The organism is Virgibacillus byunsanensis, assembly GCF_042675965.1.
In the GTDB taxonomy this organism is placed as follows: Bacteria; Bacillota; Bacilli; order Bacillales; family Amphibacillaceae; genus Virgibacillus_R; species Virgibacillus_R byunsanensis.
Genome location: NZ_JBHTKJ010000003.1, coordinates 1 through 57,671, shown reverse-complemented (window position 1 = coordinate 57,671; position 57,671 = coordinate 1). Strand labels below are relative to the sequence as shown.

Annotated in this window: 53 protein-coding genes and 1 riboswitch (1 of these 54 running past the window's edge); of the genes, 46 read left to right on the top strand and 7 right to left on the bottom strand. The window is 38.2% G+C overall.

Annotation, left to right across the window (positions count from 1 at the left end; translation table 11 throughout):
- On the top strand, positions 1–92 hold the 3' end of the coding sequence (locus ACFQ3N_RS01395; protein WP_390358851.1) for a TOTE conflict system archaeo-eukaryotic primase domain-containing protein. It extends 2,257 nt beyond the left edge of the window; the window shows 92 of its 2,349 coding nt (coding positions 2,258–2,349); its start codon lies beyond the left edge, outside the window; it ends in the stop codon at positions 90–92.
- Positions 93–260: 168 nt separating this feature from the next.
- Here ACFQ3N_RS01395 and ACFQ3N_RS01390 read toward each other — a convergent pair whose 3' ends face one another.
- The gene (locus ACFQ3N_RS01390) at positions 261–518 is read right to left on the bottom strand and encodes a hypothetical protein (protein WP_390358849.1); all 258 of its coding nucleotides are present in this window, start codon (positions 516–518) and stop codon (positions 261–263) included.
- Positions 506–1,021 (bottom strand): hypothetical protein, encoded by a 516-nt coding sequence (locus ACFQ3N_RS01385; RefSeq protein WP_390358847.1) that lies wholly within the window; start codon positions 1,019–1,021, stop codon positions 506–508. Before ACFQ3N_RS01385 ends, ACFQ3N_RS01390 begins: the two co-directional genes overlap by 13 nt.
- A gap of 172 nt (positions 1,022–1,193) precedes the next feature.
- On the opposite strand from ACFQ3N_RS01385, the gene ACFQ3N_RS01380 reads away from it, so the two are divergent.
- Positions 1,194–2,120, top strand: coding sequence for a DMT family transporter (locus ACFQ3N_RS01380; RefSeq protein ID WP_390358845.1), 927 nt, complete (start codon positions 1,194–1,196; stop codon positions 2,118–2,120).
- A gap of 331 nt (positions 2,121–2,451) precedes the next feature.
- Here ACFQ3N_RS01380 and ACFQ3N_RS01375 read toward each other — a convergent pair whose 3' ends face one another.
- Positions 2,452–3,783 (bottom strand): short-chain fatty acid transporter, encoded by a 1,332-nt coding sequence (locus ACFQ3N_RS01375; RefSeq protein WP_390358843.1) that lies wholly within the window; start codon positions 3,781–3,783, stop codon positions 2,452–2,454.
- Positions 3,784–3,995: 212 nt separating this feature from the next.
- On the opposite strand from ACFQ3N_RS01375, the gene ACFQ3N_RS01370 reads away from it, so the two are divergent.
- The 28 genes from ACFQ3N_RS01370 (at position 3,996) to ACFQ3N_RS01235 (ending at position 40,083) form a co-directional block, all read left to right on the top strand.
- Positions 3,996–5,507 carry a zinc ribbon domain-containing protein gene (locus ACFQ3N_RS01370; RefSeq protein ID WP_390358842.1) on the top strand — a complete coding sequence of 504 codons (1,512 nt, stop codon included), beginning with the start codon at positions 3,996–3,998 and terminating at the stop codon, positions 5,505–5,507.
- Between the two features lie 140 nt (positions 5,508–5,647).
- Positions 5,648–6,916, top strand: a complete 1,269-nt coding sequence (locus ACFQ3N_RS01365) for an MFS transporter (protein WP_390358840.1) — start codon at positions 5,648–5,650, stop codon at positions 6,914–6,916.
- A gap of 204 nt (positions 6,917–7,120) precedes the next feature.
- Positions 7,121–8,617: a TIGR02677 family protein gene (locus tag ACFQ3N_RS01360; protein WP_390358839.1), complete on the top strand. Its 1,497-nt coding sequence runs from the start codon at positions 7,121–7,123 to the stop codon at positions 8,615–8,617.
- Positions 8,618–9,781 carry a TIGR02678 family protein gene (locus ACFQ3N_RS01355; protein ID WP_390358837.1) on the top strand — a complete coding sequence of 388 codons (1,164 nt, stop codon included), beginning with the start codon at positions 8,618–8,620 and terminating at the stop codon, positions 9,779–9,781.
- Complete coding sequence (locus tag ACFQ3N_RS01350; protein ID WP_390358835.1) at positions 9,774–13,934, top strand: TIGR02680 family protein; 4,161 nt, start codon at positions 9,774–9,776, stop codon at positions 13,932–13,934. The genes ACFQ3N_RS01355 and ACFQ3N_RS01350 overlap by 8 nt, the downstream gene beginning before the upstream one ends.
- A gap of 12 nt (positions 13,935–13,946) precedes the next feature.
- Positions 13,947–15,242: a TIGR02679 family protein gene (locus tag ACFQ3N_RS01345; RefSeq protein WP_390358834.1), complete on the top strand. Its 1,296-nt coding sequence runs from the start codon at positions 13,947–13,949 to the stop codon at positions 15,240–15,242.
- Between the two features lie 164 nt (positions 15,243–15,406).
- Positions 15,407–15,661 (top strand): hypothetical protein, encoded by a 255-nt coding sequence (locus ACFQ3N_RS01340; protein WP_390358832.1) that lies wholly within the window; start codon positions 15,407–15,409, stop codon positions 15,659–15,661.
- A gap of 47 nt (positions 15,662–15,708) precedes the next feature.
- Entirely contained in the window at positions 15,709–15,933 is a 225-nt protein-coding gene (locus tag ACFQ3N_RS01335) for a hypothetical protein (protein ID WP_390358830.1), read from the top strand.
- 232 nt (positions 15,934–16,165) lie between these two features.
- Positions 16,166–17,173 (top strand): flagellin N-terminal helical domain-containing protein, encoded by a 1,008-nt coding sequence (locus tag ACFQ3N_RS01330; RefSeq protein WP_390358828.1) that lies wholly within the window; start codon positions 16,166–16,168, stop codon positions 17,171–17,173.
- Positions 17,174–17,354: 181 nt separating this feature from the next.
- Positions 17,355–17,963, top strand: a complete 609-nt coding sequence (locus ACFQ3N_RS01325) for a hypothetical protein (RefSeq protein ID WP_390358827.1) — start codon at positions 17,355–17,357, stop codon at positions 17,961–17,963.
- The gene (locus ACFQ3N_RS01320; protein ID WP_390358825.1) at positions 17,953–19,794 is read left to right on the top strand and encodes a motility associated factor glycosyltransferase family protein; all 1,842 of its coding nucleotides are present in this window, start codon (positions 17,953–17,955) and stop codon (positions 19,792–19,794) included. The genes ACFQ3N_RS01325 and ACFQ3N_RS01320 overlap by 11 nt, the downstream gene beginning before the upstream one ends.
- Before the next feature lie 262 nt (positions 19,795–20,056).
- Positions 20,057–21,067 (top strand): NAD-dependent 4,6-dehydratase LegB, encoded by a 1,011-nt coding sequence (locus ACFQ3N_RS01315; RefSeq protein ID WP_390358823.1) that lies wholly within the window; start codon positions 20,057–20,059, stop codon positions 21,065–21,067.
- Positions 21,064–22,230 carry a LegC family aminotransferase gene (locus ACFQ3N_RS01310; RefSeq protein WP_390358821.1) on the top strand — a complete coding sequence of 389 codons (1,167 nt, stop codon included), beginning with the start codon at positions 21,064–21,066 and terminating at the stop codon, positions 22,228–22,230. The genes ACFQ3N_RS01315 and ACFQ3N_RS01310 overlap by 4 nt, the downstream gene beginning before the upstream one ends.
- The gene (gene neuC / locus ACFQ3N_RS01305) at positions 22,227–23,384 is read left to right on the top strand and encodes a UDP-N-acetylglucosamine 2-epimerase (protein ID WP_390358819.1); all 1,158 of its coding nucleotides are present in this window, start codon (positions 22,227–22,229) and stop codon (positions 23,382–23,384) included. Before ACFQ3N_RS01310 ends, neuC begins: the two co-directional genes overlap by 4 nt.
- Positions 23,384–24,454 carry an N-acetylneuraminate synthase gene (neuB, locus tag ACFQ3N_RS01300; protein ID WP_390358817.1) on the top strand — a complete coding sequence of 357 codons (1,071 nt, stop codon included), beginning with the start codon at positions 23,384–23,386 and terminating at the stop codon, positions 24,452–24,454. The genes neuC and neuB overlap by 1 nt, the downstream gene beginning before the upstream one ends.
- A complete protein-coding gene (locus ACFQ3N_RS01295; RefSeq protein WP_390358815.1) occupies positions 24,451–25,080 on the top strand; it encodes an acetyltransferase in 630 nt (209 codons plus the stop codon). Before neuB ends, ACFQ3N_RS01295 begins: the two co-directional genes overlap by 4 nt.
- Positions 25,080–26,126: a nucleotidyltransferase family protein gene (locus ACFQ3N_RS01290; protein WP_390358814.1), complete on the top strand. Its 1,047-nt coding sequence runs from the start codon at positions 25,080–25,082 to the stop codon at positions 26,124–26,126. Before ACFQ3N_RS01295 ends, ACFQ3N_RS01290 begins: the two co-directional genes overlap by 1 nt.
- Positions 26,126–26,818: an acylneuraminate cytidylyltransferase family protein gene (locus tag ACFQ3N_RS01285; protein WP_390358812.1), complete on the top strand. Its 693-nt coding sequence runs from the start codon at positions 26,126–26,128 to the stop codon at positions 26,816–26,818. Before ACFQ3N_RS01290 ends, ACFQ3N_RS01285 begins: the two co-directional genes overlap by 1 nt.
- A 214-nt stretch (positions 26,819–27,032) precedes the next feature.
- Positions 27,033–28,970, top strand: coding sequence for an LTA synthase family protein (locus ACFQ3N_RS01280; protein ID WP_390358810.1), 1,938 nt, complete (start codon positions 27,033–27,035; stop codon positions 28,968–28,970).
- Between the two features lie 338 nt (positions 28,971–29,308).
- Positions 29,309–29,393, top strand: a riboswitch (cyclic di-GMP riboswitch).
- Between the two features lie 165 nt (positions 29,394–29,558).
- Positions 29,559–30,359 carry a flagellar motor stator protein MotA gene (gene motA, locus ACFQ3N_RS01275; protein WP_390358808.1) on the top strand — a complete coding sequence of 267 codons (801 nt, stop codon included), beginning with the start codon at positions 29,559–29,561 and terminating at the stop codon, positions 30,357–30,359.
- Entirely contained in the window at positions 30,337–31,116 is a 780-nt protein-coding gene (gene motB / locus ACFQ3N_RS01270; RefSeq protein ID WP_390358806.1) for a flagellar motor protein MotB, read from the top strand. The genes motA and motB overlap by 23 nt, the downstream gene beginning before the upstream one ends.
- A 25-nt stretch (positions 31,117–31,141) precedes the next feature.
- Positions 31,142–31,402, top strand: coding sequence for a hypothetical protein (locus ACFQ3N_RS01265; RefSeq protein ID WP_390358804.1), 261 nt, complete (start codon positions 31,142–31,144; stop codon positions 31,400–31,402).
- Between the two features lie 27 nt (positions 31,403–31,429).
- Positions 31,430–31,615, top strand: coding sequence for a hypothetical protein (locus tag ACFQ3N_RS01260; protein WP_390358802.1), 186 nt, complete (start codon positions 31,430–31,432; stop codon positions 31,613–31,615).
- A 273-nt stretch (positions 31,616–31,888) separates the two neighbouring features.
- Entirely contained in the window at positions 31,889–32,890 is a 1,002-nt protein-coding gene (locus ACFQ3N_RS01255) for a TAXI family TRAP transporter solute-binding subunit (RefSeq protein ID WP_390358800.1), read from the top strand.
- Between the two features lie 119 nt (positions 32,891–33,009).
- Positions 33,010–34,968: a TRAP transporter permease gene (locus ACFQ3N_RS01250; protein WP_390358799.1), complete on the top strand. Its 1,959-nt coding sequence runs from the start codon at positions 33,010–33,012 to the stop codon at positions 34,966–34,968.
- A gap of 988 nt (positions 34,969–35,956) precedes the next feature.
- Positions 35,957–36,076, top strand: a complete 120-nt coding sequence (locus ACFQ3N_RS01245; RefSeq protein WP_390358797.1) for a putative holin-like toxin — start codon at positions 35,957–35,959, stop codon at positions 36,074–36,076.
- Positions 36,077–37,167: 1,091 nt separating this feature from the next.
- Positions 37,168–38,667 (top strand): sodium/proline symporter PutP, encoded by a 1,500-nt coding sequence (gene putP / locus ACFQ3N_RS01240; RefSeq protein WP_390358796.1) that lies wholly within the window; start codon positions 37,168–37,170, stop codon positions 38,665–38,667.
- Positions 38,668–39,129: 462 nt separating this feature from the next.
- The gene (locus tag ACFQ3N_RS01235) at positions 39,130–40,083 is read left to right on the top strand and encodes an agmatinase family protein (RefSeq protein ID WP_390358794.1); all 954 of its coding nucleotides are present in this window, start codon (positions 39,130–39,132) and stop codon (positions 40,081–40,083) included.
- Between the two features lie 39 nt (positions 40,084–40,122).
- Here ACFQ3N_RS01235 and ACFQ3N_RS01230 read toward each other — a convergent pair whose 3' ends face one another.
- Both ACFQ3N_RS01230 and ACFQ3N_RS01225 read right to left on the bottom strand, forming a co-directional pair.
- Positions 40,123–40,815: an aspartate/glutamate racemase family protein gene (locus ACFQ3N_RS01230; RefSeq protein ID WP_390358793.1), complete on the bottom strand. Its 693-nt coding sequence runs from the start codon at positions 40,813–40,815 to the stop codon at positions 40,123–40,125.
- Positions 40,816–41,090: 275 nt separating this feature from the next.
- On the bottom strand, positions 41,091–42,905 hold the full coding sequence (locus tag ACFQ3N_RS01225) for a methyl-accepting chemotaxis protein (protein WP_390358792.1): 1,815 nt from the start codon (positions 42,903–42,905) through the stop codon (positions 41,091–41,093).
- Between the two features lie 111 nt (positions 42,906–43,016).
- Here ACFQ3N_RS01225 and tnpA point away from each other — a divergent pair, with 111 nt between their 5' ends.
- Complete coding sequence (gene tnpA, locus ACFQ3N_RS01220) at positions 43,017–43,448, top strand: IS200/IS605 family transposase (RefSeq protein WP_390358790.1); 432 nt, start codon at positions 43,017–43,019, stop codon at positions 43,446–43,448.
- Between the two features lie 67 nt (positions 43,449–43,515).
- On the opposite strand, the gene ACFQ3N_RS01215 is transcribed toward tnpA, so the two are convergent.
- On the bottom strand, positions 43,516–43,770 hold the full coding sequence (locus ACFQ3N_RS01215) for a hypothetical protein (RefSeq protein WP_390358788.1): 255 nt from the start codon (positions 43,768–43,770) through the stop codon (positions 43,516–43,518).
- Between the two features lie 152 nt (positions 43,771–43,922).
- On the opposite strand from ACFQ3N_RS01215, the gene ACFQ3N_RS01210 reads away from it, so the two are divergent.
- The 7 genes from ACFQ3N_RS01210 to ACFQ3N_RS01180 all read left to right on the top strand — a co-directional run bounded on the left by ACFQ3N_RS01210 (position 43,923) and on the right by ACFQ3N_RS01180 (position 49,316).
- Complete coding sequence (locus ACFQ3N_RS01210) at positions 43,923–44,426, top strand: ferritin family protein (RefSeq protein ID WP_390358786.1); 504 nt, start codon at positions 43,923–43,925, stop codon at positions 44,424–44,426.
- 104 nt (positions 44,427–44,530) lie between these two features.
- Positions 44,531–45,745, top strand: coding sequence for a CynX/NimT family MFS transporter (locus ACFQ3N_RS01205; RefSeq protein WP_390358784.1), 1,215 nt, complete (start codon positions 44,531–44,533; stop codon positions 45,743–45,745).
- A 15-nt stretch (positions 45,746–45,760) separates the two neighbouring features.
- Positions 45,761–45,928 (top strand): hypothetical protein, encoded by a 168-nt coding sequence (locus ACFQ3N_RS01200; RefSeq protein WP_390358783.1) that lies wholly within the window; start codon positions 45,761–45,763, stop codon positions 45,926–45,928.
- A gap of 163 nt (positions 45,929–46,091) precedes the next feature.
- Positions 46,092–46,817, top strand: coding sequence for a 5-oxoprolinase subunit PxpB (gene pxpB / locus ACFQ3N_RS01195; protein WP_390358782.1), 726 nt, complete (start codon positions 46,092–46,094; stop codon positions 46,815–46,817).
- 23 nt (positions 46,818–46,840) lie between these two features.
- Positions 46,841–47,599, top strand: a complete 759-nt coding sequence (locus ACFQ3N_RS01190) for a LamB/YcsF family protein (RefSeq protein WP_390358780.1) — start codon at positions 46,841–46,843, stop codon at positions 47,597–47,599.
- 112 nt (positions 47,600–47,711) lie between these two features.
- A complete protein-coding gene (locus ACFQ3N_RS01185; protein WP_390358778.1) occupies positions 47,712–48,659 on the top strand; it encodes a 5-oxoprolinase subunit C family protein in 948 nt (315 codons plus the stop codon).
- A 60-nt stretch (positions 48,660–48,719) separates the two neighbouring features.
- Positions 48,720–49,316 carry a pyroglutamyl-peptidase I gene (locus ACFQ3N_RS01180; RefSeq protein WP_390358776.1) on the top strand — a complete coding sequence of 199 codons (597 nt, stop codon included), beginning with the start codon at positions 48,720–48,722 and terminating at the stop codon, positions 49,314–49,316.
- On the opposite strand, the gene ACFQ3N_RS01175 is transcribed toward ACFQ3N_RS01180, so the two are convergent.
- Positions 49,210–49,794, bottom strand: a complete 585-nt coding sequence (locus ACFQ3N_RS01175) for a hypothetical protein (RefSeq protein WP_390358774.1) — start codon at positions 49,792–49,794, stop codon at positions 49,210–49,212. The two genes, ACFQ3N_RS01180 and ACFQ3N_RS01175, sit on opposite strands and share 107 nt — an antisense overlap.
- 129 nt (positions 49,795–49,923) lie before the next feature.
- On the opposite strand from ACFQ3N_RS01175, the gene ACFQ3N_RS01170 reads away from it, so the two are divergent.
- From ACFQ3N_RS01170 to ACFQ3N_RS01135, 8 genes are all read left to right on the top strand, one after another.
- Positions 49,924–51,108 (top strand): MDR family MFS transporter, encoded by a 1,185-nt coding sequence (locus tag ACFQ3N_RS01170; protein ID WP_390358772.1) that lies wholly within the window; start codon positions 49,924–49,926, stop codon positions 51,106–51,108.
- Between the two features lie 30 nt (positions 51,109–51,138).
- Positions 51,139–51,870 (top strand): Cof-type HAD-IIB family hydrolase, encoded by a 732-nt coding sequence (locus tag ACFQ3N_RS01165; RefSeq protein ID WP_390358770.1) that lies wholly within the window; start codon positions 51,139–51,141, stop codon positions 51,868–51,870.
- A gap of 393 nt (positions 51,871–52,263) precedes the next feature.
- Complete coding sequence (locus tag ACFQ3N_RS01160; RefSeq protein WP_390358769.1) at positions 52,264–52,446, top strand: cold-shock protein; 183 nt, start codon at positions 52,264–52,266, stop codon at positions 52,444–52,446.
- 483 nt (positions 52,447–52,929) lie between these two features.
- A complete protein-coding gene (gene adh, locus ACFQ3N_RS01155) occupies positions 52,930–54,450 on the top strand; it encodes an aldehyde dehydrogenase (protein WP_390358767.1) in 1,521 nt (506 codons plus the stop codon).
- 112 nt (positions 54,451–54,562) lie between these two features.
- Complete coding sequence (locus ACFQ3N_RS01150; RefSeq protein ID WP_390358765.1) at positions 54,563–54,925, top strand: DUF779 domain-containing protein; 363 nt, start codon at positions 54,563–54,565, stop codon at positions 54,923–54,925.
- A 30-nt stretch (positions 54,926–54,955) separates the two neighbouring features.
- Positions 54,956–56,188, top strand: coding sequence for a cysteine desulfurase-like protein (locus ACFQ3N_RS01145; RefSeq protein WP_390358763.1), 1,233 nt, complete (start codon positions 54,956–54,958; stop codon positions 56,186–56,188).
- Between the two features lie 179 nt (positions 56,189–56,367).
- The gene (locus tag ACFQ3N_RS01140; protein WP_390358761.1) at positions 56,368–56,670 is read left to right on the top strand and encodes an ATP-binding cassette domain-containing protein; all 303 of its coding nucleotides are present in this window, start codon (positions 56,368–56,370) and stop codon (positions 56,668–56,670) included.
- A gap of 99 nt (positions 56,671–56,769) precedes the next feature.
- Positions 56,770–57,534, top strand: a complete 765-nt coding sequence (locus tag ACFQ3N_RS01135) for a carbon-nitrogen family hydrolase (protein ID WP_390358855.1) — start codon at positions 56,770–56,772, stop codon at positions 57,532–57,534.
- Positions 57,535–57,671 lie beyond the last annotated feature (137 nt).

Here is a 57,671-nt window from a genome sequence, read left to right as displayed (position 1 = left end):
TTGAAAAAAGAAAAAAAGGTTACAAAGCATTAGGTTATATAATGGAAAAAGTTGGTTATGAGGGAAATAATCAACAAATGAAATTATTTTAATAGAAATTTGGTTGTCCTTACGATATTCACTATAAATTTTTTCCTAGAAAAAAGCAACCACCCCACTTTTAAATACAATAGATGGGGGGTTACTTCTCCTATGATAGCACCTTATTTTAGGTCAACCAAGTTAATACGAATTGTAGATGAGATATTTAAAATTTCGCACTAATTTAGCTTAAATTGATCTATTTCCTCTTTTGTTAATGTTTCGGGATTTCTTCCATTTTCCTGACACCAATTATACATGTTACGAAAGCGTAAGTTAGGAACTTTTTCATCAGGTGCTGTAAATATACCACTCGGAAATGCTTGATCCATGTCATCTATCGAATTATTGAATCGTTTCATTGTTTTAACACCTTCCCTTGTTGCACGAATTCCTTTTGCTGTAGATTCAAAGTTAAATCCCTTCAACTTTGACACCATTGAACACCTCCAGGTAAGTATCGATTATGCAGTTCAGCCGACTTATTTGTTGGAAAAAAGTAATATGGGGTGAAATTAAATCTTGACTGTATTGCCCCTAGTTTCCGATAATAATCTTCATTTTGATTTCGTTTTGCAAACAAACCAATGTATCCCTCATAATTAAGCTGGAAACTTAATTCAACAGCAAAGCACAGAAGGTTTTTTCCAATACCTGCATAGGTTTGATTTGGATTAGAAAATTTGTTTTGAGGTGCAGCTTCCATAAGTTCAATGTGTATCAATTGATTATTTTTATGTTCCTGGATTGCGATTACTCCCTGTATTACATCTTTCCCCTTAACAAACATTCCAAACAACTTATTTTCTTTTTTTGCGAATTCTTTAGTCCACTCGAACCAACCATTCTTTTTATATAGATTATACTTTTTAACATCACTTTTACCTAAGACCTTATAGCAAATATCTACCGTTTCCCCTGTGTAAATATTAATTATCATATTTTTTCGAACTCTTTCTATTTTTCTATATTATAACATATAATACATGTTTTAGATGTGAAAGAAAATAGGTTCTTGAATTATTATGTAAAGTAAGCTTTTTCACTTTGGCATTTAAACCAAATATAATACGATAAGTAAAGATGCGATTTTTAGAAAAGAGGATCGAAATATGCAAAATAGAAATAGCAGTAATTCATTAGTTACACTTCTTGAAAAGAATAGATACATAATCTGGTCCTTCATTTTAGTTATTACGATTATATGGGGTTATGCATGGGTATTAATGAAAGAATCGCTGGATTACATGGGTCCGTTCACGTTTAATGCTTTCCGGTTTGGGATTGGTTCATTAACCTTATTAGGAATAATTGGCATATTAAAACTGGAATTGCCAGCCAAGAACGAATGGAAGCATCTTATAATAGTAGGGATTTTGCAAACTTCTATCGTTTTCTTGCTCGTCATGTATGGGTTGCGGTTTATTGATGCTGGAAAATCATCCGTGTTGTTGTATTCCATGCCAATATGGAGTAGTATGTTTGCCTCGAAAATACTTGGTGAGAAACTCGCTGGTGTAAAAGTAATAGGACTCACGATTGGAATGGCAGGGTTGCTAACTATTCTTGGTTGGGATATCGTGCTTGTTCAGGACATGCAAGTGATATTTGGAGAACTATTGATAATCATAGCGGCTATTTCGTGGGGCGCATCCAATGTATATTACCGGTTGAAGCTTCAGGATATAGGAAAGCTGCAGGTCACTGCCTTTCAAATGCTGTTCGGTACGATTGGCATTATTTTAGCAGCAGTGATGATGGAGTGGGGTGAGCCAATACATTTGAATGCAAACAGCATATTTTACGTGTTGTTTACTGGTGTGCTGGCATCTGCACTTTGCTTCTCGCTCTGGTTTTTATTGCTAAGTGTGATTGATATGGTGACAGCAACATTGTCGACCTTGCTGGTACCTATTTTCGGATTGTTGCTTAGTGCGTTGATTCTAGGTGAGGAGTTGACGACTGGTATCTTGACTGGTTCCGTGCTGATAATAGCTGGGATTGGTATTGCGCAGCTTTCGAAGCGGAGGAAAGAATGAATTTTTGTTGAAAAGCCAAAGTTTTGAGTGAAGTGGCCGGAGTTTAAAGCGAAAAGGCCAAAGTTTTAGGCGAAGTGGCCAAAGTTTACTGACTAAAAGCCAAAGTTCACCATTCAAATAGGAAAAAAGAACAAAAGCGCAAGTGCCCGTTTAGCGACGTATGGGCTGCGCCCGTGCATCGCGGGTGGGTCGACGTTGCCGCGCATAGCGACGAAGTTAGTCGATCTTCCGTGGCGTACACAGTTAACAAATTACCCACAAGCTCCAAATTTGATAGTTTCCTAAACTACAAGAAAAAAGTGTCCCGCTGCTCACAGGACACTTTTCCTTTTTAAAATAATAATAGACCAATAGTTATTGGAATGAAGCTCCAGAATAGGATGATGACACAGAATCCCATAATGTCGCGGACTTTTAAGCCGGCGATTGCCAGTAGTGGTAATGCCCAGAACGGCTGAATCATGTTCGTCCAAGCATCCCCCCATGCTACTGCCATGGCTGTTTTTGCTGTGTCTGCTCCGATCTCAATTGCTGCAGGTATCATGATTGGACCTTGAATTGCCCATTGGCCACCACCAGATGGAACGAAGAAGTTAACGATACCAGCACTAATGAATGAAAATAGTGGAAGCGTAAAGTCGCTCGATAGATTAACGAACCATAGTGACATTTGTTCCGATAGACCTGAGGCAACCATCATCCCCATGATCCCAGCATAGAAAGGGAACTGTACGATGATGCCTCCAACGTTTTTCACTGCACTTGTAACACTATTCAAGAAACGTCTAGGGGTGCGGTGGAAAATGATTCCAAGAAAGAGGAATATAAAATTAACGATATTAATATTCAAATCAAGTCCATTTTGGACAAAGTGATAAATAATAAATACAAATCCCATGATCCCAATTAAGAGCGAAACAAGTTTACTGTTCTCCAACCGAACAGCAGGAGTTATGTATTCTTTGGATAATTCAGGTTCATCATCATCGTCCACCGTGTCAGATTTCCATAAGTTAGGATCGGTATTTTCTAAGTTATCACTGGATTTCATCAGGAACCGATTTAATAATGGAAGTGAAATGAGTAAAGAAATAACGATAAACAAGTTAGACGCACTTAAGAGTGTATCTGTAATTGGTACAACACCGATTGTTTCCTCTAAAAAATGGCCTGGTGTAGCAATCAATAATGGGATAGATCCTGATAACCCCCCATGCCATAGTAGAAATCCACTATACGCACTTGCCATTAGAAGGCGATAGTCCACAGTTGGAACGCGTCTGGCAACGTGAACTGCAAGCAGTGCCCCAACAACTAACCCAAAACCATAACTAATAAGACAGGCAATTGCTGCGACAAACGTAACAAGCAAGACTGCCTGCCCAGGGGTGTTCGCGAGTGTACTTATTTTTGTTAACGCGTTTTTTACAAGCGGGGTACTAGCAAGGATATACCCGGTAACTACAATTAAGGACATTTGCATGGCAAAAGCTAACAAATTCCAAAAGCCACCGCCCCAGTAGTCAATCATCTGCATTGGTGAACTGTCCGTGAAACCAATTCCTAATAGAAAAACGATTAAGGTTAAAATGATAGCAAATAAAAATGCATCGGGTAGGTATCGCTGGACCATTCGATCAAAAAACCTCGTTAAAAATTTCATTAAATTCTCCTTTCCATTTTTGCAAACGCTTTATCTACCATACTAAATTATATTCTTACTAGTCAATATATAAGTTTACGTTGAAATAATCGATAGATTGTTATACAATAGTAATGTTTTTGTTACCAAACTGTAAAAAACAACGAATTCGTCAAAGTTTGTAATATAAATAGTACTAGAATTTTTAACTTACTAGAAACGGAGGGGATATGATGATGAAGTTTTGCAAGAATTGTGGGAAGGAATTCGTTCAGGGAGCCAAGTTTTGTAAACATTGTGGTGAAGATTTAACAGCCACTACAGAATCACAAAGTCTGGGCTTGGACACTACGCAAAAGCCTTCACCTGAACCTCCAAAAGATAGTGGTTTATCCACTTCTGAAAATAGACAGACAGTAAAATCCAAGCTTTCCATAGCTATAACGGGTGTCCTGATTGTATTGTTACTTATCGGCTATCAGGTTGGCGCATCCATGACTTCACAGGAAAAAATTATTGAGAGATTTGAAACAGCGATGATTGAAAAGGATGCTGGAACAGTTGCAGATATACTAAAATCAAGCAGTAAAAATTTGACGATTAATGAAGAAGCGGTATCAGGTTTTATCAACTATTTCAGCGAAAACCCCAGTAAACGGGGTCATTTAATTAATCATTTAAAAAGACAAGGTCAAGATTATGAAAACAACTCTAATGTAGCTGATGCAGCTGACGATTCACCATTTTATTACGCTGTAAATCTAGTAAAAGACGGAAAAAAACTTATTTTTGATAATTACGAGATTAACGTTAGCCCCGTATACTTTACTGTGTATACAAATTATGAGAATACAGAAATATTGCTAGACGAAGAAGTGATCGCAATTTCAGACAAGGAGAATTTTTCAAAAGAGGTTGGACCATATTTGCCTGGAACATACCAATTTAGGGCAAACTATAAATCTGATTTTATCGAATTAACAACTGAGACGGAACGAACAAACTTCGATCCAGGTTATACAGATGAAGTAGATTTGTATGTTGAAGGAGAGCATGTTGAGTTTTATATACCATTTGACGAACAACTAACAAGTACGACTCTATCTTTAAATAGTGAAGATACCGGGATTGATGTAACAGAACAGCATACGGTTGGGCCAGTTTTAACAGATGGTTCGATGAGCGCTTCTATTGAAGGGGAGTTCCCATGGGGTTCGATAAAAACAGAAGAAGTTCCGATAGATAATAATTATATCGATGTGGAATTTTCAGCTGACGAAGCATTAAAACAAACGATCCAGGACAAGGTCATACAATTTAACCAGGAATATATCGAAGCCTATACTTCAGCAGATGCCAGTTTGCTAACAGTAGCTGGAGAGCAAATTATTGATGCTCTTATCGATGATATTGAATACGATCAGAACTACGGAAATTTTTACCAAGGAAAATTTATAGGCATTGATTTTTACTCTGATTCCTTTACGATCAACCATAATGGTGATAGCTGGTATATTGCCGTTGATACGAACACATTATATGAAGAAGGTTATTATAATGATTTTGATAATGAGGTGGAGTTAGAAGAAACGACCGAGGAACGTGGGTATGAACTAACTTATAACGAGGAAACCCAACAATGGCTGGTAACATATGTAGGTTGGGCAGGTTACATGGAAAGTAACAAAATGATGGAACATCGTGAATTGGAACCTAAAATGTTTAAGAGTTCTTGGGCGGAATAGAACGTGATGGAATAGGAAAGCTTTTATCGCTCGGGTAGGGGCTTTTTTATTTTGATTCTCGAAACTTCTTCCTACAGTTTGCTTTTTCACTGTGCTATAATTTTAAATTCAGGTAGGTGCGAGCATTGTTCATACAACGAATGAAAGAAAAAATTGGGAATATCTATTATGGCTGGGTTATCGTCTTTATTGCAGGACTAGGCGTCTTCTTTTCTGGCCCAGGTCAAACGTATTCCAACTCCATATTTATTAATGAATATATAAATGATTTTGGCTGGTCACGGTCTGAGGTTTCCAGTCTTTATTCAGTGGCAACACTCATCGCTGGTTTCGGCATGATGTTTGTTGGGCGTTATATTGATAAATTCGGACAACGTTTTATGATGGTACTGGTTGGAATATTATTCGCTGCAGCACTCTTTTTTAATAGTATAGTTTCCTCCATGTGGATGCTCGGTATCGGTTTTTTCCTTATTCGTTTATTAGGGCAAGGAAGCATGCCGCTTATTCCAAACACACTTGTAGCTCAGTGGTTTATCAAAAAACGGGGAACCGCACTTAGTATTAAAACGATGGGGAGCTTTGCGAGTGCTAGTCTATTTCCAATCATTAATATCTGGCTGATTAATACGTGGAGCTGGGAGGTTGCATGGCGATTCTGGGGTGTAATGGTTCTCGTCATTTTTGTGCCCATCGCTTACTTTGGTGTGCGTAATAAACCAGAGGATATGGGGCTGGTCCCAGATGGTAAAGAAGGTAAACGGAAAAACGATCCGGAGCCAAAGTTAGCTACAGTAATACCAGCGGCAGAAGAGGATTGGACATTAAAAGAGGCAAAGAAGACGAAAGCATTTTGGGCTATCTTGTTGTGTGTCAGTATTCCAGCAATGGTTAATACAGGGATAACCTTTCATATCGTATCAATTTTTAGTGAAAATGGGCTATCGCCTGCAACTGGCGCACTGGTTCTAAGTTTAATGGCATTCGTGGGCATCCCGATGTCATTCGTATCCGGTTATATCACGGAAAAGATCCAAACCAACTACGTGCTCATGTTTATTTTTATGGTAGAAATGGCATTACTTCTTCTATTATTAGTAGCAACGAATTTCTGGATTGCTATTTTAATTGGTGTTATCTGGGGTGTTGGTAATGGATTTGAACGGATTGGACTAAATATCATCTGGCCGAATTATTTTGGACGGAAATATATCGGTAGTATTAATGGAGTTGGTGTAACGATGGGGGTTATTGGATCAGCGTTTGGACCACTTCCATTTGGCGTAGGATTTGATCTGTTTCATAGTTATACACCAATTTTATTGTTTACGCTAATTTTCCCGGTGATTGGGTTGGTTAGTGCATGGGTTGCAAAGAAGCCGGTTAAGGCGGATGTGTTGGGTGAATAGGTTTTTGAACGGCTTCCTGCTTGGGTGGGGAGCCTTTTTTTGTTCGGGAGATAAGGTTGATGCTTATTAGTTGAAAAATGGTAGCGAACCCCAAACTCCCCAAGCACAACCCCGAAATAAATTTTGCCAATTCGCTACCCTCCATAGACATAATCAGCGAACCTAATTACAATAGAAGAAAATCGAAAAATGTAGGTGAACGAAATGACAATGCAGCCTTTTAAAAAGGTGACCGAGGCAAGTTACTTAACGGCGGAAAAGGCTTGGAGTTACCGGGCGATTTTACGCTATTTTTACATACAGCATGAGCGGATGCGCGAGTTTCTTTTTCCGGAAGAAATTTTCGCATATGTAATGGAACAACCAGGTTTTGAGGAGTATACAGAGGAACACCTGCATCAGGATTTGGATCAGCTTGTGCGCTGGAACAACCTGGTTGCACGGCAGGAAATGGGGCGTTCCCGTACCATAGAGGAGTTTAAGAAAAAGCGGTTTCGCTATCAAACGACTCCGTATACGATCGAGTTTGAACGGATGCTGCAGGATATGGAAAAGGGTGGTTCTGTCTTTGGTGGATCACTTGAGAAAAAAGAATTTGAGCGGCTTTATCAGGCTTTACTGGAAGTGGAAGTAACCCTAAAAAAAGATACACTTCCACCAGCTGATGAATGTGCGCAGTTATGGAATGATGTTTTCACGTATTTCCGTTCGATTACGCAAAACACATCTGACTATATTGCCCATATCAATAGTGAGGAAGCAGAGGAACGTATGCAGACGGAGGCGTTTCTTGTTTTTAAGGATCAATTTACGACCTATTTGCGTGATTTTATCTTAGGGTTGCAACAAACGGCATTAAAAATTCAGCAATTACTCCAAACTGTTGATATACCAACACTTCAACCAATAATACATCAGGTAATTACTCACCAGCAACAGGTTCCTCGATTTGAGGATGTTGGTTTGGATGAAAAAGAGCTTATTAGCGATCAGGAAGAAAAATGGAGGAGTTTGTCAACATGGTTTCTTGGTAATGAGCATAGTGAAAGCGAACTGGACATGCTGCAAATGCGGACAAATGAGCAAATTCGTCGGATTACTCGAGTTGTACAGCGGCTTGGGGAACGTCACCATTATTTCCGTAGTCGGAAAAAGGATTATTTGCATACGGCAAAATGGTTTGATTCTTTATCGGATATAAATGAGGCACATGAACTCTCAGCAGTTGTGTTTGGGGTTTTTCACACGCGTCATCTGTTCAGTGACCATGTGCCAACCGACGATATATATACTGATGTATGGGACGAAAAACCGATAACATATGAAACGAAACCACGTATTCGGAACTTCCGTGAAAAAACGCGTCCTGGTGCGATTGTCAGTCAACAGGAAAAGAAGGAAGAGGCACGACAGACACATTTACTGCAAAAGCAGATGGAACAAAAAACGCTGGAAAAATACATGTCTGGTAATGAAATACGACTGGATCAGTTACCTGTTGTAGAAGCATATGTCAGAAAAATGCTATTAGGTTGGATTGGTAAGGCGATGTCACGAAAGGATCATACGTTCAAAACAGAGCACGGACGTACAGTGAAGGTACATATGTCAAAGGAAAAACAAATCCAATTACATGCAGAAGACGGGATCATGGAAATGCCAGACGTAACTTTTGAATTTCTTGATGAGGTGAAGAGTTAAATGGAAGCCACTATATTTGATGAAAAAGCAGAGACCGCACTCAGAATGTTGTTGGAAAAGTTTTGGGTTCTTCGTAGTCAAGAACCACAATTATACCAAATGATTCGTGAGCGAGAAAAAATGTTGAAACGATATATAGATGATAAATATGGATTCGATTTAATTGTCCATCAGCACTTTATCAAATTGGAAAAAATCCCGGTTGAAGCGAAAAGCTGGATGGGAATACAGGAATTTCAGGAGCCGCGGGATTATGCTATGTTTTGCAGTGCTTTGGCTTTTACCGAAAATAGATCCGTGGACGAACAGTTTTTGTTATCGGATATTTGTGAGGATCTAAAAGACATGCATCCGGGGGATTTTCCGCTCGACTGGACCAATTATAATCATCGTCGTTCCCTGGTGCGTGTGATTAAACAGCTGGAAAAATTGTCAATTCTTGCACCAGTGGAAGGTGAAATTGAGCACTTTGCCATGAATGAGGAACAGGAAGTGTTATATGAAACGACTGTATATGCCCGCTATTTCATGCGTTCGTATCCAAAAGATTTGTTTGAATACAACACCGTCAGTGATATTTTAGCTGGGGAATGGGAGAGGCATGAGGAGGATGCAAGGAGAAAGCGTGTCTACCGAAAGTTGATTCTCAATCCTGTCGTGTACCGTGAAGGGGAGGATGATCCGGACTTTGCTTATATCCGTAACTATCGAAACCGCCTACGGGATGATCTGGAAGGCCACACGATTTTTCGCCTGGAAATTTTCAAAAACGCTGCAATGTTAGTAGCGGATGAAAAGAAACAAGAGCTCACAATGTTCCCAGATCAAAAGGCGGTTATGGATGTCGCGTTGCATATTTCCAATTATGTACGCACCCATCTCGAAAATTATCCTCCAGATGAATCTGGGAACATTCGGCTTACCCGTGTAACACTTGAACAAATCATTTCAGAGGTCCACACACTTTATGGGAAAGGCTGGAGCAAGCAATACCGAGAAGGCTCCATTGTGAGTACCACGAATGAGATAGTAGATTTGCTGAAAGATTGGGAAATGCTGGAGGAAGAGACGATTACGAACGCATATGTGGTAAAGCCGTTATTTGGACGTGTCTTAGGTCATTACCCAAAAGAATTCATGGACGAGGAGGGTCAGTATGAGTAAGCAGAATAAATGGAAAATGAATCGGGCTGGGCTGTTGAATTTCTGGTATTATGATGACGAAATTTTTAATTTTGCTGATGGAAAATTACTGCTCCGTGGAAGTAATGGTTCAGGAAAATCCGTAACGATGCAGAGCATTCTTCCGGTTTTATTGGATGGGAAAAAATCACCAGACCGATTGGATCCATTTGGCTCGAAAGCACGCAAAATGGAAGACTACCTACTAGGTGAAAAAGAAATTGTCAATCGTGATGAGCGAACCGGGTATTTATTTATCGAATATAAACGCGAAGATACCAATCAATACATCACAACAGGTATTGGCCTGCAGGCACGTCGGAATAAGGCGATGAATTTCTGGGGATTTGTGATCACCGATAACCGGCGAATTGGTAAAGATTTTGCGTTATATGAAACAGAGCGTAATGCTGGTGAGACGCAACAGATACCATTATCAAGAATTCAGCTGGAAAACCGGATTGCCAGTGGTGGACAGGTTGTACGTACACAAGGCGAATATATGAAACTTGTTAACAAGTATATTTTCGGTTTTGAGACAATAGAGGCATATGAAGATTTGATAAAGCTGTTAATCCAACTGAGAAGCCCGAAGCTGTCAAAGGATTTTCGCCCAACCGTTATCTATGAAATCTTAGAAGCAGCACTACCACCATTAACAGATGAAGATTTACGTCATTTATCAGATACGATTGAGCATATGGACCAGACAAAGCAGCAAATCGAGCAACTGGAACGAGAACAAACGGCCCTAAACAAGCTAATAAAAAGGTATCACACCTATAACGAATATCGACTAGCCGAAAAAGCACAGTTTTATGTAGGAGCCAAAAATCAATTTTCAAAAGAGGATCAACTGTTTCAGGAAAAAAGAGAAGGAACCGAAACACTTGCCAAGGAAATCCACATACTTGAAGAACGCACACGCGAGCTCAAACAGAACCAGGATACACTTGTGCGTAAACAGGAACGTTTGCAAAAGCATAAAGTTTGGAATTTAGAAAAAGAACGTACAGACGAAATGCAAGCTTTACAGGATTTGAAAATAGATCATACAACTAAAGAAAAGGCATTAACGGATAAACAACGTCAGGAATTGGACACGAAACAAAGACAGGAACAGCTACAAGATGAGATTGTAACGGCTAATGAAGAATTGAATGAAGCACTGGAGGATTTGCAGTTTCATGCAGAGGACGCCTCCTTTCATCAACATGCACAAAATGAAAATGATTTCCAGCGGTATAACGAAACCAACCATGATTTCTCCGTTTGGGAACAGGAAGCGGAAACGCATTACCAGGTACTGGACTCCATCGGTGAGCAATTACGTGCGTACGAACAAATGAAACAGCAACTTGCTGATTTTGATAAACAAATTGCCGGTATCCGTTTGGAGTTGGATAAGGTGAGGCAGGAAGAACAGGATTGGCTGTCTATTTTTGAAAAGGACAAACAGGAAAAACTAAATGACATACATGGATGGGCAGAGAACCATTCCTTTTTGGCAATTAATGAAGAAATGCTCCAGAAAACCTCTCGTGATATGTATCAACTTTATGATCCAACAACCTATGAGCAAGTTCGAAACCCGTTTGTCAAAGCGACCAATGATTATCAGCTAGGTATCAACAAGGAGATCGCAAGTCTCGACAGTCGACATAATGCTTTAGGAAATGAAGTTCAGGCTAAGGAAGCAGAACTTGCAGAATGGAAAGGTAAGCGTGACCCAGAACCGCCATACCAACAGGAAGAAACAAGACAGGCGCGAAAACAATTGGCACAAGATGGTCATGCGTATATTCCTTTTTATGAAGCAGTTGAATTTCAGGAACATGTTCCTGAAGCTGTTCAGAATCGAATCGAAGCTGCACTACTCGATACAGGTTTGTTGGATACATTAATTACGACAGAAAGCACGGCAATTCAACACGACCGGATTATTCAACCGAACCCGAATATGATGGCCCATACATTGGCGGATTATCTGCAGCCTGATGTCGACGGGGAAGGGGCCATTTCCTCAGCAACTATCGATGAAGTATTACGTAGTATTTTAGTGGATGGACAGTCAGATGGACAAGCCTTAACGATAAAAGAGGACGGAAGCTATCAAATCGGTCTGATTCACGGGCATGCAGTACCGATTGAGCGTGTCCGGTTCATTGGCCGCAGCGCCAGAAAACGGTACCGCATGGAAAAAATCGAACAGATAACCGGAGAAATTGGGGAGTGTAAAGCAGAACAAGTTCAATTGGATGGAAAAATAGAAGAGTTGGAAAAAGCAATACAATCCGCATTGGACGCAATGGAAACATTTCCGAATGATGACGATCTGCAGGAGAGTTTTTCCCATATAAATAAAAAACGCTTTGAACTGAACCAGCATCAAATACGGCTGAAAACCCTTGATCAAGAGATGAATGAAGTCTATCAGGCGTATCAATCGATAAAAGGAAAGCTTCATACAGACACACGCGGTCTGAATCTGGAATTTACCCATGCAGCATACCAGGAAGCTAAACGTGCTATGCGAACCTACGAGAAACAGTTGCGAAACTTAATCACTAAGCACATAACCTATCGGCACCAGCAGGAAAACCTGCACCGAACTAGTGAACGTTTGGAAGAACTCATTTTAGAGGTGGATGGGCTTAAAGGCGAGCTGAATGTTCTGATCGATAAAGAAACACGTAAACAGCAGAATATGAACGAAATCGAAAAACAGCTGGAAACACAAGGATTAGCGGATATTCGGGCACAAATTCAGGAAGTTCAATCACAGCTTCGTACAACCGATGAGGAACTGGATGAAAACAAAACCGTTCTCCCGGAGAAAGTCGTACGCAAAGAAGGTCTAGAAAACGATATGGCGGATCAGCAACAAAAGATGCGATTCTGGGAAAATATGATCGAAGCATGGGAAGAAGTCTTCTCCCAAGAAGTAAACAACGGATTTATCGAACTGCCATTGGATAATGAAACGAATGAATCCCATGCGGAATGGGTAGTGAAGCACTATAAGAGTTTCCTGAAAGAAAAGGATTCCTCCTCTATTGAAGGACAAGTAACAAGTGTTTTCTATGAGCAGCAGCCTAATCTGATGGAATATCGAATGACGGATACAAGCATTCCGGTAATAGAATATCCTTGGATGCAAGCGGATTGGACTGATGAGCAGCGATTGCAAATCACGAATTGGAAGGAAAAAGCAGGACGCAGGTTAATCCAGCTCGATTTTCAAGGGAAGCGGGTCAACCCATATTATATCCAGGAAAAGCTGGAGCATGACCGAATGCAACAGCAGACGATGCTTGACGATCAGGATCGCCAGTTATATGAGGAAATCCTGTTTGATTCAGTCGGAAAAAAACTTCGTAGCCGTATCTACCGGGCACAACAGTGGACGGAAAAAATGAACAAGCTGATGGAAAATAGTGATTCTTCATCTGGATTATCCTTTTCGATCAAGTGGAAGCCACGTACCGCTGAGACCGAAGCAGAACTCGACACGAAAGAGCTTGTTGACTTACTACGTCGTGATTCCCGATTGTTGAAGGAAGAAGATCTCAATCAAGTAATCGAGCATTTCCGCTCTAAAATTGATCGTGCCAAAGAACTAGTAGAAGTAAACGGGGAAGGGAATACCTTGTTGCAAGTATTAAAAGAAGTACTCGATTATCGTAACTGGTTCTCGTTTGTGCTGTCCTATCAGCGTGAAGGCGAATCAAAACGTGAGTTAACCAACCATGCCTTTTATAAATTCAGTGGTGGTGAGAAAGCAATGGCCATGTATATTCCATTGTTCACAGCTTGCTATTCACGTTATCAGGAAGCTGACTCAGCAGCCCCATATATCATTTCACTCGATGAAGCATTTGCGGGTGTCGATGAAAACAATATTCGTGAGATGTTTGAAATCGTTGAACAGCTCGGTTTTGATTATATGATGAACTCCCAAGTACTATGGGGCGATTACGATACCATTTCATCGCTATCTATTTATGAATTGGTTCGACCGAAGAATGCAAGTTTTGTGACAGTTATCCCGTATTACTGGGACGGAAATAGAAGGCGCCTGGTAGTGGATGAGGAAACGGATACAGAAGCGGAAATACCAACAGGCATACAATAAAAGGAGAAAGTCATGGATAAACAATTGCAACAAGCCATACACTTTTTCAAAAGTGAACAAACGTATAAAAAATTATTCCAGCTGTTTAGGAAAAAATACGAATCACTCGGAAGGATTGGTGGAACCGTATCTGTTGATGAATTTTCGGATGTGGAACTGGATGAGATCGGCAGTTTCTTTGGTGTGCCAGGTGGTAGGTTAAAAAAGAAAGGCTCGATTTCTGTTGTCGGATTTGAACAGCAGCTCCAGCATACGAGGTTCAATAGTGTCGGTTTGAAGCAATTGTTAGATGCCTATTTTGGCGAAATTATCGTTTCGAAAAAACAACAACGGGTGGAAAAGGAAGAAAAATTACGGGTAATGTTGGTGGGGTTGAAAGAGCGTTATGAGAAGGTAGCATTTTGGCTAGATTACTTGCTGGAAAAACGAGGAGAAGCGCGTTGGATGCTGGCGATAGCTGAGAAGGAACCCCAGCGATTCGAACAATTAGTTGGTAATCTGGCAAAAGCGGTAGCTTCCTTACCTGAGTCAGTTGAGCGTCTGCCAATGTTCAGCCAGCGAATTACGGCTGACCCGCACGCATTTGACTTGCATACCGATTTGGGGAAAATGTTACTGCATGTATTGGCATTGGACAGTTCAGACACTGCTAATGGAGATGCTGTCATTGTGCCCGGTAGCACGGAAGCCGTTAATGAATTGTTGCAGCGGTATAGAATCTATCGAGATGATCTGCTGAATTATGTGACATGTGCAGGGTTTTATGCAGAAACGGCTGATGGTCCGCATCCGGTTTGGGAAGCGGCCACGCGGAATAACACTGTCCAGATTGTTCCACTACGAGAGCTCGTTTTATTGAAGCGAGTCTACCCATCAAACGGAAAGGACGTCTGGGTTGTAGAAAATTCGGGTGTATGTGCCACATTGCTGGATTACCACCCAAGTGCATCCATCATATGTACAAATGGACAATTTACCTTAGCAGTGTTGATGATGCTTGATTTAGCAGTGGAAGAAGGTTGTGTACTGCATTATGCCGGAGACTTCGACCCAGAAGGACTCGGCATGGCACAACGATTGTTAGACAGGTATCCAGAGGGAAGTGTACAACTTTGGCAGATGGACAAGAATGCATATCGAAAAAGTTCTCCAGTAAAAGAGTTACCCACTGAGCGAATAGAGAAACTAAGTGGGATTGTCCATGATGAATTGGTTGAGGTTGCAAAGGAAATGCGGCAAGTAGGAAAAGCAGGGTATCAGGAAGCGTTGGTTGAAGACATGGTAGAGGATATTCAGAAAAAAACATAAATTTTGTAAAATGATTTGATTTGTTGACTGGAAAACGTAATTTTCTTCTAGGAGAAAATTACGTTTTTATGGTCGGTGGAGGTCGGAAATTCATAATATGTTCGCTTGTTCAAGTTGACGTATCATGCTAATATATTGATACAAACTTAAGAGGGGGATAAATTGTGAGCGAGCCAACGAATAATGATTTATTAATAGCTATTAAGGAATTATCTGACGAATTAAAAGATGTTAAAACAATCGTTAGTAACACAGAATCAAGAGTGTCTAATATAGAGTCAAGAGTTACCAATATTGAAACAGACATGAAAGAAATGAAACAAGACATACAAAGAATTGATCATAAAATTTCTGTTTTCGCAGATGACCTTGGAGATGCAAGAGCGAATATCTCGATTTTGCAGAAAGAGATGAACTGAGACTTCGTGCCAGAACATATTTAAATTTGAAGGAAGGAGGATGAAAATTGAGTGAAATAACATTGGAAGGAATATTTGTAGCAATTAAAGAATTGTCAGATGAAGTGAAAGACATCAATAAAAGACTTGGTAATGTAGAAACAGAAATAAAAGATATAAAGACCGAACTAAAACAGGATATTCGTAAAGTAGATCAAAAAGTTACGCATCTTTCCAGCAATATCTTAGAAGTAAAAGCAGATATTTCGATATCACAAAATGAAGTGGACTAAAGCGTGCATAGAGCAGGCTTAATTTTTTTGTCTTTAATTCCCCTCAATCTACAAAATCTTCCACAAAAAACAAAAATTTTTCTAAAAAAGATTTAAACATTATCGAACGGTGCCGATATAAGTAATACATCATCATGATGAAGAAATGTTATGGCCATAACATGACAAGGAAAGTGCGGGACATAAGGATGTGACCCGCAAAAAAATACACTTACATGGAGGTAAGGAAATTATGATTATTAATCACAATATTTCAGCAATTAACACTCATCGTCAACTAACTAGTAACAACAATGCAACACAGAATTCATTGGAGAAACTTTCTTCAGGTCTGAAAATTAACAAAGCAGGGGATGACGCTGCTGGACTAGCGATCTCTGAAAAAATGCGTGGACAGATTCAAGGATTAGAAATGGCGAGCAAAAACGCTCAGGATGGAATTTCTCTAATTCAAACTGCAGAAGGCGCAATGAATGAATCACACGCAATCCTTCAACGTATGCGTGAATTGGCTGTACAAAGTGGAAATGATACGAATACAGAGTCCGATCGTGCAGAAATGCAAAAAGAAGTAGATCAACTAGCAAATGCATTAAATGACATTTCAAATGACACTGAATTCAATACTCAAAAATTACTTGATGGTGGTTTTGAAGGAACATTTCAAGTTGGAGCGAACGAAGGACAGAATTTATCGGTTACAATTGGAGATATGAGCGCAGAAACTCTAGCTGTAAGTAAGGAATATACAACATCGGGATCTGGTTCTGCGTCGGAACTTTTATCAGGTGGTAGTGGAACTGGTGCGACATTTTATGATATAGGTGATACTTTAACTGGTGGCGAAGAAGCAACTGTTGCGGGTTATTACGATGGCACTGATGTCTTAGTTCATGTAGCAGATGATGCATATGCCTCAGGATCTGATGTGACAGCAGGTATTAATATAACTAGTCAGAGTGGTGCTGATACAGCTATTACAGATATTCAAAGTGCAATTGATGCGGTCTCTGCTGAGCGATCTAAACTTGGTGCTGTACAAAACCGTTTAGACCACACAATTAACAACTTAGGAACTTCTGCAGAAAATTTGACTGCTGCTGAATCGCGTATCCGTGACGTTGACATGGCTGCTGAAATGATGGAGTTCACAAAGAACAACATTCTCTCACAAGCTTCGCAATCTATGTTAGCTCAAGCTAACCAGCAACCTCAAGGAGTTTTACAACTTCTTCAGTAATAGTAAACAATGAAAAAGACTCTCGGCTGAGAGTCTTTTTCATGTCGTTTGAGAAAACCCTATACCAAAAGATTTTTGTGCATCTCTCTCAACAAGAATTTCCACAAAATTCTACTTTATAATCCCACCATCTCTACCGATAATATATATATACACAGACATATATAATCTGGAGGTTATTATGCAATTACTATATAATGATGAGCAATTTAATATTGATAATAACGAGTCTGCTATCACGACTATCTTAAAAAAAATTAATCAATCTATTGAGCAAAAAGACACTGTTTTCAGTCATTTAATTATCGATGGTGTGGAGGTTTACGAAAACCATGAAGAATACATGAAAGAACATTTAACTGAAATAAATAATATAGAAATAGCCACACGAAATACGAAAGAAATGATCTGGGAAACAATGGAATCAATTCAAACTTACCTTGTACGTGCAATTCCAACATTAAAAAAATTAGTGGATGATAGTTATAACAAATTTTCAGGTCAAACGTGGAAAGGTATTAATCAATTAGCAGAAGGTATGCAATGGATAGTTAAATTTAAGTCATTTACAAAATCTGCACCTCAGCAGCCTTTAAATTGGACAGACATCGAAAATAGTATTCAAGTATGTGAAGAAAGTTTTGCACAATTGATTGAAGCAGTAGAAGTGCAGGATACGGTATTGATTTCCGATATCTTATCATATGAAGTTATTCCTGCATACGAATTATTAGAAAAAAGTTTAGCAACATCTCTGAAAGATGAGGAGTTTTTGAAAAATGTTAATTGATAATACATTACTCCTAAGGGAGAAGTATCCCGCAATTCGCAAATACTTCTTAGACTATAAGGATGATATCAAATTAGACGCATTAGAAGTGTTAGAATCTAAATCAGGTGCTGAAACAATCCGTTATCAAACAGATGATAAACACCTCATGGTACATAGTATGTATGACCCTGTACGTGAAGCTGAACGAATTATTACTTCCCACAAAGAAAAAATTAATAGTGATACACATGTCTTTTTTTATGGGATTGGCATGGGATATCATATCGATAAATTTCAGGAATGGTATCCAAATAATACGTACTCTGTTTACGAGCCTAATCCTGATATCTTTTTAGCAATGACTCAACAGAAACAATTAAACCAAATCATTACAAAAAACACAAAGCATTTCTATATCGATACTCATGAAACTGAGTCCAATAGTTATTTAAAGGAGTTCAGTTCTAGTAACAAAAATACACAGATAATAATTTTGCCTAGTTATGAGAATATCGTAAAAGAAAAAGTTACTCTCTTTCATCAAAAAGTAAAGGATGTTATTCGAAATCGTCGTACGAATTTACAAACTGATTCAAAGTTTCAAAAGCTATGGGTGAAAAATAGCTTATTGAATTTTAATGAGATTTTAAACACACCAAATATGATGACAGATGTTGATCAAACTCATTTCGCTGGAAAACCCGTGATGATTATTTCAGCTGGTCCGTCACTGGCAGAAGATATGGAGCATATAAGATACATTAAAGAAAATAGCTTAGCTTATATTTTTGCTGTGGGTTCATCAATTAACAGTTTAATTGAATACGATGTATTACCAGACGTAGTATGTACATACGATCCAAGTAAAATGAATCAAGAAGTGTATAGAAGAATGATTGATAATAATATTAACCATATTCCTATGATGTTCGGATCAAGTGTTGGCTATGAAACGTTAACGAAATATAAAGGTCCAAAGGTGCATTTCGTAACAACTCAGGATAAGACATCAACATATTTTTTAGATCAGCAAATAGATTTAAAGCATGATCTTATAGCGGATTCTCCATCAATTGCGGTTATGACATTCCAAGTGTTAAATAAATTAGGAGCAAGTCCGATTATATTTGCAGGTCAAAACCTTGGTTATTTGAATGATCAACTGTATTCAAAAGGTATTGAGTATGACCATGTTAATTCATCAGTTAATAAAAAACAGTTAGAAAATGCAATTACTATAGAAGATGTTTTTGGTAATAAAATTAAAACAAATAAAGGTTTTAATAGAATGCGTGTGGGTATAGAGAGGTTAGCAAATATTTATTCAGATAAAATATTTATTAATACTACAAAGAATGGAGCAGCAATAGATGGCGTCCCATTTCAACCTATTGAAGACGTCTTGAAGAATATGCTAATTAAACCAATAGAAAAAAAAATATGGTGGAATGAAAATAATTCCTATGATCGTAGCAAACTAAAATATAAAGAAGAACAGTTAAAACAAAGTATGGTTAAATTTAAAGATTTAATTGTTCAATTTGAAAAATTATTAGATTCCATTTCAACTTATACGAAACTAAAAAATAAATTAATGCTTGAGAGTTTACTTGTTCAATTTGACAAATTATATGAACAGTTGAATCAAAACATTTATTATGCAAACTTCATATCTTTTTATATTCGTGTACATGTACAGTTTATGACGAATGAAATTAAGCAAACGAATCAGGAAAGAGATATCATTATTAAAAGTGAGAAACTTGTTCTATTATTTACTAAGTTCATAGAGCAATGTAAGGAAGGGAAATATAAAGTAGATCAAATAATAAATACTAAAATGAAATAGTAAGTTCAATAAATTTAAATATTAAATAGTATGGGCTAACATCTTCGACAAAAACAAGTGATACTTCAACACAAACGCATTAAAATAATATACTGGTAAAATTTTATAAATCGAAATTTTAATATCTATTGTTCTAATTTTCTAAATGAGAACAATGTGAGATAGAGAAACTGGTTTTTTTGTTAATTCCAGAATTTCGGTTACCATTAATGATTGTAGGCAAATGAGAAGTAGCTAAATTAAAATAAAATTAGGTGAGATAATGATAAGTAAAAGTAAAAAAATATTAGTAACAGGTGCCGATGGTTTTATAGGATCCAACTTAACTGAAGAACTAATCCATAAAGGTTATGATGTGAAAGCCTTTGTCTATTACAATTCATTTAACTCATGGGGCTGGCTGGATTCCACTCCAAAAGATGTTAAAAATGAGTTAGAAATTTTTGCAGGCGATATTCGCGATCCATATGGTGTGAAGGAAGCAATGAAAGACTGTGATACTGTTCTACACTTAGCCTCATTAATTGCAATACCATATTCATACCATTCCCCTGAGACGTATGTAGACACGAATATTAAAGGAACGTTGAATATCCTACAAGCTGCAAAAGAATTGGGTGTATCCAAGATTGTCCATACATCGACGAGCGAAGTATACGGAACAGCCCAATATGTCCCGATTGATGAAAAACATTCTTTACAAGGACAATCACCATATTCTGCTTCAAAAATTGGGGCAGATCAGATGGCATTATCTTTCTATCGTTCATTTGATACTCCTGTTTCTATTATTCGACCGTTTAATACGTATGGACCTAGACAATCGGCTCGTGCAGTAATTCCAACAATCATAACGCAGTTAGCATCTGGGAATAATACTATCAAGTTAGGGTCCATCCACCCCACACGAGATTTTAACTATGTTCAAGATACGGTAAATGGTTTTATTGCTGCTATGAGTAATGATAAATCAATCGGTGAAGTTATTAACATCGGAAGTAATTTTGAAATATCTATTGGAGAAACAGCAAAACTAATTGCAGAGGTAATGGGGGTTAATCTCGAAATAGAAACCGATGATGTTCGTTTAAGACCTGGAAAAAGTGAAGTTGAACGATTATGGGCTAATAATCAAAAAGCAAAGCAACTCATCGACTGGGAACCTGCTTATGGGGATAAGAAAGGTTTTAAAAAAGGGTTGAAAGAAACTGTAGATTGGTTCACGGATAAGCGTAATCTATCTCATTATAAGGCAGATGTATATAATATATGATGGATATTTGGGTTGATGTAGCTAATAAAATAAAAAATATACATCCTGATAAAGAATTTATACCTTTGCATGAACCAACATTAGACGGAAATGAGAAAAAGTACGTGAATGACTGTATTGAAGCGGGATGGGTGTCTTCAGTAGGTAAATATGTTGATCAATTCGAACGATCATTAGCTGAATATACTGGAGTAAAAAGAGCAGTTGCCGTCGTTAATGGGACCGCTGCACTACAAGTTGCCTTAAAAATTGTTGGTGTACAACCAGAGGATGAGGTTTTGATTCCATCATTAACATTTATTGCTACAGGAAATGCAGTTTCATATTGCGGGGCTACACCTCATTTTGTTGATGTTTCAAGGACTACGTTAGGCCTTGACCCACATAAACTAGAAAAATATTTAAAAGAAATTGCCGTTTTGAACGATAAAGTCTGTGTAAATAAATACTCTGGCAATATTATTCGAGCGGTTGTCCCAATGCATACCTTTGGACATCCAGTTGATATGGACCCATTAATAGAAGTATGTAATCTATACAATATTACCATAGTAGAAGATGCCGCAGAGTCATTAGGATCTTTTTATAAAGGAATTCATACCGGGAACTTAGGGAAGGCTTCAGCCGTGAGTTTTAATGGGAATAAAATCATTACAACTGGTGGTGGTGGAGCTATTCTTACAAATGATGAGACGCTAGCAGATTATGCGAAGCATCTAACTACAACTGCAAAAGTCCCCCACCAATGGGATTATGTGCATGATGAAGTTGGATACAATTATCGAATGCCAAATATAAATGCAGCACTAGGTTGTGCTCAGCTTGAAAAATTAGATAATTATATTGAAAAGAAACGCCATTTAGTTGAAAAATATGAACAAATTATAAGTGTCTACGATGGAATAGAACTTTTCAAAGATCAATCTTTTTCAAAAAGTAATTATTGGCTACAAACACTGGCCATAGATGAACAAAAACATAATAAAGAAAATGTACTGGAAACATTAAATCATAATGGTATAATGTCCAGACCAGTTTGGACACCATTACATAAATTAAAACCATATAAGGACTGTCCAAAATCAGACTTATCTATTACAGATGATTTGTTTTATAGAATTATAAATATACCAAGTAGTCCTTATCTAGGAGATATAAAATGAAGAAAAGGAAAATTTGCGTTGTTACAGGGACGCGTGCAGAATATGGACTTTTATATTGGTTAATGAAAGAGATACAGCAGGATCCTGATTTAGAATTACAGATTATAGCTACTGGTATGCATTTATCGCCAGAATTCGGATTGACGTATAGGCAAATTGAAGAAGATGGTTTTATGATTGATGAAAAGGTTGAAATGTTGTTGTCTGCTGATACAGCATCATCTATTGGAAAATCAATCGGATTAGGTACAATCGGATTTTCTGATTCGATTCCCAGTTTAAACCCTGATTTAATCATTATACTTGGTGACAGATTTGAAGCGTTGGCAGCTGCCCAATCAGCTTTGATATCAAATGTACCAATTGCACATATTCACGGCGGTGAAATAACATATGGCGCATATGACGATGCCATAAGACACGCAATTACAAAAATGAGTTATTTACATTTTGTTTCTACAGAAGCGTATCTAAATAGAGTTGTACAGCTAGGAGAGGCCCCAGATAGAGTGTTTAATGTTGGTGCATTAGGTGTTGAAAATATAAAAAAACTAAGATTATTATCAAAGAATGAATTGGAGAAATCATTGCATGTAAGTCTTAATAAGCTTACCTTTTTAATTACATATCATCCAACAACATTGAGCGAAAATCCTTTAAGGGGAACTGTTGAGTTATTAGATGCATTGAAAGGTTTTAAAGACATAACAATTGTATTTACTAAGGCAAATGCAGACAATCAAGGAAGAAAAATCAACCAAATGATTAATGATTTTGTTAATCTGCAACCTGCTAATCGGAAAATCTATGATTCCCTCGGAACATTACGTTATTTAAGTTTACTTAAGTATTCAAATGTCGTTATTGGAAATTCATCAAGTGGCATTTTAGAAGCACCATATGTAGATACCCCAACTGTCAACATCGGTGATAGACAAAAAGGGAGAGTTAGGTCTAATTCAGTTTTTGATTGCTCGACCGATATTGAATCAATTGTTAATGCAATTAATAAAGCACTAAATTTTGAGTTTATAGAGGGGAAGGAATATAAACTTTATGGAGATGGTAATTCTTCAGTAAGAATAATGCAGGTTTTGAAAAATTCTGTAATTAAGTCTACTATGAAAGAGTTTTATGATGGAGAGGTGACATAATGAAATCCTTTATAATTGCAGAAGTTGGAGTTAATCACAATGGTTCATTAGATCTCGCGTTCCAACTAGTTGATGAAGCAATTAAATCTGGTGCGGATGCGATTAAATTCCAAACTTATATAACGGAAAATTTAGTCATAAAATCTGCAAAACAAGCTGAATATCAAGAAAAAAACTTAGGTGAATCTTCCTCTCAATATGACATGTTAAAAAAGTTAGAATTGAGCTTTGAAAATTTTAAACTATTAAGTCACTACTGCAATAAAAATAGTATTAAATTCTTATCTACACCATTTGATTTGGAAAGTGTAGATTTTTTAATACATGAAATTGGATTACAAATGATAAAGATCCCATCAGGTGAAATTACAAATGCACCTTATCTATACAAAATCGCTTCCCGAGATGTACCAGTAATACTTTCAACTGGTATGGCAACGATAGAGGAAATTCATAACTCGTTAGCCTTTCTAGTATATGGCTATTCGGGACAAGCTAATGTTTCTTTTGAAAAAGTAAAAGCTTATTATAAAACAGAAGAAGCAAAACAACTATTGAAGGACAAGGTTACGATTCTCCATTGTACAACAGAATATCCTACACCATTTGAGGATGTTAACTTGAATGCAATGGATAATATAAAAAGGGAATTTCAACTGCCAGTAGGTCTATCAGATCATTCTGAAGGTATTCTTGTTCCAGTTGCTGCAGTTGCCAAAGGAGCCAGGGTCATTGAAAAGCATTTTACTCTTGATAAAACTATGACCGGTCCAGATCATAAAGCTTCATTAGAACCGCTAGAACTGAAAGAAATGATACAATCGATTCGTCTTATAGAAAAGTCTTTAGGGAAAAATGAAAAAGAACCGACTCAAACAGAATTGAAAAATAGAAATGTGGCAAGAAAAAGTTTAATTGCAGCTAAAGCAATACCTAAAGGCTCTTCGTTTACTTCTGAAAACCTGTGTGTAAAACGTCCAGGCACAGGTATATCTCCACACTATTTCTGGGACTATTTAGGTCAAGTTGCTAATAAATCTTATAGAGAAGACGAGGTTATTGAAGAATGAGTAAGAAACCTATTATTGTTATTGGAAATGGGGGGCATGCAAAAGTATTAGTTGATATTCTTTTGGTTCAAAATAAAAAGATAATTGGTTATACAGCTCCAACTGAAGAAGAAAATGATTATGGACTTACTTACATTGGTAAAGACGATGCAATATTGGAATATAGTCCAGAAGAAGTAGTACTAGTAAATGCCATTGGTTCTACATCAAATACCGAACATAGAAAAAAAATATATGATTACTTTAAATCTAACTTTTATTCATTCACGAATGTGATTCATCCTAAAACAATTATTGCTAAAAATACTAAACTAGGTGAAGGTGTTCAAATAATGGCAGGTACTGTTATTCAACCTTTCACCCAAATTGCCGATAATAGTATTATAAATACTTCAGTTTGTATTGATCATGATTGTATAATTGGAAAGCATAGTCACATTGCTCCAAGAACAACACTTTCTGGAAGGGTGATAGTTGGTGAATCAACACATTTAGGAGTTGGAACAACCATTATTCAAAATGTTGAAATAGGAAGTAATGTCCTAATTGGTGCTTCCTCTCTCGTGTTAAAAAATATAAAAACCGGTAGTAAAGCATATGGTATACCCGCAAAGGAAGTGGAATAGTGAAAAAGTGGAAAAAAATACATGTGCATCCATCAACATCAATAATTCAGACAATGAAAATTATTGATCAAACTAGCTTACAGTTTGCAGTAGTAGTTGATGATGATGAGAGATTACTAGGTACTGTAACTGATGGTGATATTCGTCGTGGAATATTAAAGGGATTACCAGTTGAATCTCCTATACAAGAAGTAATGAATGTTGAACCAATATATGAATACGAAGGCAAAAGTCAATTTTATTATAAAAATATACTAGAACAAAAAAAACTAAAACAATTACCAATAGTCAACAGGTATAAAAAGGTTTGCCGAATTATATTTTCTAATGAAGTTAATCAAGTATCACAAAAGGAAAACCTTGTAGTTCTTATGGTGGGAGGACTAGGAACAAGGCTCCGTCCACTAACGAATGATATTCCTAAGCCTATGCTAACGGTGGGTGATAAACCTATTCTACAAACAATAATTGAAAGCTTTAAAAGCTATGGTTTTACAAATTTTATTTTATCGGTAAATTTTAAAAAAGAGATAATAAAAGATTATTTTCAAGATGGCAGTTATCTGGGAGTAAATATTTCTTATATTGATGAAGAAAAAAGACTTGGGACAGCAGGCGCGCTTTCCTTATTAAATGAGCAACCTGACCGTCCTATTTTTGTGATGAATGGTGACCTATTGACAAAAATAAATTATGAACAACTTCTTGAATTTCACTACGAGCATGGGTCTAAGGCAACAATGTGTGTCAGGGAATATGAATATCAAATCCCATATGGTGTAATTGAGACAGAAAGTCATACTCTATTGTCTATTAAAGAAAAGCCAGTCCACCAGAGCTTTGTTAATGCTGGAATTTATGTTTTGAATCCAGAAGTATTACAATATGTTCCAGATGATACATTTTATGATATGCCTGATCTATTCAAAAAAATGATAGACATAAAACAATCAATATCAGCATTTCCACTACGAGAGTACTGGATGGATATAGGTGAAATTGATGATTATCAAAGAGCCAATGGTGATTTTAGTGAGGTGTTTTAATGATTCAGGACAAATCCGTATTAGCGATTATTCCTGCAAGAGGTGGTTCAAAAGGGGTGCCACGCAAGAATATAAAAGATTTAGCTGGTAAGCCTTTAATTGCTTGGACAATTGAGGAAGCGAAGAAATCAAAATATATCGATCGCCTTGTTCTTTCATCTGAAGATCAAGAGATTATTAGTGTAGCAGAACATTATGGCTGTGAGGTACCATTTAAAAGACCACAAGAGATGGCATTAGATGAAACACCAGGATTAGATCCGGTTCTTCATGCTATAGATAATTTACCGAATTATGATTATGTTGTGCTATTACAACCAACCTCGCCTTTAAGAAATGTTCATGATATTGACCAAGCAATTAAAAAATGTGAACTAAATAGTGGTATTGCTGTAGTTTCTGTCACAGAGTCTAGTAAGAATCCTTTTTGGACGTATAAACTTGATAGTAAGGAAATCATGATACCTTTAATGGATATTAATGGGATCCCAGCCCGTAGACAAGATGCACCAAAATCATTTGTATTAAATGGAGCAGTATATGTGACAAAAACGGATACTCTTAAAGAAGAAAATTCTTTTTTACAAAAAGAGATTATTGCTTATGTAATGCCGAGTGAAAGATCTTTAGATATTGATAGTGAGTTGGATTTTAAGATTTGTGAGATTATGATTAGAGAGGAAATGTTGTAATAATTAATCGTTTTGTCGTATAGAAGAAACCGGCTATTGTGTCGGTTTCTTTATTTTATTTTAGTATTAGTTTTTAACGTATACTTTACAATCTCCAAACATGCCATTCAGAGTCAAACTTTTAAAAAATAAAATAGCACCCTTTGACATCCCACCCAAAACTAACTATAATGAAAGCTTGCGCATCTAAGATAAAAACATGAGGTGAAGAAAAGTGAAGAAATTTTTATCAACGAAGATGGGATTCTTCGCGGTGGCTTTCGTTCTTTTTTGGATAAAAACGTATGTGATATATAAAGCTGAATTTAGCTTAGGTGTTAATAATGGGATGCAGGAGTTTCTATTGTTCGTTAATCCTATTAGTTCGGGTTTGATTTTCCTTGGACTGGCATTATTTGCTAAGGGGAAGAGAGCGGGAATATGGATTATTATAATAGATTCGATTTTAACTTTTTTGATGTATGCTAATGTTGTTTTTTACCGATTTAACAGTGACTTTATTACGATTCCGACACTGATGCAAACTAGTAATTTTGGTAGTGTTGGTGGTAGTATTGCAGATTTAACAAAAGTTCATGATCTGTTGTATACGCTTGATATACTGTTATTGCTTGTCTTATTTATTAAGCTGCGATCCAATTGGTCTATGGAAAGAATGCAATTGCGTAAACCGTTAGTTATTTTATGTACAGGTGTTATTGCATTTACGATTAATCTTGGGCTTGCTGAAGCGGATCGTCCACAGTTGTTAGAGCGTACTTTTGACCGTAATTATGTGGTGAAATATCTGGGAACTTATAACTTTATTATTTATGACGCGATTCAAAGTGCCCAGTCGTCGACACAACGTGTATTAGCAGATAGTGATGATATTACAGTAGTTGAGAACTATACGAAAAATAAATTTGCCGAGCCAAATGAAGAATATTTTGGTAAAGGAAAAGGAAAAAATGTGATTAAGATCCACCTGGAATCATTCCAGTCTTTCTTAATTGATTATGAATTACATGGAGAGGAAGTAACTCCGTTTATTAATTCGCTTGTGAATGATAAAAGTAAGGACTTTACGTATTTTGATAACTTTTTCCATCAGACAGAACAAGGGAAAACGGCTGATGCCGAGTTGACAACAGATACGTCTCTGTATGGCTTGCCTCAAGGGGCTGCATTTGTAACGAATGGAGATAATACTTTTCAGGCGTTACCTGCTATTTTGAACCAGCAGCAGGGTCATACTAGTGCTGTATTCCATGGTGATGATAAATCGTTCTGGAATCGGGATGAGGTTTATAAATATATGGGTATTGATGAGTTCTATGACTCTAGTTATTATGATATGAGCTATGGAAATGTTATCAATTATGGCTTGAAAGATAAGCCGTTTTTTGAAGAATCCATGCCAATTCTAGAAGATATGGAAGAACCATTTTACGCGCATATGATGACTTTGACACATCACCATCCTTATTTGATTGATGAAGAGGATGCGACAATAGAACCTGCCGGAACGGGTGATGGTTCTGTAGACCGTTATTTCCAAACGGCCCGTTATTTGGATGAGTCTCTGGAGCAATTCTTTAAGGACTTAAAGGAATCAGGCTTATATGAGGACTCGATCATTATGATATATGGGGACCATTATGGTATTTCGGATAACCATAACCGGGCCATGAGTGAGATTATTGGCGAGGAGATTACGCCTAAGAAAAACGCTGATTTACAGCGTGTTCCATTTATAATTCGTGTTCCTGGTATGGAAGGTCAAGGTACTAATCATGAGTATTCTAGCTTAATCGATGTCATGCCAACGATGCTGCATTTAATGGGTATTGATGCACAGGATTATATCCAGTTCGGTACAGATATGTTTTCTGAAGACCATAAAGGTTTCGTCCCTTTCCGTAGTGGTGAGTTTATGACAGAGGATTACAGTTACGTTAACGATACGTTTTATGATAGTGAAACAGATGAAGAAATAGAAGAACCAACAGAAGAGATGAAGAAACAGAAAGAACAAGTGATGCATGAGCTTGAACTTTCAGACCAAGTGTTACTTGGAGACCTTCTACGTTTCTATACACCTAATGAAGAATGGGAGCCTGTTGATCCTAAGCAATATTTCTACGGTAAAGAGAAAAACGAAAATAACTAATATCTTAAAAGTGCTGACATGAATGTGTCAGTACTTTTTTTGGTAGTAAAGAAAGTATCTACAGAAACGGCGACGTCCAGTGCAAGCACCCAGACACTCAGGACATAGCAGTTCGACTCACACTACGCGATCTGCATATGCTTGTCGTGTCTTCAAGGCATTTGCACTTTTGTTGGCAGGTAAGAAAGTATAAAACTTCCTTATCTGCATAAGTGCAACTAGGCCATTCGCTATAAAGGCTTGGCGAATGCCAAGTTTTCTAATGAGGAATTTGTACTCACTTGTTAAACTTTTTGCCCTTTCTTGTCGATATAAAGGAATGAAACTTAACTAAATAGGAAAGAAAAAGGCAAACTATTTGAAAGAATAGGACGCAAAGCTTAGGGTCTAAGGTTATATAACTATGATCGCCTAGTTACCAGTTTAAGATTTTTGTATGTGTCTTTTAATGGCAGTTCCAAAAAGGGAATTGTCTTTTTTAGTAGATTAGGAAAGTATAAAACTTTCTTATCTACATAAGTGCAACTAAGGCTTTCACCATTAAGGCTTGGTGATAAGGCAAATTTTCTAGTAAAAGGGGGCTAATAGATGGATAAAACATCGATAATTGGGGTCTTAGTAGGGTTTATTGCAATTGGTTTAGGTATGGTATTGAAAGGTGTCGGGTTTGGGGCTTTACTAAATCCTGCAGCTATTCTAATTATTTTTTTAGGAACTGCTGCATCTGTTTGTATTGCTTTTCCTATGAGCACACTTAAAAATGTACCTGCACTGTTCAAGATAATTTTTAAGGAAGATAAAAGCAATAATATTAAGGATATTATTACAATGTTTACAAAATGGGCGGACATAACTAGGAGAGAGGGGATATTGGCGCTTGAAAGTGAAATGGATGATGTAACGGATACGTATTTAACTTCAGGGGTTCAGTTGGTCGTAGATGGACAATCGTCAGATTTTATTCAAGACGTAATGCTAGAAAAAATTGATGCAATGGAAGAAAGGCACTATAAAGGCATTTCTATTTTTACGCAGGCTGGTACATATGCTCCCACGTTAGGTGTTTTAGGGGCAGTTATTGGATTAATTGCCGCACTTGGTAATATGAGTGATTTAGATAAGTTAGGAAGTGCTATATCTGCTGCTTTTATTGCGACTTTATTTGGGATTTTTACTGGTTATGTTTTATGGCATCCATTTGCAAATAAATTAAAAGAGAAATCGAAACAAGAGGTATTATTGAAACAGATTATGTTAGAAGGACTTCTTTCGATAACGAATGGTGATTCTCCACAAGTCATTAAGGATAAATTAGGTTCTTATTTACCTTCAAAAGAGTTGGAAATGATGGTTGAGGAGGAAGTTGATGAGAAAAAAGAAACAGCGTAAAGATTCTCATATTGATGAAACCTGGTTATTGCCTTATTCAGACATGCTAACCCTTTTAGTGGCATTATTCATTATTTTATTTGCAATGAGTGAGATAGACACACAAAAGTATAAAGAACTTACCAGGGTATTTAATAATGAATTTTCAGGTGGAGACGGGATCTTAGAAGAAGGCTTGAACCCTGTTGAATCACCTGATGATGTTATTGTGGAGTTAGAGGAAGGGGAAAATGAAGAAGACGAAGAAATAACTGATGGTGAAAAAGAACTTATCAAATTAGAAGATCTCCAATCACAAATAAATGATTATATTTCAGAAAATAATTTGTCCGAAGTATTAGGAACAAAATTAACGGGTGAGGGATTATTTATTACGATTATGAATGACATTTCCTTTGATTCGGGAAGTGCAATCGTTAAACAAGAAGGGATTCAGATTGCAAAAGAAATATCTAATTTTCTTTATACAGATCCTGCAAACGAAATTGTGATAAGTGGTCACACGGATGATGTTCCGATACGTAACGATGAATTTTCATCAAACTGGGAATTAAGTGTTATGCGGGCAGTTAACTTTATGAGTCTCATTCTTGACAATGACGATCTCGATCCTAGAGATTTTGGTGCTAAAGGTTTTGGAGAATATAATCCTGTTGTACCTAACAATAACGAGGAAAATAGAGCAATAAATCGACGAGTAGAAGTTCTGGTACTACCTAACTATGATATAAAACCAAGTGATGAGAATAGGGAGTAACGGATTTATAAGGAGAGTGTTTTTTATGTCTGTGACCTTACAAGAGAGAAGCAAGTACATAAAAGATATACTGAATGGTACATTTACATCTTTAAAGACGGTAGTACCAATTAATCATAATGTCTCTAAGCCAAAACTATTGGAAAACCATTTAGCTATTCCGTTTGGTGTACTTATTCGTATTACTGGTGATATAAAGGGAAAATTGATATTGGCTGGAAATTCAACTATGTTTGCCTCCATTGGGGAAACCATGTTTGGTATGACATTAAAAGGAGAGCAGTAATCATCTTTTAGTGGTGAACTAACAAACATGGTTGCAGGTGGTTTATCTATCAATGTTGCCAAAAATGATAGTAATATAGTTATTACTTCTCCAACTATCATAGAGGATAATACGATGTTATTGACGTATGAAAAAGCGCTCCATGTCGCCGTGGAATTGGAAAAAGTTGGTGAAATGGAAATTTACTTCATTTTAGCAGATAGGAAAGGATAAAACTTTCCTACTGCATAAGTGCAACTAAGGCTTTCACCACAAGGTTTTGCGATAAGCCAAGTTTTCAAATATTAACATTTAATATAACCTAATTATAAACACAATTCAGAAAAGTAGAACAAACTGTTGATAATTTTAAAAAATGTAGTATATAATTAAACTAAGCTCCTTATCACCTCTAGATATCATTATATACATACATGAAGTTAATTCCTTTTTAGATGAAAGCGCTAACAACAAGGAGCGAAAAAAGATAAAGAAAGGGGTAATATGATGAGCAGATCAAAATTAGTCGGACTTATTACGTTAATGTTAAGTATGGTACTAGTTCTTGCTGCATGTGGTGGTGGGGGAAAGAATATTGCAATTGGACCTCCTGCTAGTGAGACGAACTCGGTTTCTAAACAGATTTTGGAGGCTTATGGTTTGGGTGAAGATGATTACAGTGCATATCAGGAGGGCTTTGGAGATGCAGCTGATGGTGTACAGGATGGGAATATTGATGTTTCGATTGGTATTCTAGGTCTGCCAGCTGGTAGTATTGAAAGTTTACAAGCTTCTGCTGGTGATGTGAAGATGCTGGAGCTCTCTGATGAAGCAATTTCTTATATGGAGGAAAATTCGGGGTATCAGCGTTATACCATTACGCAGGATATGTATGATTTTCTGGATTCCGATATAGAGACCATTACTGCCTATGCAGTATTAATGGGAAATACGGATACGATAGATGAAGAACTAGGTTATGAGCTTGCTAGAATTATGGTGGAATATGCTGATGAAAATACACACGCTCAATCCATGCATATGACGTTGGAGAATGCACTTCAAGGTGCGAAAGGATTACCGATTCACCCTGGTGCAAAGCGCTATTATGAGGAACAGGGCTTAACGGTTGATAATCCGGTTGCTGAACTAACGGCTGATGAAGGTAGTCGTAAGGAAGAGTTTATTTTAGGAACAGGTAGCCAAGGAGGTACGTATTATCCACTTGGTGGGGAGATGGCGAACATCTGGAAAAACCATATTGATGGGGTAAACGTAACGAATATAGAAACGGGGGCTTCCGTTGAAAACCTAGCTAGTATTCGTGATGGTAACATGGATCTTGGTATGGCCGTTCATGTTCCATCTGTGGACGCGGTGAATGGGGAAGGTGACTTTGAAGGAGAAGAAGTACCAAATGCAGCGTTCATTGGTCATATTTACCCTGAGGTTATTCAAATAGTTACTCGTGAAAATGCCGACATTGATAGCTTAGATGACTTAAAATAAGTCTTTTAACAAGGGTGATTAATTACTAGTGCAATACCCAGTTGCAGCAAGATCATTATAGGGAGAGAGGTCTTAGGTGGACTTCTTTCCCTTCTATCTACTCTGAAGGGATTGGTTAAATGACAGAGAATAAGCAGGTAGATACAAAAGAGATCCTCGAAAAATATGATAAAGAAAGTAATGTCCGGTCCAAAATTGGAAAGTGGGCGTGGATTGTTACGTTTCTTGGTGTTGCATTAACACTTTTCCATTTATATACAGGATATTTTGGAACACTACCATCCCAACAGCAAGGTGCTATTCACCTAGGTACAGCGCTTGGAATTATATTTTTACTTTTTCCTGCAAAGAAAGGGCTTTATAAAAAGCATACAACTATACCGTGGTATGATGTGGTGTTGGCTTTCACTGCGATGTATGTAACGTATCATAAGATCATATTTTTCGAATCTATTTTGCAAAGTAGAATATCTGGTTACGGTTTGCTGGATGTTATTGTTTCTGTTTTAGGGGTACTACTTCTTTTAGAAGCAACGCGTCGAACGGTTGGATTACCAATTGTTATTGTAGCAAGCATAACCATTTTATATGCTATTTTCGGAAAATATATACCAACACAAATATTGTCTCATCCAGGGTTTTCGGTGGACCGGATTGCAACCAATTTATGGTTCCGGGAAAGTGGTGTGTTTGGAACACCTATACAAATTTCCTCGAAGTTTATTTTTCTATTTCTTTTCTTTGGTGTTATTTTAGTACATACAAAAATAGGTAAATTCTTTAATGATTTAGCGTTTGCGCTGACAGGAAGGTTCACAGGTGGCACAGCAAAAGCTGCTGTATCAGCAAGTGCACTGCAGGGTATGGTATCTGGAAGCTCTGTTGGTAATACGGTTGCTTCTGGTTCATTTACCATACCGATGATGAAAAAAGCAGGATTTAAGCCAGAGTTTGCTGCTGCAACCGAGGCTTCAGCATCTACAGGCGGACAAATCATGCCACCACTTATGGGGGCAGCAGCATTTATTATGATGGAATATCTGGGCGTATCATATGCTACGGTCATGTTGGCGGCTGTAGTACCCGCTATTTTATATTTTACGGGTATTTTTATTGGAACTCATTTTGAAGCAAAAAAATTAGGCATTGTAGGGTTGCCGAAATCAGAGCTTCCGAATTTTGGGAAACTAATGTTGCGGTATGGGTATATGCTCACTCCATTAATTGTTATTGTGACTACGATTATGGTTGGCTATACACCACAGCGTGCTGCATTAATGGGAATAGTCGCAGCCTTTATCGTTAGTATTGTTCGTAAAGAAACACGAATGAATTTTAAGAAGACAATATATGTATTGGAGCAAGGTGCACGTGTTGCACTTCCCGTAATTGCGGCTGTGGCGTCTGCTGGAATTATAGCTGGAGTTGTTAGTATCACAGGGCTGGGTGCGAAGTTTGCTTCCGGTATTATCGCACTATCTGGTGGGATTCTTCCATTTGCACTCATACTTACGATGGTGGCCTGTATTATTCTCGGAATGGGGCTACCGACAACAGCAAATTATGTTGTAACTGCAACAGTTGCAGCGCCTGCTCTTATAAATGAGTTTGGGATCGTACCAATTGCTGTTCATATGTTTGTGTTCTATTTTGGAATAGTGGCAGATATTACGCCACCTGTTTGTTTGGCAGCCTATGCTGGTGCCGGAATTGCCAGGGCAAATCCATTTAAGTCTGGTGTGAATGCGGTCAAACTAGCTATTGCGGCATTTATTATTCCGTACATTTTTATTTATAACCCGATTTTATTGTTGGTCGATGTAACACCTATTAAGTTAATTACTGCATTAACAACAGCGATACTAGGTGTAATGGCAATCAGCAGCGCGATGATCGGCTTCTTTGCTCGTAATTCATATACTTGGGAGCGGTTTGTTCTACTAGCTGCAGGTTTGATGTTAATCGTACCTCAACTACTTACAAGTTTAGGCGGAATTCTTATCATCGTTATGGTTTGGTTTATTCAAAAACAACGTAAGGATGATACTGGCCATTTAGAAGTAAGATCTACGGTTTAGTCAACGATAAATTTATATGTAATATCTATTATAGAAGAGACCAGTCATAGGCTGGTTTCTTCTATTGTTTAAGGAATTTATTAAAATAGGAGCCTATGGATAATTTATTAACTGTTTAAGCCACGTCCAACTCCGACGTACAGGATAAGGAAGACCTCGACAGCGAAGATCGCACGCAGAAAAAGCGCTTTTCTTTTTCAAGGACGTGGCTTTTCATCGGCCAGCTCCTAGACACTCGAGGACATTAAGTAGTTCGACTTTGGTAAAGGCATCCACATGACACGACAAGCTTAAGCTTGTCGTGTCTTTCAAGGCGTTTCTAGCTTTTGTTCAAGGTAAGGAAAGTATAAAATTTTGGCACTATAAAGTTTCTTGTCAGCAAGAGCCATGTCTAGCTCCAGCGCCCAGCCACTCGCGACATAAGCAATCCGTCTTGCGAAAGGAAAAACCACCTTTCTCCAGCCGTTTTGCTTATGCGGTCGTGTCTTTCAGGGCGCTTGCGCTTTTCTTAGTTGTCTAGGAAATTATAAAATTAGGAGCCTGTGGATAATTTATTTACTGCATAAGCCACGTCCAGCTCCAGCGCCCAGCGACTAGTGGGCTTCCTGATCCTCCTTACGATAAGTCAACATCGATTCGCTACCGCTCTTCGTGTTTCCTTTATCTCATGCGGATAAGTCCAGCCCATACGTCGCTAAACGGGCGCTTGCGCTTTTATTCTAGATAAGAGCAACTTAGGCTTTCACTATTAAAGCTTGGCGATAAGCCAAGTATCTTTTTAACATATAAAAGTACGATTACTTGCTTAAAATCTCTGTTCTACATTATTAATCGAACTGAAGCCCCTTTTAAGGTGCAACATTTACTAATAATTTAGAGATGCGTCATAAGGCTTAGCAAAAAAATGTATTTTGGTTTCTAAATAGGAACAAGTGTTCTGTTTTTATGTTTGTTTGTGCTATACTATTTAGCTAGAAGAGATTAAAATATGAAAATGGAAGGGGACGGTGTTTTGAGTATTCACGAAGCGTTTGTGTTGATGTTTGCATTCGGCACATTTTTGATTGCTTTGTTAACACTCATGTTAAAAATGATCGATAAAAAGTAGACCTCCCTTACAACTAAAAAAGTCGATTGGAGAGGCCTATTCCTCTGGATAGCTGCACTGAAAAGGACAGCTTTATTATTAGGCCACAGTTGCAACTGTGGTCTTATAAAAGTATATGCATATTTTTCTCTATATAGTATACCATACTTATTGTCAGGTGAATGAATTTTCAACTCCATCATTGTATTATAAAAGGAGTATTTCCTGGGTAATATCTGGGGATTGTAAAAATTTAACAACTAATGTAATACAAGTAATCATATGAAGACGATATTGAAGAAAAGAATTATAAGTAAACTACTTCATTAATTATGGAAGTAACTTTTAAGCTTTGATAGAAAGTCTATACTTGTTACGTTTTCCAGCTATTTTAAAATGCCATTTGGTTATATAAATAGGTGTAAACGGTACTATTATCCTAGTACTTAATTGACAACATTGTCAGACTATTATATATTTTATATACTCCTTTATTTAAGATATTACTCCCTCTAGTGAAGAAGAATCCGAATGCGTGAGTATTTCCACGTATTACGAAGAATGAACTAGCTATCTTTGTATATTTATTAGTTAAGGTGTTTGAAGTATTACTTTAGTTAGTGGATAGTATTATATGTTGTCTGTGAAACTTGCTTTCGATAAGTTTAAGTTAGTAAAGGTAGTGGAAAAAACATTTGTGAGTTATTTGGTGTGGGGTCATCATTAAATAGCAGTACATCAAATGCATTTGGAAAATAGCTATCAACACAGATAATAGAGAAAAGGGACATAGCTGGTATTATTCATGATGACTTTATAGGTCACCTGGGTGCATGGATAAGTTTTCAGTATTTATTTAAGAGAAATTGTTCCGTTTTCTCAGGTTAACAACTGTAATTAGTAAGGTGAGTGATATCTGGAAGATTCTATTTAGTTTTAAACAAACTGTTTATAACTACTAGAAATATGTAAAGGGTAAAAAAACAGGAGGGGACTATGATGGAAGAATTTACGATTACCGGATGGACATTGTTTTGGTTCGCTGTTCCAATGCCATTGTTAGTCATTTGGGCACTGATTACCTACTATACTGAAGGGAGGAATCAAGACTAATGGATGCAACTATGGTTACGTTTATACTATATTTAGCTGTAATGATTACAATAGGTATCATTACATATAGAATGACAAATACATTATCCGATTACGTTCTTGGTGGGCGTAAGTTAAACAGCTGGGTTACAGCGTTTTCAGCTTCTGCTAGTGATTTTAGTGGTTGGCTATTAATTGGTTTACCTGGTGCGGCATACGCGGCTGGTTTTGGAACATGGAGTCTATGGATTGCTGTTGGTCTAGCAATTGGTGCAATGATCAACTGGCAGTATGTTGCAAAACGTCTACGTGTGTACACGGAGTATGCAGACAATTCCATTACTTTACCGGAATTTTTTGAAAATCGTTTTCGTGATAAAACAAATCTATTGAGAGTTATTTCTGCAGTATTTATTTTGGTCTTTTTCCTATTTTATACAGCTTCAGGACTTGTTGCTGGTGCAAAACTATTTGAAGGAACGTTTGACACAGAATATCATACCGCATTACTACTTGGAGCCGTTATTATTGTAGGTTATACATTCTTAGGCGGATTCCTTGCAGTTAGTTATACAGACTTTATTCAAGGGTTCTTGATGTTCTTAGCATTAACGATCACATCTGTTTATGGATTAATCCAAGTTGGTGGATTTGGTGAATTGTGGAATCAGTTAGGGTCTATTAATCCTAGTCTTTTAAGTGGTTTTAGTGATACCGCTTATAATGCAGGTGAAGGTATTTACTGGGAGGCAGCAGGACCTATTGGAATGGTAGGGATTGTTTCCGCACTTGCTTGGGGACTTGGTTATTTCGGTCAACCACATATTCTTGCTCGTTTCATGGCAATTCGTTCCCATAAAGAGGTTAGAAAGGCAAGATTAATAAGTGTAGCATTAGGTCTAGTTCTTCCACTTTATGGTGCGTTAATTGTTGGTATGCTAGGTATTGTTACATTTGATCAGCCTTTAGCAGACCCAGAGCAAGTATTTATTCAACTTGTTCAAGTGGTTTATACACCATGGATTGCTGGTTTCCTATTAGCAGCAGTTTTAGCAGCGATTATGAGTACAGTCGATTCACAGTTACTTGTATCTTCTAGTGCACTATCAGAGGATGTTTATCGAAAATATATTCGTAAAAATGCTAGTGAAAAAGAACTTGTATGGGTTGGACGTTTCTGTGTGCTACTAATTGCACTTATTGCAGTTGGACTTGCATGGAACGAAAACAGTTCTGTTCTTGAACTTGTTTCATACGCATGGGCTGGTTTTGGTGCAACATTTGGTTCTGCAATATTGTTCTCGCTATTCTGGAGAAAAACTTCCAGAAATGGGGTTCTTGCAGGTCTTCTTGTAGGTGGTATAACCATATTTGCATGGCCACTAACAGGTTCAGCGTTATATGAAATGGTACCAGGGTTTATTTTCTCAAGTATTGCCATCATAGTATTTAGCTTGATTGGCGGAGGTCCTTCTAAAGAAGTTCAGGAGGAATTTGATAAAGTTGCTGGTATTAAATAAGTTTGTAACAAAATAAATATCAAAATGTCCATCAGTCTTTTGACTGGTGGATATTTCTTTTATAAGTAGGTATGTATATTATCAACGGATTCAGCAACGTCCAGCTCCAGCGCCTGTGCTGTTAGTGGGTTTCCTGATCCTCCTTACGAAAGGTCAACATCGATTCGGTTAAGCATTAGAAAGGCCGACTAAAAGCCTATGAAGGGGCATGTTTCATTTTAGATGAACTTGACTTATCGTCAATAATGGCGAAAGTCAAAGTGAATCTCATGGTATTAAGGAAGATAGACTAAAACCACCACTTTCTGCGGCAACCTCAACCCACCCGAGATGTGCGGGCGCAGTCCAAACGTCGCTAAACGGTCATTTTCGCTTTTGCCCTTGCGTAAAAATTGTAAAGTTGGGTTATTTTTGGTTCAATAGATGTAGTAAGAAATTAAAGTAGTTATAGGAGCGATTAGTATGAATAATGAAAGAATTTATGGTAATACACCATGTTATCTTGGTGGTAAAAAAGTATCTCTAAAAGATGATAGTACGAACGATAGAGATGTATTAGTTTACGGTGTTCCCTGGGAAGGCTCCGTGACTTGGGGTGATTATACTGGTGCTGAACTCGGACCGAAAGTAATTCGCTTGAACTCTGCACGTTATTCTGGTTACTTGCCTGAACTGAATCATATGGATGTGTTCAAGCATTATACAATCGGTGATTTAGGTGATGTAGATGTTATGCCATCAGATACACCAGAAACCATGCGCCGTATTGAGGAGTTCGCTAGTAAGGTGTGGAAAACAGACAAATTTCCTGTCGCGTTTGGCGGGGATCATGGGATTACATATCCGATTGTTAAAGCGCTTAGTGAAGAAATAGAAGGTAAGGTTGGCATCATTCACTTAGATGCCCATTATGATAATCACCCAGACTACGAGGGAGATTTGTATGCACGCAGTACACCATTCCATCGGATCTATGAGAGTGAAAGTGTACGTAATGAAAGTATCGTGCACATGGGGATTCATGGCCCACGCAATAAGCCTGAGACAGGACAATATGCAGAAGAGGTTGGTGCGACAACTATTTCTTCACGTGAAATTAGGCAATCAAAGGACCTAGTTGAGTTAGCGCGTCGGGCATATGATATTGCAAGTGAAGGTACCGAAGCGGTTTATCTGAGCATCTGTAGTGATGTATTGGATTTCGCATTTAACCCAGGTGGACCGGTTGATGGAAATGGCTTAACATCATACGAACTAGTCGAACTTGTCCATGAGTTCAGTAAACTTGGTATTCGTGGAATGGATTATGTCGAAATTTATCCACAACAAGACACTAATGACAACTCATCACACTTTGTTTCCACAGTTGTACTCTATGCATTAGCTGGGAACATCTTACGTGAGCAAAATAAATAAGTGAGTAGAAAGGACAGCCGCATTTAACTGGCTGTCCTTTTATTCGTTTAATGCAAATTCTACTGCTTTGGTAACGTGTATATCCATCGTGTTAAAGATAGGTAAATTACTATTCTCCTGTTTAATAAGGAGTGGAATTTCTGTGCAGCCTAGGACAATCCCTTCGGCTCCTTGTTGTTTTAATTGATCGATCATCATACTAACTTTTTTTCTTGATTCATCGAGCATTTTTCCCATACATAATTCTTCGAAAATAATCCGGTTTACCTCTATACGATCATCTTGATCAGGGATGATAACAGAGATATCGTTGTCGTTAAGACGAGCCTGGTAGAAGTCTTCTTCCATTGTATACTTGGTTCCAAGCAAACCAACCTTACGTATATTTTTTTCTGCAATAGCATGAGCAGTGGCATCTCCGATATGGAGTAGGGGAATCGAGATGGCTGCTTGCACATCTTCAGCAACTTTGTGCATGGTATTTGTTGCAATAACCACACAGTCTGCTCCAGCGCTTTCAAGTGTGGATGCAATATCAGAAAGAACTCTAGCAGATTCATCCCATTCACCACGCCGTTGATACGTCTCAATCTCGTCAAAATCAACACTGTACATAAGACATCTTGCAGAATGTAGGCCACCTAACTTTTCACTGACCTGCTTATTTAATTGGCGATAATATTCAAGGGATGACTCCCAGCTCATACCACCAATCAGTCCAACAGTTTTCATTGGAAAACCTCCCATATTTGTCTGTATTTTTAGTTTAACGGAGAAAGAGTGTTGCGTCTAGAACGGACACAGGAGAGAAATCCTCCAACTCGGGAGAGGAACACATCGACTTGGGAGAGAAGCACTACAGCTCGGGAGAGGAACACATCGACTTGGGAGAGAAGCACTATAGCTCGGGAGAGGAACACACCAACTCGAGAGAGAGCGTTCTAAAACACTAAATAACTTAATAAGGTAGCCATGCGGCATCAGACCGCATGGCTACCTTATTAAGTTTATTCTTCAATCCGAAATTTATCTACTTGTTCTTGCATCTCGACTGAGTACGTTTCTAATTTTTCTGCTAAGTGGTTAAGCTGTTCCATGGAAGCGGTTTGTTGTTCGACCGATGCTGAAACTTCTTCTGTTCCTGCTGCTGTTTCTTCACTAATGGAAGTAATGTTTTGGGTATTACCAGATATGATTTTTTCCTGACTAATAATGGTTTCCATGACATCCATTACTTTTTTAGTAAGTTGGTTGTTTGTCAGGATGTTTTCTTTAATGGCTGTGAATGCATGCTCTGTTTCATTTACAGATTGTGATTGCATTTGTATAACGTTATTTGTTTTACCGATCAAGGCTGCTGTGTTTTTGGTTTCGGTCTGCATTTCTTCAATTAAGGAGGAAATGTCTCCTAGTGCGTTCTCAGACTGTTCGGCTAGTTTTCGTACTTCATTGGCAACTACCGCAAATCCCTTACCATGTTCACCAGCTCTTGCTGCTTCAATTGCAGCGTTTAATGCGAGTAAATTTGTTTGATTTGCGATTTCGGTGATTTTTGTAACGATTGTATGGACGTTGGTAGATTTATCGTCTAATGTGTTAATTGCTTGTACGACTTCATCCGTCATTTCACCAGTTTCTTGTGATTGTTTTCGAAGCTTGGTAACCGTTTCTGATCCTTTTTCGGATGCTTCACTCATTAGTTTTGCTTCGTTATAAACATTTTGGTTATATTCCTCAATTTGTTGGATGAGGTTGGATAGCTTTTCTGTAGCTACTGCATTTTCTTCCATCATTTCAGATTGTTCTCCTGCACCGGTAGCTATTTGCCCCATCGTTTCAGCAACTTCGTTGGAGGAAGCAGTGTTTTCTTCTGCGCTTGCTACCAGTGTTTGTGATGCATCAGACACGTTGTTTGATAGTTCTTTTATTTTTACCATCATTAGCCTCATCTGTTGAAGCATGTTTTCAAAGCTAAGTGATAGCTGGCCAATTTCATTTGTCGATTTTATGTTTGCTCTGGCTAAGAGGTTCCCATTTTCAACTTCCTTCATGGTGCTTTCTAGTGTTTTAATAGGTTTTGTTATTCGTTTACTCGTCACATATGACACGATAACCGCGAATAGAATGACAATCACCAACGTTATGACAATAGGCGGTATGATTTTATTAGCCTCTTCCTGGAAATCTTTTACAGGAACGGTTTCGCCGATTATCCAACCAGTTCTGGTGTTTGTTGTGTAGCCAAGAATATTCGTTTCATTATCTTCTGAGTATTCAATAACGCCACTCGAACCTTCTTGACGAAGACTATTGTAAAAGGCTTGGTCGTCTGCACCAGTTCCGATTAATGTTCCATCAGGGTGTGCGACAAAGCTCCCACTTTGATCAATGATCATTGCGTATCCGGATTTCCCAACTTTAATATTGGTAGTCATTTCAATTAGCGTTTCTGCAAATATATCTGCAGCGACAACTCCTACAAATTGGTCGTTTTCGTAAAAGGCTTTAGCTGCTGTTATTATTTTCTCCTTCGTTACACTATCAATATAAGGTTCTGTCCAAACAATTTCGCCTTTCGCTTCTTTTGCATTTTTAAACCAGATATTGGATCGTGGATCAACGTTTGCATCAGTTTCTGAGTCGGGGATGATCATATCAGCACTTTTGTCGATACCTGCATATACATTGGAAATGAAATCATTTGCCTCTCTTGTTTCTCTTAAGTAGTTATGTATGAGATCACGAGACTCGGGGTCATATGACGTGAATAAGTCATTCTCAGAAAATCGGTGCACTACATTCTCTGTGTTGGTAAAAAGCATGTTGAATGTATCGTTTAACTTACAAATGCGTGGTCTAACTCCACCGTCTTTAGACGGTATCAGCTTTTAGCCTTGCCTTTAAGTGTCCATACTTAAGTGTGAGGTGAAAGTATGGAAGGTTATCGAAAAAATAGTCATGCGGTTTATGATATCAAGTATCATGTCATATGGGTAACAAAGTACAGATACAAGGTATTAAAAGGGCATATAGCAGTAAGAACGAGAGAATTGATCCGACAAGGTTGTGAAGCAAGAGGTATAACAATTTTGCAAGGAAGCGTCGGTAAAGACCATATTCACTTACTGTTATCCTGCCCACCAAGTATTGCTCCAAGTAAAATTTTGCAGTATCTAAAAGGAAGGTCATCGAGGTTATTGCAGGATGAATTTCCGGAACTCAAGAAGCGCTATTGGGGGCAGCATTTGTGGGCAAGAGGATACTTTTGCGCCACAGTTGGCACCGTGACAGATGAAATAATAAGAAATTATATAGCTAATCAATTCAATGAAGGTAAGGACGACATTTTTAGAATCGAGGAATGAGTTAAGTCACACTTCGAGTTTGCTTCAGCTAAGGACTTTGAGCAGGACTTTAGCCTGAGGAACGACTTTAGTCGTCGACATTCATGTCCAAATCCACCTGCTTTAGCAGGTGGTCGTTTAAGTTCTCTGTTTGACTTACCACACTATCTGAGTTTTGATCAATCATAGCATTCATGCTTAATTGGTAGCTGGTATAGGCAACAGCACCTCCAGCAAGAATGATGAGTAATAAAAATGGTAATAATATTTGCCGTTGTAGCGATCTTCTTTTCATTTTTTTGTTAATCGTTTTTTTTATCTTTGTTTTCTTGAATAGTTTCATTTGTGACACCTTTCTGCATGACTCTATGCATGTATAGAAATAATAGTTCTTTATTTATATCGGAAATATACATCGATAGTTGTAGTCTAAATAACGTTTTCAATGATTAGGCATATAGTGATATGGAGAAAAAATGAAGAGGTGGTATTGAAATGTACTATTACACGTATCCATACCCATATGCATTTCAAGCATATAATCCAGGTCAAAACGTACATCAAACACATGATGATCAGGAATTTAGAGCGAAAAAAGGCCAAAATGAACAAGTGTTACAGGCTTTAGTTGATGGGATGGAGGGGGAAAGTGAAGCAATTGATTTTTACACCAGACTAGCAAAAATGGCTCCAACTAACATGGCGCGTGATGCGGTTGAGCATGCGCTAGAGGATGAAAAAATTCATTTGCAACTGTTTATCGATCTGTATAAAAATTTGACAGGTAAAAGTCCGAATTATAAGAAACGTAAGAAGCAATTTGCAAATTTTAAAGAAGGAATCATGTTAGCATATAAGGATGAATTGGAAGCTTATGAGCAGTACCGTGACGATTATCTGTTAACGTCTGATCAGGAAATAAGAGATACGTTCTTCCTTGCAATGAGTGACGAAATCGAGCATGCAACCAGGTTTGGATTTGTATATCATACCGTATAATAGTGGTTCCCCTGTAGAATAACAGGGGAACCTCATTTTTTTCGTAAAAGAATGGAATGTGCTATATTATAGGATAGTGTTTAAGTGAAGGGGGCCGTTCTAGAATGGATGCAGATAACAAAGCAACAGATAATCAAACAGTGCGGCTGTACCGGATTCTGCTTATAGTAGGAATTATATTTGTAGCTTTTAATTTACGTCCAGCACTTACATCGGTTGGTCCATTAATTGGAACCATTCGTGATGATGTTGGACTCTCTAATTGGAGTGTTGGTATTTTGACAAGCTTGCCGCTGGTCGCATTTGCGGTTATGTCACCAATTGCTCCGATACTTGGTAAACGATTTACGAATGAACGTACCTTATTGATTGGACTTATACTTCTTTTAATAGGCATGGTCGCACGTTCTGTTTCATTTGTTGTGTTCCTTTTTGCAGGGACTTTATTCATCGGCTTAGGTATTGCGATTTGTAATGTGTTGTTACCTGGTGTGGTAAAGGGGAAATTTCCGGCAAAAGTTGCAATCATGACAAGTGTTTATTCAACATCGATGGGGATTTTTGCTGCAGTTGCTTCTGGTTTAAGTATACCAATTGCCAGTGGTATGGGATTAGGATGGCAGATCGGATTAGCAGTATGGATTATTCCTGTAATAATAGGGATTAGTATTTGGATCTATTTGATTAAAAAAGGAAAGTCCGATAATACGGTAGAGATGCGCTATGTACGTACAAGCGATAGCGGTATGTTGCAATCATGGCTTGCTTGGCAGGTCGCTATTTTTATGGGGTTACAGTCCTTTTTATTTTATGTAACGATTTCATGGCTGCCTGAAATAGTACACGATTATGGTGTTAGTATGGCAACAGCCGGTTGGATGTTATCATTCACACTATTTGTTGGAGTACCTGCTAGTTTTTTTGTGCCGGTAATAGCTGGAAGGTTAAGATCTCAACGAATGATTGTACTTGTCTTGGGATGCTTAGCTATAACTGGATATGGCGGTCTATTAGTGGGAGATTCCTATATCGTAATGGTTATGAGCACGGTGTTGATCGGGATTGCACTAAGTGGATGCTTTGCATTGTCCCTAGCGTTTTTAGGTATGAGAGCTCGTGATGCACGACAAGCTGCTGAACTTTCAGGAATGGCACAAGCGCTGGGTTATTTGCTAGCTGCTGTTGGACCAATGATTATTGGTTATTTGTATGATGTAACTCAGGTGTGGACTGTTCCCTTATTGACACTAATTGGTGTATCCATTTTGGTTGTGGTTTTTGGTATGGGGGCAGGACGAGATAGATATGTATTAGATTGATTAGGAGGTGTGATTTTGCGAAAAGCAATACTAATAGAAGTACTTGGTTGGATTTTGACAGGTTTTGGTGCGTATTTTGTTTTCGAAGACAATACATCAATTTTACATTATATCCTCCTAGCAGTAGGTATTATCCTTATCTTATTTTCTATTCCATTTAGTTTAAGGAGATGGAAAAAATAGAGCAACTATTCGAATTTATTAACGTAGGTATGCTATTATTTTAATTAGTAGATAAGAAAAGCATAAAATTTTCTTATCTACATAAGTGCAACTTAGGCCTTCACCATAAGGCTTGGCGAACGCCAAGTTTTCTAATAGTATTCTTATCGGGGGCGTGTTAAAGATGGATTTTTCTATACAAGCTGTGGGTGATTCAGCATTAAGGGTACAGTTTTTAGAAAACGTTTCTCCTGAATTGAATAGAACCATTACTGATTTCTGTAAAAAACTAGAAACGTTTTCTGATAGAGGCGGCATAGTTGAATGGGTACCCGCGTTTGACTCGGTAACCATTTACTATCGCCCACATGTGCTACTATACAGAGAAATGTATGAAAAAGTCCTTGATTTGATCGCAGCATCAGGTAAAGAGACGGCCACTAAATCCCGTGTTGTTCATGTTCCGGTAGTCTATGGTGGTAATTATGGCCCTGACTTACAGCAGGTGGCAGATTACCATCAGTTAACGATTGAAGAGGTGATTGCCATCCATCAACAACCGGAATATCTTATATATATGATCGGATTCTTGCCTGGTTTTCCTTATTTAGGTGGTTTGGATAAAAAAATTGCTACACCTCGTTTAGAAAACCCACGTCCATCTATCTTTGCAGGAGCAGTAGGGATTGCGGCGGAACAAACAGGGATTTATCCAGTAGAATCGCCTGGCGGGTGGAATATAATTGGCAAAACTCCATTGAAATTGTTTGATGTGGAACGAGAAGAAGAGCCATTTTTATTTCAATCTGGTAATTATGTGAAATTTTATGAAGTGTCTGAGCATGAATTTACGGAAATAGAAAAGCAAGTTGAATCACAGTCCTATTCCATACAGATTTCAACTGAATAACGAATTGGAAAGGGAGAGGTGACATGAAAAAACGAATCGATTTAAATTGTGATATGGGTGAAAGCTTTGGAGCTTATACGTTTGGAGCAGATGAAGAATTAATGAAATATATTACATCAGCGAATGTAGCATGCGGTTATCATGCGGGTGATCCAAATGTGATGAACCGAACTGTTCAGCTGGCAAAAGATCATGGAGTATCCGCTGGTGCACATCCTGGTTTTCCTGATATTGCTGGTTTTGGACGTCGATTGATAGAATTTTCACCAGAAGAAATCTACCGGTTGATCGCTTATCAAGTTGGGGCTCTCCAGGCATTTTGCAAGATTCACCATGTGAACATGAACCACGTGAAGCCACATGGGGCCCTTTACAATTATGCTACAAGGGACCGCGCGGCAGCTGATGCTATCGCAGATGCGGTATATGATATTGACCCGAATCTAGTATTATTCGGTTTGGCAGGAAGTACACTGATCGAGGCTGGACGGGAGAAAGGGTTAAAAGTTGCGTCAGAAGTTTTTGCAGACCGAACGTATCAAACAGATGGAAGCCTGACGAGTAGAAATGAAACCGGTGCTTTGATCGATGATGTTGATACGGCTGTAAAACAAGTTGAGCGAATGGTTTCTGATGGAGTTGTTCAAGCAGTTAACGGTGATTTAGTAAATATAGAAGCTGATACCGTATGTGTTCATGGTGATGGCCCCCAAGCCGTAAATTTTGTGAGGAAATTACGTAAGGCTCTTGATAAAGCGGGCGTACAGGTCGGAAAAGTATAGATGTGAGACCTAACGCAATCTCGGGCAGCATCACAAATCGGGCCACAAGCACATCCAAGATTTCTACCAAGAGAATCTATCAGAAAAAAACTCCCATATAAGAGGTGTTGCTATGCAAAGCGAAGAAATTTTTCGGACAATAAAGCCAGGGGTGTTAACAACATTTCAAGATATGGGTAGAACGGGATATCAACGCTTTGGTGTACCTGTTTCTGGCGCCATGGATCCTTTTAGTATGCAAGTAGGTAATATTTTAGTTGGAAATCCCCGCAATACTGTTAGTCTTGAGGTAACATTAATTGGCCCTAAGCTTGAGGTGTGTGCACCAACGCTATTAACGATCGCAATCACTGGTGCAGATTTAGAGCCAAGAATCAATGATAGATCAGTAGCAATGTGGAAGTCGATTACATTGAAAAAAGGAGATCAACTATCATTTGGTAAGCATCAATCAGGGGTTCGCGCATATATTGCAGTGGCTGGTGGGTTTGATGCCCCAGTCATTTTTGGTAGTAGCTCGACAGATGGAAATACTGGCTTTGGTTCTTCTTTAGAAGATGTGAAAAAGATTAAAGGATTTTCGCATGAGGCGCAGCAAGGAATAGGTCTCGTTCCAAAAGATATACCAACATATGAAAAGTCGATCAAAGTGGCCATTATAGAAGGCCCGCATACAGATTGTTTCACAAAAGAAGGCCGAGAGAAATTCTTTCGCTGCATTCATCAAGTAGAAGCAAACTCTAACCGGATGGGCTACCGGCTGAAATCAGAAGAAATCAAGTTAAACAAGGACATTGCTATCTGGTCTGATGCCATACCATTTGGTGGAATTCAAGTACCCCCTAATGGACAAGCGATTATTCTGATGGCGGACCGGCAGACAACTGGTGGGTATCCGCGAATAGGTACGGTTCTTTCAAGTGACATGCCTAAAATAGCACAACTCGTGCCACAGGGAGAAATTCAATTTTATCCAGTAACCGTAGAAGAAGCACAAGCGCGTGCGATAAAAATGGAAGAATTCCTTTATAAATTAGAACTATTTTACAAGGGGATATAACCCAGGTCCTTTGGTCTACTTGATAACAATATATACATAAATGAGAAGAGGTATTTTACGATGAAAAAATTACTTTTAACAGGCTTTGAACCATTTCTTGAATTCCCAATAAATCCAACTGCTGAAATAGCAGAAGCACTGAATGGAGAAGAAATAGGCGATTTTCAAATTATAGGTGAAGTGTTAACCGTAGATTTTCAAAAGACAGGCAAACAATTAGTGGAGTTGATCGAAAAGCATCATCCAGATGCAGTTATTTCACTCGGGCTTGCAGCTGGTCGGAACAGTGTAACACCAGAGCGAATTGCCATTAATTGTAATGATGGTCCAGTTGACAATAACGGACATAAGCCAGAAGGGGAAAAAATATTCCTTGAGGGGCCAGATGGATATTTTTCAACACTCCCCATAAATGAGATTGTTAAAAGCCTACAGGAAAGAAAGCTACCTGCAAAAATTTCAAATACAGCTGGTGCTTATTTATGTAATCATGTGATGTACCATGGATTGCACCACTTTAAAGAAACTAACGCTAAGCGACAATCAGGCTTCATCCATATTCCAGCATCTCATGAACTAGCTGTAGAGAAACCGATGCCAAGCTGGTCGCAGGAGGACTTGTTAGAGGCTGTAAAAGTTTCCATTTCCTGCCTGTAAACAGAAAGTCGCTCACCAGAGCTGGAAAGTCGCGCATCAAAGCCGGAAAGTCGCGCACCAGAGCCGGAAAGCCGCGCACCAGAGCCGGAAAGCCGCGCACCAGAGCCGGAAAGTCGCGCACCAGAGCTGGAAAGTCGCGCACCAGAGCCGGAAAGTCGCGCACCAAAGTCGAAAAGTCGCGCACCAGAGCTGAAAAGCCGCGCACCAGAGCCGGGAGGTCGCGCATCAAAGCCGGAAAGCCGCGCATCAAAGTCGAAAAGTCGCGCACCAGAGCTGAAAAGCCGCGCACCAGAGCCGGAAAGTCGCGCACCAGAGCTGGAAAGTCGCGCACCAGAGCCGGAAAGCCGCGCATCAAAGTCGAAAAGTCGCGCACCAGAGCCGGAAAGTCGCGCACCAGAGCCGGAAAGCCGCGCATCAAAGTCGAAAAGTCGTGCATCTGAGCTGGAAAGTCGCGCACCAGAGCTAGAAAGTCGCGCACCAAAGCTGAAAACTAACGCCATCGCATCACTTAAAAAATCAGTAAAATATCTTCATAAATCCCTATTGATTAGCAACTCGAAATAGATTAGAATGGTCTGATGATAGCTACGAAAAGCGAGTGATAGGGATGCCAAAGTATATTTGGTTATTAGTGATTGTGACGACAATTAATGTTACGGGTGCTTCTTTTATATGGCCTTTAAATACCATTTTTATGCATAATGAGCTTGGAAAAAGTTTAGCCTTTGCAGGGCTTATTTTAATGTTAAACCAAGGAGCATCGATTGTTGGTAACTTAATAGGTGGCATATTATTTGATAAAATTAGTGCATACAAAACAATATTAGTAGGAACTGGAATTGCTTTATCCGCTGCCATTACACTTTCCTTCTTTCACAGTATTGTACCGTATTCCATATTGCTTGTATTAATTGGATTTGGAGCAGGGATGACAAGACCAGTATTGTTTGCGATGGCAGGTTCTGTTTGGCCTGAAGGTGGCCGTCGCGCGTTTAATGCCATCTACGTTGCCCAAAATTTAGGTGTGGCAATTGGGGCGACAGCAGGTGGATACATAGCAAGTATTTCATTTGATTATATATTTGTTGCAAACGCATGTTTATTTGGTGTATTTTTTATCATTGTAATGGTTACGTTTAAAGAGATGGATAAGGAACGAGATCGCCAAATGAGTACTTCTGTTTGGGAACAGAGCAAGAAGATTCAAAATAAAGCTTCCTTTGTGGCACTGATGATTTTATGCGGGGGATTTTTAATTTCCTGGATGGCATATAGTCAATGGCAATCAACTATCTCATCACATACACAGGATATTGGAATTCCGCTGGATCTATACAGTGCGTTATGGGCCATAAACGGATTATTAATTGTTATTGGACAGCCAATGATTAAGTGGATAACAAGTATAATAACTTCTGAAAAAATGCACATATATATTGGGAATACTATCTTTATTTTTTCATTCGTACTTGTGGCGTTCGCAGAAAATTTCACCATGTTTGCTGTTGCCATGGTTATTTTGACAATTGGTGAAATGCTCGTCTGGCCGGCGATACCAACGCTTGCAAACGAACTAGCACCTAAGGGTCGAGCTGGTTTTTATCAAGGATTGGTGAACAGTGTTGCTGCAGGTGGACGCATGATAGGACCGTTCATTGGAGGAGTACTGGTAGATATGTATCATATACAGTTGCTATTCTTTGTTTTACTAGGATTGCTAGTTATACCTTATGTAACTACACGTCTATATGACCGTGGCATAAGTTCGAATAATGAATCTGCAAAAGCCTGATAATATAATAGAAGATAGAGGAGCGTTATAATGGATGAAATTAAGTTAATCGCATTAGATATGGATGGCACGTTATTAACTAGTGATGAGGAGGTTTCTGAATACACCCAAGAAGTGATTAAAAAGGCGTTAGCAAAAGATGTTCACGTTGTATTGAGCACAGGACGCTGGCTTGATTCTTGTTATCCGTATGCTGAATTGTTGAAGCTGCAATCTTATTTGGTTACGAGTAATGGTGGAGAAATTTGGACCGTTAATAAGGAATTAATTGAACGTCACTTACTGGATCCTAAAATAGTGGAAATTATGTGGGATTTAGCACAGAACATTGAATTGAATACGTGGATGGTATCGACAGAAGGTGTTTATCGTGGGACGCGTCCAGATGATTTTTATGAACACGAATGGCTGAAGTTTGGCTGTGACTCTTTGGATAAGGATAAGCTGGATCAGATCGTAAAAGAATTTTCCTACTATGACGAACTCGAATTGACGAATTCTCTTCCAACGAACGTTGAAGTAAATCCAATCGGAGTAAATAAGGCTACTGCACTTAAGAAAGTGTGTGATGAAATCGGCATATCAATGAATAATGTCATGTCTGTTGGTGATAGTCTGAATGATATTAAAATGATTCAACAAGCTGGCCTGGGTGTTGCTGTTGGTAATGCGCAGGAAGCAATTAAGAAGGTTGCAGATTACGTAACAGACAAGAATAATGATAACGGTGTAGCTAAAGCAATTGAGAAATTTGTATTATAGTTGTAAATTGGAAAAATCTCCACATTGATGTGGAGGTTTTTTTAAGCAGGTAAGAAAGTATAAAACTTCCTTATCTGCATAAGTGCAACTAGGCCATTCGCTATAAAGGCTTGGCGAATGCCAAGTTTTCTAATCTTTGGCTGTTTTCGCACGCATCTGTTGCATTTTCAAGGAGTCCCCATTTCTCTTTATTATGTATAGCTTAAATTTAATATTTTGGGGATCCTGTCATGTCGAGATTTATTAAATAACATGAAAGGGGTTTATTTTTGTGGAAACTTGTCAATACTTTCATATAATATGTTTTAATGGTTATTAATTGGTATACGTCCCTTCCTTTGTTTGCTAAAAAGGAGTATAATGGAAGTAGTATCATGAAAGGGGTTGCTGTTTATGTCTTTTTCTAGAGGGCCTAAAGAACCGGTTCCAGAAGTAGAAACAAATGTATGGTCTTGTACAAGTGAGGATTGCCAAGGTTGGATGAGAGAATCATACAGTTTTGAGGAAACTCCAGAGTGTCCTCTTTGTAAATCATCAATGGAACAGGAAGTTCGAGTGATTCCAGAGTTGAAATAAAGAAAATCAGTACCATAATAGTAGCTGAAGTTATATAATGAAATTATTAATCCATAATTAATATATCCAAGTGAGATGTCATCGCGACATCTCTTTTATAATAGATACTTACGGCGTTGGGAAACCAGCGTTATTATTATATACTTCAGCTTTCCTGAAAATCAAACCTTAAACGGGTTTGATTTTTTTCTTTTAGTAGATAAACTACATAATTGCAACTAAGGCTTAGCAATAAGCCAAGTTTTCTGATATTCGATTCAAGTACTAAGCCTTTACTGACATAAGCCGTTCATTAGTCATTGATATTACATAAATCTACTTGTTTTTACCTGTTTTATAGGATCTTATACTTCCCTCGTTTTTCTAAAAGTCCAATAGTTGTAATAATTCAGAACATGTTGGTATAATCTGTAGTAGAGACTTCAGCTGGCGTCTTCACTAAAACAAATGTAAACGGTTACAAAAAAGGAGGAATATTTTACGATGAGGTATGCGAATCCAAATACGGAAGGTGCTGTAGTATCTTTCAAGAAGCAGTATGACAATTTTATAGGTGGAGAATATCGAGCTCCTGCGAATGGCAGATACTTTGAAAATGTGAGTCCTGTTACTGGTGAAGTATTTTGTGAAATGGCCAGGTCCACAAAAGAGGATGTCGAGGCTGCCATTGATGCAGCACATGCTGCCAAGGATGGGTGGGGCAAAACGTCTGTAGCAGAACGCGCGAAAATCTTAAACAAAATTGCTGATCGAATTGAGGATAACCTGGAAATGTTGGCTGTTGCTGAAACATGGGACAATGGTAAAGCTGTCCGGGAAACGTTAGCTGCTGATTTACCACTTGCTGCCGATCATTATCGTTATTTTGCTGGAGCAATACGCGCTCAAGAAGGCGGATTAAGTCAGATAGATGACGATACGGTTGCCTATCATTTTCATGAGCCATTAGGTGTTGTTGGCCAAATCATTCCGTGGAACTTCCCGATTTTAATGGCAACATGGAAACTGGCACCAGCCCTTGCTGCTGGTAACTGTGTTGTTCTTAAACCCGCTGAACAAACACCGGCATCTATACATGTGCTACTTGATTTAATTAAAGACCTTCTGCCGGCTGGGGTATTAAATGTTGTTAATGGATTTGGTCTAGAAGCAGGAAAACCACTTGCCTCCAACAGTCGTATCTCTAAAATCGCATTTACTGGTGAAACGACTACAGGGCGTTTAATCATGCAATATGCTTCTGAAAATATAATACCTGTTACATTGGAACTTGGAGGAAAATCACCTAATATTTTCTTTGAAGATGTGATGGATGAAGATGACGGATTCTTAGATAAAGCAATTGAAGGAATGGTTATGTTTGCGCTTAACCAAGGAGAAGTGTGTACATGTCCATCACGTGCTTTAGTTCATGAATCGATTTATGGTCAATTTATAGAACGGGTAATTGAGCGGGTCAAAAAAATCAAGATCGGCCATCCGCTTGATACCGAAACCATGATGGGGGCTCAAGCATCCCAAGAACAAATGGAAAAAATCATTTCCTACTTAGATATTGGAAAACAAGAAGGTGCAGAAGTGCTTGTTGGAGGAGATGTGAATAAACTTGAAGATGAACTAGAAGGTGGCTATTACGTAGAACCAACTATCTTCAAGGGCGAAAACAACATGCGTATTTTCCAGGAAGAAATTTTCGGACCGGTACTTTCGGTGACAACATTTAAAGATAAAGAAGAAGCACTGAGTATCGCCAATGACACATTATACGGACTTGGTGCTGGTGTCTGGACACGTAATATAAATACCGCATACCGATTTGGCCGTGGAATTGAGGCTGGTCGTGTGTGGACTAATTGTTATCACCAATATCCTGCACATGCTGCGTTTGGCGGCTATAAAAAATCCGGTATCGGGCGAGAAAATCATCTTATGATGCTAGACCACTATCAACAAACGAAAAACTTGCTTATAAGCTACAGTGAAGGTGCGGCTGGATTCTTTTAAGGTTATACAGGTCATTACTGGATGTTTTTGTAAAATAAGAACGGGAAAAGTAGGTGATAGCTTTTTTCTGCAATTACCGGCTACTACAAAGCATTGGAAGGGTGTGATATAAATGGTTGATCGTGTAACGGTTACAGAGGAAGCGTTGCAATTAATGAATACATTAAAAGAAATACATGGTTCGTTGATGTTTCACCAATCAGGGGGGTGTTGTGATGGCAGCTCACCTATGTGCTATCCAAATGGTGAGTTCCGGATAGGGGAGTCGGACGTTTTATTAGGAGAAATTGGTGACACACCTTTCTATATGTCAAAAGATCAATACGAATATTGGAAACATACCCAGCTGATTATTGATGCAGTGGACGGACGTGGAGGAATGTTTTCATTAGAAGGACCTGAAGGAAAGCGGTTTTTAACTAGATCAAGAGTGTTTACAGGGGAAGAACGATCGGAATTGGCTAAAGAAAGTTGATACAAAGATATAATAAAAGGAGCAAACAATATGACACAAATGCTGAAATATTTTCCAATTAATGATGTTCGCAATCAATTTCCAGCCTTAAATAGGAAATTCCATGATAGAGAAGTTGCCTACCTAGACGGCCCTGGAGGATCTCAAGTAGTGAAATCATCTATAGAGGCTGTTAGAAATTATATGGAAAGTGGAGGTGCTAATCTTCATGGTTCCTTTCCTAGTAGTAGAGAAACAGAAGAAATGATAGAAGAAACTAAAAAAATAGTTGGAGACTTTCTGGACGTCAAAGCCAAAGAGGTAGCTTTTGGTGCAAATATGACTACTCTTACATTAGCTATTTCCAGAGCATTAGGAAAGCAGTGGGGAGTTGGTGATGAGATTGTCGTTTCTGAAATTGATCATCGTGCAAACGTAGATCCATGGCTTCAGATGGCAGAGGACCTGGGAATGACTGTACGTTGGCTTCCTGTTGATCAACAAAAATTAACGCTTCGTTTAAACGAATTAGACACTGTGATCAATAGCCATACCAAATTAGTAGCTGTAGGTCTTGCATCAAATGCAGTTGGGACGATAAATGATGTGGCAACTATTGCAAAGAAAGCTAAAGAAGTAGGTGCAATCGTCGCTGTCGATGCAGTTCATGCTGTACCACATATTCCTGTGCAACGTGATCAAATTGGAGCTGATATTCTGTTATGCTCTGCCTACAAATTTTTTGGCCCACATGTTGGTATTGCTGCTATTAGAGAGCAAATTTTTGAAAGACTAGAACCTTACAAACTATCACCTGCCCCAGATTATATACCGGATAAATTAGAGACCGGAACACAGAACCATGAGGGAATAGCAGGAATTAAGCCGGCTATTGAGTTCTTTGAAAATCTCGGTACTGGGGTAACAAGAAAAGAGAGAATCCTATCTGGTATTAAACATATCGAGGATTATGAAAATAAACTAGCAATTAAAATGGGTGATGGATTGCGAAATCTTGCGAAAGTAACGTTATATGAACCCGATTCTGTAGCAAGGAAAACACCGACATTCGCCTTTACAGTAGAGGGATACACCAATCAAGAAGTGTGCGAACGGATGTCCTCAGAACATGGTATTTTTGTTGCTGATGGGGATTTTTATGCGACTACTCTGGCTAGTAAACTCGGGGTTAATAAAACCGGCGGCTGGATTCGTGCGGGTTTAGCACCATATAATACAGAGGAAGAAGTAGAACGTTTCCTCTATGCCTTACGTCAATTATAGATATAAAAAAATAATTTAGATTTATAAGTCGTCTAATCTATTAACGATAGGTTGGACGGCTTTTTATTTGATCTGGGATACACTAAGTCTCAAGACCGAGTGTAAGACTTTCAATAGACGGATGTATTATTCTGATAAATTAGTATAATCAAATTAACAAGAGTTGTAAAAGGAGGGGCATGGAACGTATTATTACGGTTGATGGAATTCACAAAGTGTACACAAAACGGAAGTCTAAAGAGGAATTTATTGCTGTAAAAGGTGTTTCATTTAACGTATCAATAGGAGAAATTGTTGAACTTTTAGGTCCTAATGGAGCCGGTAAAACAACAACAATCAAAACAATTTGCGGTCTGCTCGTTCCTGATATTGGGTCTGTGACGATAAACGGGTTTGATAGTGTCAAAAATCGCTATAAAGCCTTACATCATATTAGTGCGGTTCAAGAAGGGAATCGTAACTTCTCGGACATTACTAATTAAAAATCGGTGGCCATACTATTATGCTATCGATTTTTTTGATGATAGTATATACGTAAGGAAAATGAACATGGAGGTGCTTTTTTGAAGCGGAAAATTGCAATGATTCAATTTGATATTATATATGGTGACCCAAAAGAAAATGAGAAGCGAGCGGAAGAATGGATCACTAAAGCAGTTCAAACGGGTGCAGAAATTATTGTACTGCCAGAGCTGTGGACAACTGGATATGATTTAACCCGATTGGATGAAATAGCTGACCAGGATGCAAATCATGCAATCAGATTCTTAAGTTATATAGCAAAAAAATGGAATGTTCATGTGATTGGTGGTTCCATTGCTGAACAATATGAAGACGGAGTACGTAATACGATGCTTGTAATGAATCAACAGGGTGAGCTTATTCATAAATATAGTAAGCTGCATTTATTTCAACTTATGGATGAACATTTATATTTAAAAGAAGGGCAGGACAAAGCTGAATTTACGATGGATGAAGTGAATTGTGCTGGGTTTATATGCTACGACATTCGTTTTCCAGAATGGATTCGTAAATCAGCAGTAAGTGGTGCAAAAGTTATGTATGTTGTAGCGGAATGGCCAGCACCAAGAATAGATCATTGGCGTATTCTTCTGCAAGCACGTGCAATTGAAAATCAATGTTATGTGGTTGCATGTAATCGAGTTGGTGCTGATCCCAAAAATACATTTGGTGGCATGTCACTAGTTATTGATCCTTGGGGAGAAATTGTCGCTGAAGGTGGTAGTGGAGAGGAAATAGTAACGGCTACAATTGATGACGACTTAGTCAATGAAGTGAGGAAGCGGATACCGGTTTTTGTGGATAGAAGGATGGAAAGATATTAAGAGACTTCGAGGGTGTACACTTATGTGTAGACCCTTTTTGATAAGATGATTTTTATATATTAAATAATACTAACTCAACTTTCGCAGCTAGAAAAAAGTGTTCCATTTAACCAGCTGTAAAGCGTGTCACTGTTCAA

Coding starts and splice junctions, on each gene's coding strand:
- neuB (WP_390358817.1), top strand. CDS start 23,384: ATGAAATCCTTTATAATTGCAGAAGTTGGAGTTAATCACAATGGTTCA.
- ACFQ3N_RS01205 (WP_390358784.1), top strand. CDS start 44,531: ATGGATGCAGATAACAAAGCAACAGATAATCAAACAGTGCGGCTGTAC.
- ACFQ3N_RS01295 (WP_390358815.1), top strand. CDS start 24,451: ATGAGTAAGAAACCTATTATTGTTATTGGAAATGGGGGGCATGCAAAA.
- ACFQ3N_RS01265 (WP_390358804.1), top strand. CDS start 31,142: ATGTCTGTGACCTTACAAGAGAGAAGCAAGTACATAAAAGATATACTG.
- ACFQ3N_RS01310 (WP_390358821.1), top strand. CDS start 21,064: ATGATGGATATTTGGGTTGATGTAGCTAATAAAATAAAAAATATACAT.
- ACFQ3N_RS01360 (WP_390358839.1), top strand. CDS start 7,121: ATGACAATGCAGCCTTTTAAAAAGGTGACCGAGGCAAGTTACTTAACG.
- ACFQ3N_RS01140 (WP_390358761.1), top strand. CDS start 56,368: ATGGAACGTATTATTACGGTTGATGGAATTCACAAAGTGTACACAAAA.
- ACFQ3N_RS01210 (WP_390358786.1), top strand. CDS start 43,923: ATGTACTATTACACGTATCCATACCCATATGCATTTCAAGCATATAAT.
- ACFQ3N_RS01355 (WP_390358837.1), top strand. CDS start 8,618: ATGGAAGCCACTATATTTGATGAAAAAGCAGAGACCGCACTCAGAATG.
- ACFQ3N_RS01330 (WP_390358828.1), top strand. CDS start 16,166: ATGATTATTAATCACAATATTTCAGCAATTAACACTCATCGTCAACTA.
- ACFQ3N_RS01185 (WP_390358778.1), top strand. CDS start 47,712: ATGCAAAGCGAAGAAATTTTTCGGACAATAAAGCCAGGGGTGTTAACA.
- ACFQ3N_RS01150 (WP_390358765.1), top strand. CDS start 54,563: ATGGTTGATCGTGTAACGGTTACAGAGGAAGCGTTGCAATTAATGAAT.
- ACFQ3N_RS01135 (WP_390358855.1), top strand. CDS start 56,770: ATGATTCAATTTGATATTATATATGGTGACCCAAAAGAAAATGAGAAG.
- ACFQ3N_RS01225 (WP_390358792.1), bottom strand. CDS start 42,905: ATGCTTTTTACCAACACAGAGAATGTAGTGCACCGATTTTCTGAGAAT.
- ACFQ3N_RS01245 (WP_390358797.1), top strand. CDS start 35,957: ATGAAAATGGAAGGGGACGGTGTTTTGAGTATTCACGAAGCGTTTGTG.
- ACFQ3N_RS01375 (WP_390358843.1), bottom strand. CDS start 3,783: ATGAAATTTTTAACGAGGTTTTTTGATCGAATGGTCCAGCGATACCTA.
- ACFQ3N_RS01230 (WP_390358793.1), bottom strand. CDS start 40,815: ATGAAAACTGTTGGACTGATTGGTGGTATGAGCTGGGAGTCATCCCTT.
- motB (WP_390358806.1), top strand. CDS start 30,337: ATGAGAAAAAAGAAACAGCGTAAAGATTCTCATATTGATGAAACCTGG.
- pxpB (WP_390358782.1), top strand. CDS start 46,092: ATGGATTTTTCTATACAAGCTGTGGGTGATTCAGCATTAAGGGTACAG.
- ACFQ3N_RS01145 (WP_390358763.1), top strand. CDS start 54,956: ATGACACAAATGCTGAAATATTTTCCAATTAATGATGTTCGCAATCAA.
- ACFQ3N_RS01365 (WP_390358840.1), top strand. CDS start 5,648: ATGAAAGAAAAAATTGGGAATATCTATTATGGCTGGGTTATCGTCTTT.
- putP (WP_390358796.1), top strand. CDS start 37,168: ATGGATGCAACTATGGTTACGTTTATACTATATTTAGCTGTAATGATT.
- ACFQ3N_RS01215 (WP_390358788.1), bottom strand. CDS start 43,770: ATGAAACTATTCAAGAAAACAAAGATAAAAAAAACGATTAACAAAAAA.
- neuC (WP_390358819.1), top strand. CDS start 22,227: ATGAAGAAAAGGAAAATTTGCGTTGTTACAGGGACGCGTGCAGAATAT.
- motA (WP_390358808.1), top strand. CDS start 29,559: ATGGATAAAACATCGATAATTGGGGTCTTAGTAGGGTTTATTGCAATT.
- ACFQ3N_RS01260 (WP_390358802.1), top strand. CDS start 31,430: ATGGTTGCAGGTGGTTTATCTATCAATGTTGCCAAAAATGATAGTAAT.
- tnpA (WP_390358790.1), top strand. CDS start 43,017: ATGGAAGGTTATCGAAAAAATAGTCATGCGGTTTATGATATCAAGTAT.
- ACFQ3N_RS01370 (WP_390358842.1), top strand. CDS start 3,996: ATGATGAAGTTTTGCAAGAATTGTGGGAAGGAATTCGTTCAGGGAGCC.
- ACFQ3N_RS01345 (WP_390358834.1), top strand. CDS start 13,947: ATGGATAAACAATTGCAACAAGCCATACACTTTTTCAAAAGTGAACAA.
- ACFQ3N_RS01350 (WP_390358835.1), top strand. CDS start 9,774: ATGAGTAAGCAGAATAAATGGAAAATGAATCGGGCTGGGCTGTTGAAT.
- ACFQ3N_RS01255 (WP_390358800.1), top strand. CDS start 31,889: ATGAGCAGATCAAAATTAGTCGGACTTATTACGTTAATGTTAAGTATG.
- ACFQ3N_RS01315 (WP_390358823.1), top strand. CDS start 20,057: ATGATAAGTAAAAGTAAAAAAATATTAGTAACAGGTGCCGATGGTTTT.
- ACFQ3N_RS01190 (WP_390358780.1), top strand. CDS start 46,841: ATGAAAAAACGAATCGATTTAAATTGTGATATGGGTGAAAGCTTTGGA.
- ACFQ3N_RS01385 (WP_390358847.1), bottom strand. CDS start 1,021: ATGATAATTAATATTTACACAGGGGAAACGGTAGATATTTGCTATAAG.
- ACFQ3N_RS01285 (WP_390358812.1), top strand. CDS start 26,126: ATGATTCAGGACAAATCCGTATTAGCGATTATTCCTGCAAGAGGTGGT.
- ACFQ3N_RS01320 (WP_390358825.1), top strand. CDS start 17,953: ATGTTAATTGATAATACATTACTCCTAAGGGAGAAGTATCCCGCAATT.
- ACFQ3N_RS01180 (WP_390358776.1), top strand. CDS start 48,720: ATGAAAAAATTACTTTTAACAGGCTTTGAACCATTTCTTGAATTCCCA.
- ACFQ3N_RS01250 (WP_390358799.1), top strand. CDS start 33,010: ATGACAGAGAATAAGCAGGTAGATACAAAAGAGATCCTCGAAAAATAT.
- ACFQ3N_RS01165 (WP_390358770.1), top strand. CDS start 51,139: ATGGATGAAATTAAGTTAATCGCATTAGATATGGATGGCACGTTATTA.
- ACFQ3N_RS01160 (WP_390358769.1), top strand. CDS start 52,264: ATGTCTTTTTCTAGAGGGCCTAAAGAACCGGTTCCAGAAGTAGAAACA.
- ACFQ3N_RS01380 (WP_390358845.1), top strand. CDS start 1,194: ATGCAAAATAGAAATAGCAGTAATTCATTAGTTACACTTCTTGAAAAG.
- ACFQ3N_RS01325 (WP_390358827.1), top strand. CDS start 17,355: ATGCAATTACTATATAATGATGAGCAATTTAATATTGATAATAACGAG.
- ACFQ3N_RS01235 (WP_390358794.1), top strand. CDS start 39,130: ATGAATAATGAAAGAATTTATGGTAATACACCATGTTATCTTGGTGGT.
- ACFQ3N_RS01170 (WP_390358772.1), top strand. CDS start 49,924: ATGCCAAAGTATATTTGGTTATTAGTGATTGTGACGACAATTAATGTT.
- adh (WP_390358767.1), top strand. CDS start 52,930: ATGAGGTATGCGAATCCAAATACGGAAGGTGCTGTAGTATCTTTCAAG.